The following is a 55,840-nucleotide window of genomic DNA, read 5'->3' as shown; positions in this document are numbered from 1 at the left end:
GTACAGCTACGAGCGCGATGGCGATGGTCGCAAGGTGAACGGCTCGGATGGGTCACGAGAGGTGCAAGGAGGGTGCACCTGCGCCGACTCTCATCACCGACGCCGAGGTCCACGCGATGTTCGACTCACTCGGTGACGTCGGTGCGGCGTTGGAGGACGCGGAGCCGGACCGCCTCGAACGGCTGCACCACGAGCTGAGTCTGGACCTCCGCTACGACCATACGGTCGAGCGGTAGAGGTCCTGCTCGCGCCGCGTGTGACTAACGGGCGTGTCCGAGGGGGGAGTTGCGCACTAACCACACGCGTCGTCCTACGTTGAGGATCGGGCCAACTGCCGACTGACGGAGCGTCAGTTGTTCATTGCCAACCGGCGAAGCGGCTCTTTGCTGTGTGTGGCGCCAACCGACACACAACAGCGTGCCCGGTCGGCGAGAGGCTCCGACGCACGCGAGAACGTCTGGTCTCAGGCGCCCTTCTTCCACTCGATGATCTGGAGGTGAACCGGCGAGTCGTCTCCCGGGCGGTGGTCATCGCCACCGGCGTGCGCGCTGATGGCTGGCGCGAGGTCCTCGGGCTCGCCGTCGGCGACAGCGAGGACGGCGCGTTCTGGACCGCGTTCCTACGCAGCCTCAAGGCCCGCGGCCTCGTGGGGTACAGCTGGTGGTCTCCGACGCCCACACCGGGCTTCAAGCAGGCCATCTCCACGGTGCTGCTGGGCGCGGCCTGGCAGCGGTCCGCACCCACTACGCGGCGAACGGCACGATGCGCCGCGCCGTGTCCGGCAGCGCGGTGAGCCGGAACCGGGTGAGCTCGGCGACGGTGGCTGGCACGACGGATCGGTCCCCCAGCCCGGTGCCCGGCCCCCCAGAGCTCCTCGATCAGGAATGGGACGCTCTCGGCGCGAGTGCGGAGCAGGGCGGTCAGCCGGGCATCCGGCGGCGCGCGCAGGCAGGGGTGGCCGTGCGTTCGGTGGCGCAGCGCGAGTTGGGTGTGACGGCGTGACTGAGCCGCCCGCGGATCCCGCCAGATCGGCGGCGCGGCTCCCATCGGCAGAAGGGTCATGGGAACTCGGTAGGGACAAGGCTGTTCGATATCGGCGCGTGCCTGCCTTGTTGATCAGGGGTGACGGGTACGCCCGTGGGCATGAGCGGCACGATCCCGGCAACGGAGCCGGGCAGCGTAGTGATCAGCCCGGAGCATGTCCGCGAGTTGCGGGCGCTGCTCGTCGAGGTCCGGAAGCAGCAGTACGCCCCGGAGACGTGCGGGCACATCAACAGCGCCGCCGTCGAGCTGGCCGGCTACCTGCGAGCACTACTTGGTCCGGAGCCGACGCCGCCGAGGCCTCGGCCACAGGAGCCGGCAGTGCCGAGGCCCCGGCTGCCCGCATGACCCTCGGCGCGCCCTCAAAGAGCTGCCATGCCAACCGGTGCCCAGCAAGAGTTCCGGCGGCCTTGTAGCACGAGCTGCGCGAGGTCGGCCGGCCAGCAGCGGTGCACAAACTCGACGCGCCCGCGGACGTCCTGCTGCATACCCCTCGCTTTCCACGCTCGGGCCATCGACGAAACGCCGCCCACGCGGATAGGTCGGTGATTGCGGGCGTCGGGCTGGTCGGTTATCTCCCCGGAGCCGCTGTACGAGCGCTGGCGCAACCGGGTGCGCCGCGAGCGCTGGGCGCGGCCGAGGTCTGAAGGCCGGCGTGCGGCCCGTGAGCCTCAGGCCTCGGCGGCGCGCGGCGGTGCATGGTAGGCGAACAGGTTGTCCCAGATCTCGTCCAGGCGGCGCTTGGCCTCGTCCAGCGTCACTGCGGTAAGCCGTCCCTGTCCGTCTTCGTCGACCAGCCGCAGCCGGCGCAACTTGCCCACGCCGTCGTCGACTTCGAAGTCGAAGGCGGCCTCCCACCGCCGGGCGAACCAGTCCTCGATCCGCCGGTCCAGCTCCGCGGCGGTCAGCGGCTGCCCGGCGGTGCGCAGGAAGTGGTAGGCGAGCACCGCCTCCTTGACCTCTTCCTCCTCGGCCGCATCCAGCAGGTGGTGGAACACGCCCGCGTCGTTGTCGAGGTTGCGGAAGTAGAGGTTCTCGGACAGCGCCTTCATGAACTGGATCTTGCGGTTCTTGAACTTGCTGAACTGGCGCACCAGGTAGCCACCGAAGGCCATCAGGGCTGCTCCGAGCGCGACAAGCTGGCCCTGATTGAGCTGGACTGGTTCCGTATGTACGCCGAGCCAGAGCCCCAGCAGCAACAACACCGGGATCAGCGCCGCGATGAGCTTGGTCACGACCACGATGATCCCGGAGACGACCGCGGGAACGCCGATCAGCAACTTGTCGATGAGGCGCATCCGCACCCGCGCATTGGGAAACAGCATCTCCAGGTCGGCGCGGGGCACGTCCTGGAACAGCTTGATGATCGTCGACCCCGCCTTGAACGGCAGATCGTCGACATCCTTGCCCTTGGCCTCGAAGTGGGCCGCGTCCTTGAACTTCACATAGACGAGGACCTTCGCGTAGTTGGTGAACTCGATGGTCCGGCGGCGCAGCCCGAACAGGTGCTTCACCTCCTCCTGGCGGGTGTGCTCGCCACGTCGGTAGAACACGACATGCTCGAAGTCGTCGAAGTCGGCTTCCAGGCGGACCTTCATCAACGACTCCTCGACGAACGCGCGGTCGAGGTCGTCGGTGCTGATGCGCTCGAAGTTCGCGTGCTCGGCAAGGGCGGTCAGCTCGTCGACCAGACGCTGCTGCGCCGCCTGATGCTCGGTGGGGCCCAACTCGACGGACGTGCGCGCGTCGGCGTCGAACGCGCGCGTGTCGGTGTCCGGGTTGAACGGGTAGTAGGCGTCCTTGAGTGCTTCGAGCCGGGCGCGGAACTCATGGTGCAGCAGGCTGGCCAGCAACTCGGCGAAGGCCTTGAACGACTCCCGCTCCTCAGCCGGTACCTCATCCGCACACATCGTGACGATGCTGGTCCTGCGGAACGGGATGAATCGATCCCCGGTCACTGCGGGCCCTTCTGCAAAGCGCGCGCACCCTCGCGCGACCCCCTGCTAGTCCAGCCGCTACGAAGCGGGGGCTGGTTCCGGCCCTGGCTGCCCGCCTTCTCGCGCCAATTCCTCCTGAGCCCGGATCATCTGTGCCATTTCCTCAAGTCTGTCCGCCGCCGCCGCGCCACCGCATGTCAAGGAGGCGAGGAGTGCGCCGAGCAGGCCGGACCGGTCAGCCACGATCCGGATCCGACCGACTTCGACGACGAGACCCAGCAGGTTGAGACGCAGTCCGTCCGGGATGTCGAGGATCACACACTCTACCGGCGTCGTCATTTTGCGCCCTCTTCCGATCATTGGGCATTTCGGAGATGGTGGTCGTCCGTCAGGTGTCAGCACATCTGTAGTTGTTTTGAGCAACTTCGGCTTACCACGCCCTAGTCCGGACCTCTCCTTTCCGCGCCACGGCGATACCCACCTTGGGGCTGTTGAAACCTGGAGACGAGTAGGCGACAGCGACGGGCGCCGATCGGCTGCTCCCATTGCTGTTTCCGGTCCTGTTCATCTACTACGTTCGGAGTCTTCTTGGCGAGTTATGGCGGCCGGTGTCGTCGCCCCGCGCCCGGCGGGGCTGCGCGCCGCGTCCTGATCCCCGGGGGTCGCCCGCGCACGGTGCCACGGTCACCCCGGGCGGCCCCCGGCTCGTCGCGGGTAAGGCGGATCGGTCCCGCCGCTAACGCCGGTTGCGCTGGTGTCGGCGAGCGGTGAGCATCGTGGGATGGCGCGCTACCACGTGACGGTCGTGTCCGGGGACCCGTCGCGGACGGCCGCGGAGGTCGCCGTCGACGCCGGCGCGGAGGTGATTCGCAAGATGAGCGTGGCGGACGGGGTCGCGGCGCTGGCCACGGACGAGCAGATCGACGCGCTCACCGCCGCCGGCGCGACCGTGCAGCGGCATGCCGACCTCGCCGAGGGGCGCGCGGAGCGGCTCGCCGAGGTCGGCGAGGGCGACCGGTATGCCGAGGCGCTGCGCCGGCTGGCCGGGCGCTGAGATGCCCTACCTCAACGTCGGGGAGGTCGAGTCGGCGCTGCAGGTCGTTGCGGCCACGCATCCAGGGTTCACCGAGCTGGTGACGGTGCCGCACCGCACGTGGGAGAACCGAGTCTGCCGCGCGGTGCGGGTGGCCGCCGACCTGGCGACGGCGCGGCCCACTGTCGTCCTCGTCGCGGGCGTGCACGCGCGGGAGTGGGGCGGGCCGGACATCCTCGTGTCGTTCCTGGAGCGCCTCACCGCCGCCGCCGCGGCCGGTGCGGAGATCGCCGTGCCTGGCTACACGGTGTCGGCGGCGGACGTCGAGCGGATCGTCGGCGGCCTGGACGTCGTCGTGTTCCCGCAGGTCAACCCGGACGGACGGGCGTACTCGATGCACCCCGGAGGCAACGAGCTGTGGCGCACCAACCGGCGTCCGTCGCCGGTCGGCGGGGTGGACGTGAATCGCAACTACGACTGGCTGTGGGACTTCCGCCGCTACTTCGACCCGCGAGCCCTCGCGCGGGGCGAGGTGTCGGTGTCCGACGCGCCCGGCCAGGACACCTACCACGGGCCGGACGCGTTCTCCGAGCCGGAAACCCGCAACGTCGCCTGGCTGGTGGACCGCTACCCCACCACCCGCTTCCTCGCCGATGTGCACAGCTTCTCGGAGCTGATCCTCTATCCGTGGGGCGACGACGACAACCAGTCCAGCGAGCCCGAGCAGAACTTCCGCAACCCCGCCTTCGACCGCAGGCGCGGTCTGCTCGCCCAGAACGGGCACCCACAGGCCGGCCGCTACGGCGAGTACCTCGACCCCGGCCACCGCCGACACCTGATCGAGATCGGGGAGCGGATGCGCGACGCCGTCGAGTCCGTCAATGGCCGCCGCTACACCGTCCAGCAAGGCGCGCAGCTCTACGGCACCTCCGGCACCTCCGACGACTGGACCTTCGCCCGGCACATCCTGGACCCGGCGCGCCCCGTGATCTACCCCTACACCATCGAGTTCGGGCGCGAGCGACCCGACGACGTGGCGGCGAGCTTTCACCCCCCGTACGCGGACATGGAGAAGATCATCGACGAGGTCGTGGCCGGACTGCTGGAGATGTGCCGCGCGGGATTGGACCGGTTGGCCGCCGAGCAGCTCCCGTAGTCGCGCCCGCGCCGCCCCTCCGATGCGCCGAGACCTACCGGCCTTGCTTCAGTGCCCATCTCGCGCTCGACGGTCGCGAGGTCACGACCCTCCGCAGCGTCGTCGGATGCGCGGCCCGGACCGTCACGGCAGGCGCTGCGCTGCGGAACGGCTCGCCACTGACCCTGAAGCCGCTCCCAGACCGGACGCCCGTCCGGGTCGTAGACCAGCCGGTACACCGGCACGGCCCAGAGCTTGATCTGCGGCGACAGCTTCTCGGGAAGGTGCGGGCGCAGCCGTCCCGGGGCGGGCGGGCCCCGCGGTAGCCGTTCCGGTGCCGGCCGTCGATAGCGTCGGCGCAGCTCAGGGTGACGGCAGGCAACCGTCCACGGACGCGGACGACATGGCGCCGCTGATCGTCACTGACCTCACCGAGCACGACGGAGGCCAGCCGAGCGCCCTACCTGCGTGCTGGCTTATATAGCTGGCGAGCCGATCCAGTCGCTCTCGTACCGGCTTTCGGTGCCGAGCCCCGACGAGGAATCTCCAGCAAGAGAGTCGGGGGGTTCGGCGACAGTACGCCACTACTTGGTTCCACTGGATAGCCGTACGTCAGGGTATTTTGGCGAATGCTCGTCCACCCCAGCGGCCTGGATGTAGATGCTCAGGCTCACCCAATTACTGGAGCTGAAATCTCGAGGCTGACAAGACCCAGACGTAGCTGAGTCCGACGGATCGGACTCGGTCCTCGTGGTTTGAGTCGAGCTTCTCTCAGGGACTGCAAGGTCCGTGGCCCGGCGCGTAGCGCTGGGCCAACCCCTGACTCACCGGGTCCAGGAGTCTCCGGGTCAGGCCAGGGGGCGTCCCTGATGGTTTCGGGTGAAGCGGAGCGCAGGATTAGTCCTGTCCGGTTCACCACACTCAGACTGCAGAACGCAGAGAGGAACGATCAGTTAATGGAATCCATCCACTCGACCTTCCACCACGCAGGCCTTGTCCGGCCGCAGGACGGTCGGGTACTGGCCGGCGTGTGCGCCGGGTTGGGCCGCCGCTTCGGCCTCGCCCCGTGGCCCGCGAGGCTGCTGTTCGTACTGATCCTCCTGATCGTGCCGGGGAGCCAGCTCCTCATCTACCCGGTCCTGTGGATCCTGATGCCGAACGAGGCACCGGCGGTCACGAGCGTCCCGATGACTCCGGAGAACGAAACGGCCTCCGTGGCGTAACTGTGTGATCAGTGCCGGTTGATACCTCACCATGGTCGACCGGCACTCGCATGTCGTCAGCGCCATCGGCGGCCGGGACGAGCAGTCGAGAGGTGTCATGGACAACCTCTCCTTCCGACCGGGGTCGCACGTCTCGCCTCGGTCTGCCGCAGGACGAGCCGCGGGCGATCGCAGCCACGGGGCACGGCCACCGTACGGAACGTCGACGCCGCATGCTCCTTCTCGCTCAGGGTCGTAAACGACGGGCGGCACCAGGGCGGCCGGGCGCCGTATGGCTACGTGGTCGTCGAGGCGGGACCGCACCCGAACCCCCGCAAGGCCGCCGAGGACTAAGTGGTGCTGACTTCGAGGCGCTTCGATCGGCCTCCTCGCGTGGCCAGGACGACTCGAAAAAACCACCGCCTCGGGTCGCCCAGAAGCAGCGTCGCAGCGCAGGAGCTGTGACGACCGCGATCTCACTGCTCCCGGCAACTGAACTCGGGCTGGTCGCCTCCACCGTCGGCCGCGTCCTGGCCCGCCACCGGGTGCCGCACCTGTCGGCGATCGAACCGATCAGCGGCGCCCCGCTTCGGCGCCGACACTCCGGGTCCTGCTACGAACGTCCCCACCCCGGAGATCTGCTGCACATCGATGTCAAAAAGCTTGGCCGGGTCCCCGACGGCCGCGGATCGGGGAGCATGAAGATCTCGCCGAAGCGGCCCAGGCGACAGATCAAATCGCTCGCGAGCAAGATAGTCGCTCCGAAGAGCAACCGTCCCGGACTCGTGCGCCGCCCCGCACTGGCGTGTCCCAGCGGGACTTGAACCCCCACGCCCGCCACCAGGGCATACCGAGCGAGGCAAGTAGAACCCCGAGAAAACCGCTGGCCAGAGACGTGATCTTGTGTCCGAGGGGGGAGTTGCGCACTAACCACACGCCTCCTCCTATCCTGAGGTCGGGCCGCGGCCGGCGGGGCCGACACCCGCGATCGGACGACCGGACTCGGCGCCCGCGTGTTCAGACTCTCCTTCCTCGATCAAGGCGGCGCTGCGTCCGATGCAGCCGCAAGCGCTCGCGCCGGGCGTGCGGCCTCCGGCCGGTCCCCGCGCGGCGCGCGGATGCGCGAGCCGCGCCGCACCTGCGGGCTGGCCGAAGTCAGCGCCTCGCCGGATGGCGGGCAGATCGTGTCGATCAACCCGGATTCGCTTGGTGTCGTGGGCGCAGGATTCGACTCACGCCGCTGACCAGAAGCGTGTTCCCGCTCGAGCCCGTAGCGGGCCCCCCGCATCCGGGACCTGCTGATGCACGGTGGTCTCGGTGGACGCGGCCCTGCGCTACGACGAGCACGGCCGCCGGTCTGGCCGGCCGCGCAAGGCGCGGGGGAACGAGCAGGGGAGCAGGCGCGTCGTTGACGCCGTCACCCGTCATAGCCGTCACACGCGCGTCTTGATCAGCAGCGAGTGCCTGTGCGCTCGAGCCTAGAAAGTGAGCTGACATACTTGAGCGATTGCGTCCACGAACGCTTGAGGCGCTTCCTGCGGAAGATTGTGTCCGGCATCGGGAACCTGGCGGTGCACTCGTGGACCTGTGGAATGCGCTGCTGAAGGGCTGCCATCGGTCGCCGGGAAGTTGCCGTCGGCGAGGCCGTCCAGGGTGACCGCGGGAACCGTGATGGGCGGCAGACCGGCGAGTTGTTGTTCGAGCCGCTCGTACGGAGCTGCGCCGAATGCGTGCCCGAGGCGGTGACGGTAGGAGTGGATGACCACGTCGACGAAGTCGGGGTTCTCGAAAGCCTCGGCGGCGCAATCGAGCGTCGCGTCATCGAACTGCCACCTCGGGGAGTTGCGTCGCCAGATCACTTCGGCGATCGCCCGTCTGTTCGCCGTGAGCCCGGCGTGGCCACGTTCAGTGAGAAAATAGTAGAAGTACCAGAACCCTGCTTCCAGGTCTGGTCGAATCGGAGCCATCGCAGCGCGGATGTCCTGGATGAGGTAGCTGTTCACGGAGACGATGCCCGCAGCCCGCTCCGGCCAGAGCACTCCGACTACGCACGCCGCCCGGCCGCCCCAGTCGTAGCCGGCAAGGACGGCGCGGCGGATCTGGAGAACGTCCATCAGTTCGACCACATCGGAGCCAAGGGCGGCTTGCTGTCCGGAGCGAGGAGCGTCCGGATCGAGGAACCGGGTCGGCCCGTGGCCGCGGAGGTAGGGAACAAGCACGCGGTGACCGGCTGCGACGAGGGCGGGCACCACGTGGATGTAGCTGTGGATGTCGTAGGGGAACCCGTGGAGGAGGATGACGACGTCACCGTCGGACGGGCCTGCCTCGAAGTACGCGACTTCGAGCGTCGCGGTACGAACGCGCTTCAGCGGCAGCAGCCGTGCTCTCTCGTCCATCCGTCTGGTCACTTCCCACATCGTCAGTTGGTTGCGTGGTGGCGCCCGCCTGCTCACGGCAGGAGGGCGCCACCACGCTTCCGGGTGCTACGCGGCCGTGCCGGTGGCGGCGAGGATTGCCGCCGTCACGGCGTCCGGGCGGGACACGCTCAGCGCGTGTGAGGCGCCGGGGATCTCGTACGTTCCTCGTGAGCCTGCGCGCTCGGCCATGAATCGCTGGAGGGCGGCCGGGATGTTGAGATCTTCGCTGCCGAATACGAACCAGGACGGGATCGTCCGCCAGGCCGGTGAGGTGGTGGGCAGGCCGTCGGTGAGGGCAGCCTCTGTGACCGGCCGCTGGCTGGCGGCCATGAGGGCCGCCTCCGCTGCCGGGACGTCGGCCGCGAACTGGTGATGAAAGGCCTGCGTGGTGATGGCGAACTCGTTGCCTCCGGTCGAGACCGGGTAGGCCGCGAGCGCGGCGCCGAGCGTGCTCCCGGGGAACTTGCCCGACAGCTCGAGCGCAGACTCGCCGTGCTCGGGCGCGAAGCCCGCGACGTAGGTCAGTGCGATGACCGCGTCGTTGCCCGCGGCCGCCTCGGTGATGACCAGGCCTCCGTACGAGTGCCCGACGAGCACAACCGGCTTGCCGATCCCGACGATGACGTCGTGAACGTAGGCGGCGTCGCCTGCCACGCTGCGCAGGGGGTTCGCGACTGCGGTGACGTCGAACGACTTCTCCTGCAGCTGCTCGATGACCCGGTTCCAGCTCGCGGACTCCGCGAAGGCGCCGTGCACGAGCACGACGGCGGGCTTGGTATCTGTCATGATCTCTTCTCCGTGAGGTCGGCGTTCGGTCGTGGCGATGCGTCAGGTGACGGCGAGGGCCTTGCGGAGGACCTGGATCGCCTGCTCGACCGCGCCGGTGGTGGCGGCGGCTCCACGGACGGGGTTGAGCATCATGAAGTCGTGGATGATCGCGTTGTAGCGCACGCTGGTGGTCCGGACGCCGGCCTGGGTGAGGCGGCGCGCGTAGGCCTCGCCCTCGTCGCGGAGCACGTCGTTCTCGTCGACGATCAGGAACGTCTCGGGCAGCCCGGCAAGCTCCTCCAGGCTCGCGCGCAGCGGTGACGCGGTGATCTCGGTGCGCTTCTCCTTCTCCGGAAGGTAGGCGTCCCAGAACCAGGCCATCCCCTTCGCCGTCAGGAAGGGGCCGTCGGCGAACTGCCGGTAGCTGTCGGTGTCCTGCGCGGCGTCGGTCACCGGGTAGTACAGCGACTGGTGCACGAAGGTCACGTCACCGCGCTGCTTGGCCAGGATCGCGACGGCTGCGCTCATGTTGCCGCCGACCGAGTCGCCCGCGATCGCCATGCGGGAGGCGTCCAGGCCCTCGCCTGCGCCTTCCTTGGTGACCCACCGGGCAGTGGCGTAGGCCTGCTCGATCGCGACCGGGTAGCGAGCTTCGGGGGAGCGGTCGTACTCGACGAACACGACCGCGGCGTTCACACCGACGGCGAGCTCGCGCACGAGCCGGTCGTGGGTGCCGGCGTTGCCGAGAATCCACCCACCGCCGTGGATGTAGAGGATGGCGGGCAGGACGTCTGCGGCGCCGACCGGCTTGACGATGCGGACCTGTACGTCGCCGACCTCGGCCGGCACTGTGATCCATTTGTCGTCGACGTCGAGCTTGTCGACAGGGGCGGCCTGGAGGTCGTCGAGAACCTTCCGGGCGCCCTCCGGGCCCAGCTGGTACAGGAACGGCGGGGCCGACGTGGCGTCTGCGATCTCTTGCGCCGCTGCTTCGAGGACGGGCTTGGTCATGATGGGGGTTCCTTGTCTTTCCGACATCCGATTCGGTTGGGATCGGATCAGCTGCTTCCGTGCATGTCCTTCCACGGATGTGTACGGACTGCGGGTTCTTTCAATCGTCCGACGGCTCGCCGCGAGCAGCGCGTCGATGCTGGAAACGGTGCGCGGCGCGCGATGTAGTGGATTGCGTCGCTGATGAAGGAGAACGGAACGAACCTGGCCGGACTGGTACCTGTGTCGCGCGTGAGGACGAATCCTCGTGATCCATCTTCTGGCTGCGGCCCGACCGGATGCCTGCCCCAGCTAGGACCGGGTGGCGGCTCGATCTGTGACACCCAGGCGCGGCCCCTCCGACCTTCTGCCCTTCTACTACGGCAGCAAGGCCCGCAGCGTGCTGGAGTTCCTCCGGAGGCGGTTCAACACCACCACGCAGCGGGTGAACGCGGTGACGTTCGCGCTGGCGGCGGTGCTGATCGCCGGGGTGAACCTGTACGCGCTCGGGCTGATCCTCGAGGCGCTGCTCGGCTGGTCGCTGGAGCTCGCGATCCCGATCGCGGCGCTGGTGGTGCTGAGCTACACGTTCCTTGGCGGGCTGTCGGCGGCGATCTACAACGAGGTGCTGCAGTTCTTCGTCATCCTGGCCCTGCTGATCCCGCTGACGGTCGCGTGCCTGGCCCGCGTCGGCAGCTGGGAGGGGTTGCGGGACGCGGTGAGCGGCCTGCCGCCGGGGCCGGAGCAGCTGTCGTCGTGGCCGGGCACGCCGCTGACCGAGATCGCCAGCCCGTTCCTGTCGGTGCTGGGCATCGTGTTCGTGCTCTCGTTCGGGGTACTGGACCACCAACTTCGCGGAGGTGCAACGTACGCTGTCGGCGCGCAGCATGTCGGCGGCGCGCCGCAGACCGATCATCGCCGCGTTCTCCAAGGCGTTGATCCCGCTGGTCGTGGTGATCCCCGGCATGGTCGCCGGCGTCCTGGTGCCGCAGCTGACCACGTTGAAGGAGGGTGGAGCTGACGGATCGTGCTGTGCCGCGCCCCGTGGGAAGCCGGTGCCTCCAAGCTAGACCGATGCAGCCGCCGGAATTGCGTCGGGCAACGCCTCCGAAAGCTCCTTCCGGGAGCTGACACCGAGCTTGGTGAACACCTTGCGCAGGTGCTACTCGACAGTGCGCGGGCTGATGAACAGCTGGGTGCCGATCTCCGGGTTCGTGCGCCGGTGTGCGGCGAGCCGGGCGATCTGCGCCTCCTGAGCCGTGAGCTCGTCGCGGGTCTCGGCCGGGCGTTTGTGCGCAGTCTCGCCCGTGGCCACCAGTTCGCGACGGGCCCGCTCGCCGAACCCTTCGGCGCCGACAGCGGTGAACAGATCGTGAGCGGCTCGCAGGTGCTCGCGCGCGTCGTGACGTCGGCCCTCGCGGCGCAGCCATTCACCTAGAGCAGGCGGGCACGGGCGAACTCCGCCCTGACCCGGGTGCGGCCAGCCGCTCGATCGCCTCACGGTAGAGCCGCTCCGCGGCAGCACCGCGGACCAACAGCGCGCGTGAGCGCGCCTCCACCCCGAGCGCCCGGTCGGTGCCGCTGGCGCGGGTCATCGCCGATAGTCGCTCGAAGGCCTCGGCTGCGAGCTGGGTGCTGCCGGTCCGTGCACCCGCTTCGATCAGCTCGGCCGCGCCGCCGCGTTCGCAACCTCCCCGGTCCCTGGCGGGGGCAACGAGTTCCGGATCCGACCGGACGCCTTCCACCAGCAGTTCGTCGCCGACGGGTCGGCGGCCGAGGCACCCCGCTGTGGTTTTACATCCTCAAGGAGGCAGAGCACCGCGGTGGCGGCGACCGGCTCGGGCCGGTCGGCGGCCGGATCGTGGCGGAGCGGAGTGGCATCATGGGAAGGCCTGAGCTGATCGGAGTCGGGCCCCCTTGACAAGCGCGGTGGTGGTGGATGTCGGTCGGCGCTGCTCGGCGCAGACTGCGTGGCAGGCGTGGCGAGTGCCAGGCGCTGGGTCAGCTGGTGGCGAACGTCAGGGCCGGTCGGAGCCAGGTACTGGTTCTGCGCGGTGAGGCGGGGGTCGGCAAGTCGGCGTTGGTGGACTACCTCGTCGGGAGCGCGGCGGGATGTCGGATCGCGCGCGCTGTCGGTGTTGAGTCGGAGATGGAGCTGGCCTTCGCCGGGCTGCACCAGCTGTGCGCGCCGATGTTGGGGCATCTCGATCGACTTCCCGGCCCGCAGCGTGATGCGCTGTCCGTCGCGTTCGGTCTGAGTGCGGGGAGCGCGCCGGACCGCTTTCTGGTCGGGTTGGCGGTGCTGAGCCTGCTGGCGGAGGTGGCAGAGGAGCAGCCGTTGGTCTGTGTGGTGGACGACGCGCAGTGGCTCGATCAGGTCTCGGCACAGACGCTGGCCTTCGTCGCGCGCCGGCTGCTGGCGGAGCGGGTGGCGCTGGTGTTCGCGGTCCGCGAACCGGTACTCGGTCCGCTCGTCGCATTGGTGGGGCTGCCGGAGCTCGTGATCCGCGGTCTACGCGACGGCGATGCGCATGCGCTTCTGGCGTCGGTGGTCCCCGGGCGGCTCGACGACCGCGTCCGGGACCGGATAGTCGCGGAGACCCGCGGCAACCCGCTGGCTCTGCTGGAGTTGCCGCGGGGGTTGACGGCCGCGGAGCTGGCCGGTGGGTTCGGGCGTCCCGACGCGCGGCCCCTCTCCAGCCAGATCGAGCAGAGTTTCCTGCGGCGTATCGAGTCGCTTCCGGTCGCGACGCGACGGTTGCTGCTGGCGGCGGCTGCGGAGCCGGTGGGGGACGTGCCGCTGCTCCGGCGGGTGGCCGAGCGGCTCTCCATCGGGCCGGACGCCGCCGCGGCGGCCGAAGCGGCCGGTTTGATCGAGATCGGGGTGCGCGTGCGATTCCGTCACCCGCTGGTGCGCTCGGCGGCGTACCGCGCGGCGGACCCCGGAGACCGTCAGGAGGTGCACCGCGCACTGGCGGAGGCGACCGACCCCGAGTCCGATCCGGATCGCCGAGCGTGGCATCGCGCCCACGCGGCGGTGGAGCCCGACGAGGTCGTGGCCGGCGAGCTGGAACGGTCGGCAGACCGGGCACAGGGCCGTGGTGGCATCGCGGCGGCGGTCGCCTTCCTGGCGCGGGCGACCGAGTTGACTCCCGATCCGGCGCTGCGCGCGGCACGGGCGCTGGCCGCCGCACAGGCCACGTTCGAGGCGGCGGCGCCAGATGCGGCCTACGAGCTCCTCACAGTCGCGGAGATCGGTCCGTTGGACCCGCTTCAGCGTGCCCGGCTGGAGCGGTTGCGCGCCCAGATCGTCTTCGCCCGCAGGCGTGGGAGCGACGCTGCGCCCTTGCTGCTCGCTGCCGCCGAGCGCCTTGAACAGCTCGACGGCGGGTTGGCACGTGAGACCTATCTCGAGGCGCTCGGAGCAGCGATTTTCGGCGGCCGCTTCAACGGCCACGGCGGTGTGCGGGAGGCGGCCGAGGCCGCTCGGGCCGCACCGCCGGCACCGCAACCGCCGCGGCCGATCGACTTCCTCCTGGATGGCGTGGCAGCGCGGTTCACCGAGGGCTACGTGGACGGCGTGCCGAAACTGCGGCACGCACTGCAGAGTTTCCGGCAAGAGACTCTGCGCAGTAAGGAAGACATCACGCGCTGGCTCTGGTTGGCGTACCCCATCGCGCAGGAAGCTTTCGTGCACGAGCTGTGGGACGACGAGGCCTGGCATGAGCTGGCCACTCGTGCGGTCCGGCTCGCCCGTGAAGCCGGCGCTCTCACCGCCCTTCCCATAGGACTCGTCTACCGCGCCGGTGTGCACCTGCACGCTGGAGAGTTCACCACTGCGTCGGCGCTGATCGAGGAAGCCGATGCGATCACCGCAGCGACCGGCAACGCACCCGTGATGTACACCTCGCTGGTGCTCGTCGCCTGGCGCGGCGAGGAAGCCGTGGCATTGGAGCTGATCGAGGCCGACGTTCGGGACGCGACCGCCAGGGGCGAGGGAAGGGTGCTCGGCATGGCCGGGTACGTGACCGCGGTGTTGTACAACGGCCTCGGCCGTTACGAGGCCGCCCTCGCCGCCGCCCAACGGGCATGCGAGCACGAGGACCTGGGGTTCTTCGGCTGGACCCTCGCAGAGCTCGTCGAGGCGGCCGCCCGAAGCGGTGCCCACGAGGATGCCGCCGAGGCCGTGGCGCAGCTCGAGGAACGAACACGCGCCGCCGGCACGGACTGGGCGCTCGGCGTCCAGGCACGGTCGCGCGCGCTGCTGAGCGAAGACCAGGAGGCGGCCGACGGCCTCTACCGCGAAGCGATCGAACGGCTCACGCGCACCCGCATGACCGTTCACCTGGCGCGTGCCCACCTGGTGTACGGCGAGTGGCTGCGCCGCGAGAACCGGCGCCGCGATGCGCGCGAACAACTGCGAATCGCCCACGAGATGCTGCACCGTTTCGGCGCCGAAGCCTTCGCCGAGCGTGCCCGCCGCGAACTCCAGGCCACCGGCGAGTCGGTGCGTCAACGCGCGGTCGAGACACGTGAGGTCCTCACGGCGCAGGAGGCCCAGATCGCCCGACTGGCCGGTGACGGACTGACGAACTCCGAGATCGGCGCCCAGTTGTTCATCAGCCCTCGCACTGTTGAATGGCACTTGCGGAAGGTGTTCACCAAGCTCGACGTCGACTCGCGCCACAAGCTCCGCGGAGTGCTGGCCGAAACCTGACGGAACAACCAACCGTCAGTCGTGCTCCTCCGCGCCGGTCAGCATCGGGACCGTTCTCTACGTGCTGCTCATTACGCAGGATGCGTTCTCGCAGTGGCTGAAGGTCGACCCGGTGCTGTGGCGGATCCGGCCGCCGGACCGTGGGGCCTGGGGCGCCACCCCGGACCAGCAGGCCGCCATGGCGAAGCTGGCAGGCACGTCGGTGGCTCGACGATGGCTGAGCCGATCAGGGCTTGTCGTCGTCAAAGACGTCATCTTCGGATCCGTCCGGGTGCACGATGACCACGCGGGTCGGCTCTCCGGGCTCGAGGCGGCACCGCGAAGGCGAGTTGCGATCGCCAGCAGCGCGTAGGCCTGCGCGGCCTGCACCCGCTCCGCTGCCGTCATGTTGGGGGCGACCTTCTCCGCTTGGGTGAGCTGCTCGCGCCCCTTCCGGATCCAGAGGTGGCTGTTGTCGTCCATCGGTGTCCTCCCGCACCGGTGACCCGATTCGGGCTGTCGCGTGAAGCTCGCGCCCTGTTGGCAGCGCGGCGGAGTTGGGCCTCGCGGACATCGCGCCGACCGGTCACGCCGCTGCATGGTGGGCGATGCGACGGCATTGGCCGCGCGGGGTGGAGCAAACATGGAGCACGGCATTGCGCCAAGCGGGTCGGAAGGGAAATGAGATGCGTCGTACTGCACCGCGCCAAAGCAGTGGATTCTCTCTGTTCGCAGGTCAGCGGGATTCGTTGACCGTACTGGGGGTCAAGGGGTCGCAGGTTCAAATCCTGTCGTCCCGACGGCACAGACGGGTGGTTCCCTTCGGCGGGGGAGCCGCCCGTCGGCGTTTCTACCTGGGAAACAGGCTGGTTGCTGGATCTTCGTTGGCATCCGCGCTCCGTGGGAGCGCGACGTCCGTCGCGCTGAGCGTGCCGAGCAGCGCGGTCAGGAGCACTGCGGCTGTGGGGACGCACGGCTATGCTCGACCCGCTCAGGACCGTCGAGTTCACGGCGGGGTCGGGCGCTCGCACAGGGAGTCGACCGCGTCGAACACCGCGGCCGGGGCCGCCCCGTCCACGGCGACTGTTGATCGCGGCCCACTGCAAGTCGTGGTTCGGAGTCACGGCAGCGACCATCCGGAGGGCCTGCTCACGAAGCTCCCGCGGGTAGGGCTGGGCGCGACACGTCATGGCTCCAGATCCTCAGGAGATCGAGTCTCGCGACACGCCGGGTGGTCCACATACAAGTCGGCGGTTGGTGTGTGACCCGACGCGCGCGGGAATTCCAACCCGGTGGGGCGCTTGGACCACCACATCGGGGGCGGATCCCGTCCGTCCGGGGAAGGTTGGTCTGCGGGGGTGCCGTCGTCGGTAGCCTCGTCGGGATCCTCGGTGCACCCGAGCTGGTCCGTCTGGTCAGCTGGCGCAGTGGCCACGTGTGTCGTCATGGCCTGGGTGTGCCGGATCAGCTGGCCGCAAGGCCTACTAGGCATCAAACGGCTCACTGAGGCGGCATCGACGTCGGACTGGAGCAGTCAACGGGCTACAGCAACCTTCGCCTACCTGGCGTTCGCCTTCAGGATGTCCTTCGCCGGTGTCGGAGACCGAGCCGGCCAGCACGCGGATCCGAAAGATCGCACTCGGGCACGCCCTGCTCTCCTACGTCTTCGGCATCGCATCCTCGCCGCGGCCTGTCAATCCGGTGACTAAATCTGGGCAGTTCTGATCGACGACGTGCATCGAAGGAGTCGCGAAATGGCAATTGTTGAGCATTACTTGCACCCAGTTGGAAGCGGTGCGACGTTTGTCACACATCGGAATCGTAGTCCGCGGGTCGACGAATCGGCCTACATTGCTCCGACCGCTGTTCTCTGCGGCGATGTCACGGTGGGTCCCCACAGTAGGGTGCTGTTCGGCGCGGTGATCGCGGCCGAAGGCGGCTCGGTGGAGATCGGCGCGAATTGCATCATCATGGAGAACTCTGTTGTCCGCGGCGTCCAGCGCCATCCGGTTCGGATCGGCGACCACGTGATCGTCGGTCCACACACACACCTCACCGGGTGCGTGATTGAGGGCGACGCACGGATCGCGACAGGGGCGGTGCTGTTCAACGGCGCCCGCCTCGGGGCGCGCGCTGAGGTCGAGTTCGGCGCGGTCGTGCACGTGAACACCGTCGTGCCTTCGGGGATTGTGGTTCCGATGGGCTGGTTCGCCGGAGGTGACCCTGCGGAACTCGTATCGCCCAACGACTGGGAGCGCATCCGGGCCATTATGGGTCCGCTGGACTATCCAGGAACGGTTTTCGGAGTGAGTCAGCCGCCCGGCAGCACAGCAATGCCAGACATCGCCCGCCGCTACGCGCGCAGCTTGGCGTTGCATCGCTACGACGATGTCTATGACGGCGGCCAGGTCAGTTCCCAGTAGGATCCGGTATCCGCGGGTAGTTGAAGTAGGTTAATTGTCGTCACCAGACCCACCACAGCCTGATCGACACCACCCGCCGAACGAGCAGTCCAGCGCGATGTTCACGTGACACCGAATCTGCCTGTCTCACGCCCATGAGCTCTCATGCGGCCACTGAAGTTCAGTTGATGCGCCGCAAGACGGCGCCCGGCGGCTTGGAGTCTCGTCGGAAACTCGAAGGCGGGCCACCGCGCACCTCCCGCGTCTATTCGCTCCGCGGTTGAGCTTCCCCCGTAGCAGGGACACCTCAACTGAGGCGGCGGCCTCGGCCACCAGGAGGGATGTCCCTGTGCCCGCTCCCCACCCTCCTGAGTTCCGTCAGCGCGCCGTCGAGCTGGCTCGGCAGCGGACCAAACCCGTCGCTGAGTTGGCGAAGGAACGGCGCATTTCAGAGTCGTGGTTGCGGAACTGGATGGCCCAGGCGGACGCCGGCGGCGACGCGCTGACGGTCATGCACCTTTCCTGTGGTGCTGGGAGTTCACCCAGTGCGGGTACCAGGTCGAGATCGCCAGCCCGGACGGCGGCGCCCTGCAAGCTGATTCGTGGAGCGACCCGCGCGACGCCTCCGAGTACTCGGCGGAGGACCTGCTCAGCCTCGGGTTCCTCAGCTCGCAGGGGCAGACCGCCCTCGTGGCGAACTCCCTGCCACTCGCAGCCGTGGACACCGACGGCTATGACTCGGTTTTCCTGGTCGGGGGACAGGGACCGATGTACACGTTCTGCAACGACGAGCGGGTGCACGGCTGGTGGCCGACCGCGTCGAGGCCGGCGGCTGACTGCCGTGGTCTGCCACGCCACCGCGCAGCGAGGTGTTCCAGCAACGCGCTCTTGCCGATCCCCGCTTCGCCACCCTCGAACAGCTACTGCTTCGACTTTGCTCTGCGTATGCGCCACCACTGCCAGGCGAGCGTCACGATGATCGCGCCAGCGAGCGAGCCGATGATTCCACTCGGGCGGAAGGCCAGGCCGTCTCCGGAGAACAGGCTGATGATGAGCCCACCGACGAACGAGCCAACGATGCCAGCTGTAAGTGCGCGGCCCCAGTCGACAACCTTTGCAGACTTGCCAACGATGAGCTGCGCGGCTGCCCCGATGAGCATCCCGAACAAGATGATGCCGAGAAGGAGCATGCCGCAAGCCTATGACCTCAATCACCAAGTCGTCGAGGACGGCGCACCTGGTCATCGTCGACGCCCACCTCGGATTGCGCCGCACCGTCGCGGCGGCGCTCGGCGGGCATCGACTGCATCGGGGCGCAGCGGATGCCCCGGCGGCGGCTCGTCGTACCGGCAACCCCCGTGAGCGACCTCGCGTCGATCGCCGCGCTGCCGCCGATGCCGGTCGTCGGCGGGGTCCCGACGATCGCTGCGCCACCCGAGGAGGCGCGTCGGTTGGCGCAGGCCAAGCTCCGGGCGACCCTGAAGGAGTTGACCGCTGCCGGCGCCACCGCAGGGGGCGAGGTGTGTGACCCCGATCCGATGCGGGCGGTCCAAGACGCCGTCGGGAGGCAGGAGTTCGACGAGATCATCGTGTCGACGCTCCCGGCGCGCCTGTCTCGCTGGTTGCACCAGGACCTGCCCGCGCGCCTCGGGCGCAAGTTCCACTTGCCGGTCACCCACGTCGCCGCAAAGGATGTCTGAGTCGTCCTGACCACGGCGAGGGGGGACCGTGAACCTCGAGAAGGTCGTGTTCGGCTTCTTCGTGCTGCTCGCGGCGCCCTGTCACCGGCGATCGCGGAGCGCATGCGGGCCGTCGGCTCGCCGACGGTGGTGAACCCGTTCGACCGGTTCGGCGACCACCTGCGGGTCGCGCTGCGCGCACCGGCGTCCTACCAGCTCATGACCTGGCTGGAGAGCGGTCCGGGAGCGGAGCTGCCCGCGAGGAGCCACCCTCCCCGGGAAGGCCGATGGGTGGTGTGCGGATACGGCCGCCTGGGGAGGGAGCTGATCGAGGACCTGAGCGTGGAGGGCCTCGACGTCATCGTCGTCGACCCGGTCGCCGACCCTACCGGGGACGCGAGCCGGATCATCCGGGGAGACGCGTTCGAACCCGCTGTGCTCCAGCAGGCGGGTGTGGCGGACGCCGTGGGCTTCGTCGCAGGCACGGACAACGACACCAGCAACCTCTCACTGATCGCCGCCGCCCGGCGGGTCAACGCCGGGCTGTTCGTCGCCGCTCGGCAGAACCGCCCGTCCAGCGCTCCGCTGTTCGCGGCGATGGACGTGGACTCCCTGCTCGTCCCGACGGAGGTGGTCGCCCACGAGGTGTTCGCGCAGCTGAGCACCCCGCTGCTCTGGCGGTTCCTGCAGGAGGTGCCCGCGCGCGGCGACCGATGGGCGGCTCGCCTCGTCGACTGCATCACGCAGCGGTGCGGCCGGCGCCTGGGGGCGCTGTGGAAAGTCCGGCTGAACCAGGTCGAGGCTCCGGCCACGATCGGGTGGCTCACCTCCGGCGAAGCCCGGCTCGGTGATCTCCTGCGCGACCCCGACGACCGCGACGTCCAGCTGCCCGCGGTCGTGCTGATGGTGATGCGCGACGGTGAGTGTGTCCTGACGCCCGATGACAACCTCGTCCTGGCTCCGGGCGACGAGCTGCTGCTCTGCGGTCGCCCCGCAGCTCGTCGCGCGCTCGACACCACCATGGTGGTCGATGCTGCGCGGGAGTACGTCGTCTCCGGTCGGCACGTGCCGGCGAGCTGGATCTGGCGGCGCATGGCAGGTGAGTCGTGACGACCTGCGTGGCCACCTCCATCGGTGTGGCTCGGCAGGGCTTGATCGCCGAGGTCGACTTGCCGCTCCCGTGCCCGCCGCCCGCGACCCGCGGGCGGCCACAGCGTGCCCACGGCAGTTCTGGGCCCGCATGCGCGCGACTGACGTGTCCCAGCGGGTCCTGAACCCCCACGCCCGTGACCAGGGCATACTAGGCGACAACAAATAGAAACCGCGAGAAACGGCTGGTTAGGGACTTTACCTGGTGTCCGAGGGGGGAATCGGACACGGAAATGTCGCATACCCGCACAGTGCGGGTGTCTATACGCTTAAGCCTAGAGCATCCTGCAGCCGCCTCGGCCGACTCCTGCACGAATTCCGCGGAGGCAGGGTCCACCTGATGACAGTCGGCTGCTCGGGCTGCCAGCAAGCGGGGCGGTCAGTTGCCTGTCAGGAGCGGGCACGCCGGGCTCGAACCGGGCAGGTATCCGTACGTGCCCGCCGGCCCAAGCAGCAGGCGTGCGCCCGGTCTCGGCTGCGTGGACGCCGGGATGGTCGCCGACGCACTTGACCGGCACTCGGGATCGCCGGCCCGTTCGACCGGGGGGACGTGCTCACGCAGGCCGAACCTCGGCGACGACGACGCCGTGCTCGCGCTCGACGTGTGGGCGCACCTGGCACGAGCGCTCGTTGCCACCATGGCCGCGGCGATGGACGGGCTCGACGTGCTCGCGTTCAGTGGCGGTGTCGGCGAGCACCGGCCGGCGCTGCGGCACCCGCTCCGGGGGTGGGAGCGTGGGGCTGGGGCGCCGGACCGCGCAAATAGCGACTGGCGGCGAGCGTGGCGCGCTTCCTGGCTGGGTATTCGCTCAGTCTCGGCCGTCTCGGGGTCGAGGTTCATCGGGCGACGAGGCCCGGGAGGCGCACCAATGCTCGCCCTGGATGTGGAATGCCGCCCCGACTGCACGGTCGCGATTGCGGCAGTCGGTGAGGTCGACGCAGCCGCCGCGGCCCGCTTGAGTGCGGCCGTGCACCGTCAACTCGACCGCGTGCCGTCGACGCTGGTGCTCGACCTGAGCGAAGTCACCTTCTTTGGTGTTGCCGGCCTACAGGTACTGCTGTGCGTGGCGGATCGTGCGACGGTCAGTGGCGTGCCGCTCCAGCTGGTCTATCGCGATCCGTCGCCCGTGCAGTTTGCCCTTGAGGCCGCGGGCATGGCGTCGGCCTTCGCCGTTGCCGGGTCTGCCGCTGGGGCCTCCGTCACCCCGGCCAACGCGCCCCGGACACACCGCGGCCGGACTTAACAGCGTATCGACACCCTCGAGACTCCCTTCGAGAACCAGCACCAGGACCTCACCCACACCGTCGCGGCCCGGGATCGGATGTTCGAGCTGGTGGGCTTCGGGTAGGTCGAGTTCTGGCCTGACCTCCCCAACAAGATCAAGACAGCGGAGCATCACCCGATCCGGGCTACCTGCTGGCCAACGGGTCCTGACCGAGGGTGGGGCATCCCGCTGGCCGTCTCGCTGACCGGCGGGAACCGCCACGACGTCACCCAGCTGCTGCCCCTGCTCGCCGCGGTACCGCCGGTGCGCGGCCGGCGGGGGCGTCCCCGCCGCCGCCCGGAACGGCTCTACGCCGACCGGGGCTACGACCACGACAAGTACCGACGGCGGGTGCGGGCCACCGGCATCCGCCTGGTGATCGCCCGCCGCGGGGTGGCCCACGGATCGGGGCTGGGGATCTACCGCTGGGTCGTGGAGCGCACCCTGGCCTGGTATCACGGGATGAAGCGGCTGCGGATCCGGTGGGAACGCGGCGACGACATCCACGAGGCGTTCCTCGGCCTGGCCACCTGAGTGATCACCTATCGGTACGTCCGTCGATTCTGTTAGGACCTCTTACTCAGCCACTTCCGCCTGATCACTGCGGGGAGATCGGCGATGGTGTCGGCGCGCGCGGTGGGTACCGGTCTCTGATGCCGCCCGACAGGGCCGTCGACCGATGGATTCCGGCGCCTCCCCGGATCTCCACCTACGACACGCAATCAGAGGAGGCAGACATGCAGGGTGCTACGCGCATCGAAGGATCGGTAGCGCTGGTGACCGGCGCCAACAGGGGCATCGGCCGCGCGATCACCGAGGCGCTGCTGGCGCGCGGCGCGGAGAAGGTCTACGCCACGGCGCGTGATCCGAAGACGCTCGCGGTGTTGCAGGAGCGCTATGGCTCTCGCGTGGTTGCGTTGCGATTGGACGTCACCGACGCCGACCAGGTCGCCGAGGTCGCACGCGAGGCCACGGACGTCGATGTGCTGATCAACAACGCGGGCGCGTTCGAGCCGACGGAGCTGACCGACGAGGCGATCGTCGACGTGGCTCGGCGCGAGATGGAAGTCAACTATTTCGGTGCCCTGCGGATGCTGCAGCGCTTCGGGGACACGCTGGTGCGCCGCGGTGGCGTCATCGTCAACGTCGGTTCGGCGGCTGGACTCACCAATGTGCCACTCCAACCCACGTACAGCGCGTCGAAGGCCGCGCAGCACTCGCTGACCCAGGCCTCGCGCGCGCTGTTGGCGGGCCGGGGCGTCACCGTGCATGGCGTCTACCCGGGGCCCGTCGACACCGATATGACCAAGGACCTCCCGCCTCAGTTCGAGAAGACCGCGCCCGAGGACGTCGCGAACGAGGTCCTCGACGGCGTCGAGGCGGGCACCGAGGACATCTTCCCGGACCCGTTCGCCATGGCCTTCGGTGAGCAGTTCCACTCCTCGCCCAAGAGCGTGGAGCGGCAGATGGCGGCGATCGTCGCGATCCCGGCGTAGGGGTGGTTCATGAGTCTCCCCGAACCGAGCCGGGTCGTGCACCTGGAGCTGCACACTCACGATCTGGGTGGCGCGAGCAGGTTCTACGACCGGCTGCTGCGGTGGCGAACGGAGCGGATCGACGTTCGCCGGGGTTCCTACCATGCGCTCGCGCTCGGCGGTCCGCTCGACGGCGGGATCGTCGAGTGTGGGACGACGCACACCACGTGGCTACCGTACGTGGAGGTCGAGGAGATCGAGGTGATCACCGAGCGGGGACGCCGGCTCGGCGCGTCGGTACTGCTCCAGCCTCGGGAGGGACCGGCGGGATGGACCAGTGTGCTGCGGTCGAGTGTGGGCGGCGAGATCGCGCTCTGGCAGCCGAAGCAGCCTCTCGTGAGGGGAATCGGATGACCGAGTCGACGCTGCTCGACGCCGCCGTCGCGGGGAACGAGAGCGCTTACGCGGAGCTCGTCGAGGCGCACCGCCGTGCGCTGCACGCGCACTGTTACCGGATGCTCGGTTCGGTCCACGATGCCGAGGACGCGGTGCAGGAGACGCTGTTGCGGGCGTGGCGGAGTCTGTCGTCGTTCCAGGGCCGAAGCTCGATTCGTTCGTGGTTGTACACGATCGCGACCAACGCCTGCCTGAGGGCGATCGAGCGCCGACCCGGACGCGTGCTGCCGATCGGCTACGGTCCGCCGGCCGATCCGCACCGTCCGCTCGGCGAGCCGCTCGTCGAATCGATCTGGATCGAGCCCTACCCCGACGAGCGGCTCGGTCTCGACGCCGGGCCGGCCGGCCCGGAGGCGCGGTACGAGCAGCGCGAGAGCATCGAGCTGGCGTTCATCGCAGCGCTGCAGCACCTACCGGCCCGCCAACGGGCGGTGCTGATCTTGCGCGACGTGCTCGGCTTCTCCGGCGCGGAGGTCGCCGCGGCGCTGGAGACGACCCCGGCGTCGGTGTACAGCATGTTGCAGCGCGCCCACCACACCGTCGAGGACCGTATCCCCGAGCTCAGTCAGCAGGCGACACTGCGATCGCTCGGTGACGAGCGGCTGCGAGCGATCGTGGACCGCTACGTCCGGGCTTGGGAGCGGAACGATGTCGACGCGATCGCGGCGATGCTGACCGACAGCGCGACGATCGCGATGCCGCCGACCGCAACGTGGTACCGCGGCCGGGACGCGGTCGTCACCGGCCTCGAGAAACTGCCGCTCAGCGGCCGGATGACGTGGCGGATGACCCCCACCCGCGCCAACGGCCAGCTCGCGGTCATGGGTCACAGCCGAGACACGAGCGGGACCTTCGTGCCGAACCACCTCGCCGTGCTCACGCTCCGCGGCTCGCTGATCGACGAGATCAACGCCTTCATCATCGCAACCAGCCATTGACGAGTAGGGCTCCCATGGCATCCACTGGGCGGCTTCTGACCGAAGAGCGAGGACGGCTCACCGTCCGGCGGGTGCCCTCGGTCGACAACGGCCGAGCAGAAGTCGAGACGACCTTCGAAACGGAAGGTCGCGCCGCCCGCAGAGCTCGTGGCGCCGTCGGTCTTTTGCTGCCGTTCGTGACGCCAAGGAACACCCAGAGAGTCACTACGCGATGGCCTTTAGACCAAGTTGCCCTGCTCGAAGTCTTGACGCGATGAAAGTCGCCGATGTCCGCGATCGGGTGCGCCAGGCGGTCCTCGCCACCGCCGGCGAGGGGATGTGGAACGCGGGTGCGTTCTACGCCGAACTCGATCCGTTCACCCTGGTCCGGGCCCTCGAGAACACAGGCGCCACTCTGCGGAATCTGCACGCCAACCCCGTCGCCGCGGTCGTGATCGCCCCGCACGGTCCGTTCGCGCGACGTAGGTCGTAGTGACTCCCGCATTGGAGTGGTCGCGGTGGCCACGCGACCGGGGCCGCGGACGGCCTCGGGGTTTCGTCCGTCCGCGTCCTGGTGGCCGTGATCCGGCTGTTCCTCGAGGAACTGCCCCACGAAACACCGGGAGCGGCCGGCCCAACGGTCAGTCCGGCGAACCGAGGCCCGTCGAAAAACGGGTCGCCCGGGCCGATATGGCTCAGCACGACCGGCTTCGCAGACGCATCGGAAGCGACCCGGCCGACGTCGTCGGGCGTCGTATCGGCTTTTCATGTGTTCAATCGAGCCTGCTTCGCCGACCGCCTTCGCGTAGTAGTCGACGTTGATGGCTCCGTGGACCAGGACGTCGGTACCGGCCGCAAGGCGTGCGACGTTCGTGGAGCGCGCTGTGTCCCCTGAGAAGGTGATGGAGCCGTCGTCGGTGTCGAACCGATAGCCGAAGGAGGGAAAGACCGGGCCGTGGGGCACGAGGACGGACGAGACTCTGGTCCGGTCGTCCTCGGAAACGGATGCATGTCCGGGGCTGTCAGCTCAGGGGTCGCACCGACTTCCGAAGGGGGGGAGCACGTCGTGGACGTCGGCCAGTCGGGCGTAGTCGACGGGGGCGCCTTGCTCGCTGTTCCTGATGTTGATCTCGTGGGCTCAGGCCTGGCACACTCCCGCTGGCTCCTGCTCGGGCCGGGCCGGCGGAGTGCGAGGCACAACTGGTGACAGCGGCGCACACGCTCGCCGCGGCGGCCGTGCCCAGGAGCGCGCGTCTGCTGACTGAGGCGTCCGTGGTCAACGCTGACCGTTCGGTCGCCCGTATTGGCGTGGACAGCGCGTGGAGTGAGCCCAGGGGCGCCGCACGGGCGACCGGCCCGTGCCCAGGGCCTCTCGGTGAAAGCGGCCAAGCGCGTGGGATCGGCCACGAACAGCACGGTGTGGTTGAGCCGAGCGGGGGATACCGCGGACAGGTCTTTTCGAGGGCGAGATCATGCCCGGCGGTGCGGGATGTTCGGTGCAGTGCCGGCCCGCCTGCGCCTGTCAGCCCGAGCGGCCCCCCGCCTCCACCACCGAGGCGAACGGGGCCTGGTCACCCGGGCGGCGGGCGCATCCTGCGTGACATCGAGAACCGGCGCGGGTCGCACGTCGCCTACTGGTCGTCCGACGGACCAGAGCACGTGCCGGTGCTGCGGCAGGACTGGCCCATCGAGGAGTGCGGGGACGCTGTGGCCGAGGGTCGGAGGTGCCGTTCGCGCAGTGGCGAGCGCTGGCGGAAGCATTCGTCGCCGCGCTGGGCGAGGACGACGTGCGCCGCGGCGACTGAGCGAGGCTACGCCGAGCTGCGCAGCACAGCTCCGCCGACTCCACCGTCACTGGCACCACCAAGCTGTTGTCGCTGCTGCTCGCCAAACGCCGCCGAGGCCGGCTAATCCCGCTGTCCAGCACCGCCCGGCTCACCGCCCTGCGCAGGTGGGTGCAAGGCTACAAACTCGAGCGCCCACACCACCCTCGGCGGCCGACCCCAGCGACCCGACTCGCTGCATGATCATCAATCACATCCCAGGTCATGTACAACTAACGCGCCCGCGATCGGGGAACACCACCTCCACCATCTGGTCACGGGACGGAGGAGTTCCGATGTCAGCATCGTCTGTCGGTCGGGGAGTGCGGCAGCCGTCGTCGGTGCGTCGGGTGGTCGTCGCGAGCCTGGTGGGCACCTCCCTCGAGTGGTACGACTTCTTCATCTACGGCACCGCCGCCGCGCTGGTGTTCAACCAGCTGTTCTTCCCGACCTTCGACCCGCTCGTCGGCACCCTGCTGGCCTTCACGACGTTCGCCGTTGGGTTCGTGGCACGGCCGCTGGGCGGGATCGTCTTCGGGCACTACGGCGACAAGGTGGGGCGCAAGAACGTCCTGGTCGCCACGCTCCTGCTGATGGGCATCGCGACGTTCCTGATCGGGCTGATGCCCACCTACGCCACGATCGGGGTGTGGGCGCCGATCCTGCTCGTCCTCCTGCGCTTCCTGCAGGGGCTCGGGCTCGGCGGCGAGTGGGGCGGCGCCGTCCTGATGACGCTCGAGTCTGGCGATCGCAGCAAGCGCGGCCTCAACGCGAGCTGGCCGCAGGTCGGCGTGCCGATCGGGCTGCTGCTCGCCAACGGCATGCTCTCGCTGATGGCGGCGGTCAGCTCGGACGAGGCCTTCCTGGCCTGGGGGTGGCGGGTCCCGTTCCTGCTCAGCGGGGTGCTCGTGCTGGTAGGGCTGTGGATCCGGTTGACGATCGCGGAGAGTCCCGCGTTCGAGCAGGTCGAGGCGAAGCAGGAGAAGGCGCGGGCCCCGATCGTCGACGTGCTGCGCAGCTACCCGCGGCAGGTTCTGCTGGCCATCGGTGCGCGGGTCGGCGTGGACGTGGTGTTCTACTTGTTCGTCCTGTTCATCACCACCTACATTGTGACCTACCTCGGCCTGCCGCAGAGCTACGCGCTCAATGCCGTGCTGATCGCTGCGACGTTCCAGGTGGTGTTCATCCCGCTGTTCGGGGCGCTGTCCGACCGGATCGGACGCCGCCCCGTCTACCTGGCCGGGGCGATCGGCGCCGCCGCCTGGACGTTCGCGTTCTTCGCGCTGCTCGACACCGGCAGCTTCGCGCTGATCGTCCTCGCCGCGGTGGTGGCGCTGCTGCTGCACGCCGCAATGTACGGGCCGCAGGCGTCGTTCATCGCCGAGATGTTCCCGACCCAGGTGCGCTATAGCGGCGCGTCCATGGGCTACCAGCTGGCAGGTGTGATCGGTGGCGCGCTCGCCCCCATCATCGCGACAGCCCTGCTGAGCAGGTACGACACGTCGCTGGTCGTGTCGCTGTACGCCGTGGTCGTCCTCGCGATCACTATCATGTGCGTCGTCATCGCGCGGGAGACCGCCAAGGCCGATCTGGACGCCGAGGATGCCGCGTTCCACACGCGGGTGCGCCGCACCCGGCCTGACTGAGCACGAGCATCTGACGAATGCGCGCTGGCTCCGCGCCGTTCCCAATCTGAGCTCGAGCTCAATTTCATACTTGGTTTGGCACTTGTCTCCGTCGGCAACTATGCGACTTGGGTCGTGGCGACCAAGGGTTCTCGATTTGTCGTAAGCGTGTGGCGAGGGCCACGCGGAAGGGCCGCTTCTGGGTGTGCCTGATGCAAGGTGCGCGCCGGACCGGCCCGCCCTCGTAACCGGTGCCGGTCGGACAATGGACGGAGCTCGGCAGGCGGCTGCTCCCGCAGGGTTTGCAGCGGCGGATCGCCGCGCTGTCCGAGTGAACCGCGGAACGGGTGACGATCGTGCCGCGCCGGCCACTGTCGGCCCTGCCATGGGCGGCGTTGCGCTCGACAACGGCCGCCCCCTGGTCACTGTGGCCGTACTCCATCTCGTGCGGCGGTCGGCGCTGGTGAGATCGTGGTCCTCGATGAACGGGGTGAGCAGTGAGCGCGGCCGTAGCCGCCGGGCCAGCACCACGTTGAGTTCGGCTGCGAGCACGAGGATGACCGCCTCGAGGTAGATCCAGGCCATGAGCCCGAGCACGATCCCGAAGAGTCCGTAGACCTGGCTGGAGCCCAACAGTCCGGTGCGGACGAAGAAGGCGCCCGTCGTCAATAGCACCTGGAAGGCGAGTGCGGCGAGGATGGCGCCCGGCAGGACGTCGCGGACGGTCACCGGTCGCGAGGTGAGCGCCCGAAAGGCTTGCAGCACCAGCGCGCAGTTGGCCGCGACCGAGACCACGACGGCCGCCACCCGCATTCCGACGCCCAGATGTGCGCCAACGTCCCCCGCTCCCGCGGCCAGACCCGGACAGGGCCAGTGCGCTGTCGACGAGCTGCTGCTGCAGCGTCTCGTTACCGGGAAGCGCGAACCCGAGCACGGTGGAGAAGATCAGCAACAGCGGGAAGAGGGAGAGAAACCCGTAGTAGGTGATGAGGGCGGCGAGGTACCCGCCTGGTCGTCGGCGAACTTGTACACCACCGCGATCGGCTGTCCGAGCCACCGGTGCCGGCGCTGGTACTCGTCGAGCCACCGGATCGCTCCCACGGCAGGGAGGTACCCCCGGGCGCCCGGCCCCCACCCCGCAACAGCCTGGCTCTAGTGATCACCTTGCTCCCCGGAGGTTCGGACCGGCGCAGCGGCGTGAACCCCGGGGGAGGGGGAGGGTTACCGGCGGTGCCGGCCCGGGAACCCTGCGCGCGGATCCCGTTCCGCAGGAGGCTGGGCATGACCGCGACCCCGACCGCCCCGACCGAGAAGCTGCCGAAGAAGATCTACGAACGGGAGATGCTGCGTTTGCAGCGCGAGCTGGTGGAGATGCAGGAGTGGGTGCGCAGCAGCGGCACTCGGCTGGTCGTCGTGTTCGAAGGCCGAGACGCCGCAGGTAAGGGGGGTGCAATCCAACGCGTCGCGGAATACCTCAATCCCCGGGTGTGTCGGATCGTCGCGCTGCCCGCACCCACCGAGCGCCAGCGAACCCAGTGGTACTTCCAGCGCTACATCGAGCACCTGCCGGCGGCCGGGGAGATCGTGCTGTTCGACCGCAGCTGGTACAACCGCGCCGGAGTCGAACGCGTCATGGGTTTCTGCACGCCCGAGGAGTACGAGCGCTTCCTGCGACAGTGCCCGGTCTTCGAGGAGCAGCTCGTCGAGGACGGCACCATGCTGCGCAAGTACTGGTTCTCGGTGAGTGACCAGGAGCAGGAGCGGCGCTTCCGTTCCCGGATGAAGGATCCGATGCGGCGCTGGAAGCTGTCGCCCATGGACCTGGAGTCGCTGACGCGGTGGGAGGATTACTCACGGGCGAAGGATGCGATGTTCGCACACACCGACACCGATGTGTCGCCGTGGTTCGTCGTGGAGGCGGAGAACAAGCGCCGGGCGCGGATCAACATGGTGGCACACCTGCTGGCCAGCGTGCCTTACGAGCACGTCGAGCGCCCAGCGTTGCAGATGCCCGAGCGCCCGCCGTCCCGCGGCTACCAGCGCCCGCCCCGCGAGCAGTTCCGGCACGTGCCCGACCACGCGGCGACCCTGAGCGCGGACTGATCCGAATACCGACATCACTCAGGGACGCGTGCCTCCACCTTGTTGCGGTACCGGGTCTCCGGGCGGGCGGCTCGGCCGCTGCGAGCCGAGAGTGTGCCCCATGTCGACACCACCTGTCGCCGCTCGCTCGAGGTGCCCGGCGCCCGCCCGTTCCTACGAGGTCCGCGCTCGCGGGCCTGCCCCAAGATGATCGACTGCCGAGGGACGGCACCGGGTTCACGCGGGTTGCGTCACTGCTGGCCGATCAGTACACAACGACCCCCGCGCCATCTCCCGCAGCACGATCGACGACCCGAGCGGGTGCGGACCCTCGTCGCACACGAGCCCCCACCCGTCGCGCTGCTCGCCGACGCCCCACATGTCCGTCCCCCCGCGATCGACGTGGTGTGGGCCAGGTCGGTGAGTACCGCGGCACTTCACGGTCAGGACCGAGCGGCGGGCCTGGAACCGCGAGCGCGGCGAGGGCGTCCCAATGCGGCGGCGTCCCGTTCAACGCGCGCCGCCGCCAGGGGGCATCGCTGGTGTGCATGAGATGGCCCGATCGGGGGAACGAGGGGTTGTCGGAGCGTGGTCCCCGGAGGTGTCGGAGTGGAGCTGGCGGCATGCTGGTGAAGAGCCGGTACGAGTTGGGGCCGGTGATCGGGGTCGGGTCGTCGGCGGTGGTGCGGCGCGCTCGTGACGTGCTGGACCGGGTGCCCGTGGCGATCAAGCAGTTCCGCCCGGGCGCAAATCCGAGCGACGCGCGACGCCACCAGCAGGAGATCGCGACACTGGCGCGGTTGTGCCACCCGGGGTTGGTGCGGATGCGCGACTCCGGCGTGCAGGACGGTGTGCCGTTCGTGGTGACCGACCTCGCCGAGGGGCCCACCTTGGCCGAACGGCTCCGCGCGGGTCCGCCCCTGACGTCGGATGCGGTGCGGCGCATCGGGCGGCAGCTGGGCGATGCGCTGGCCTACGTCCACGCCTGCGGGATCGTGCATCGCGACGTGAAGCCGGCGAACGTACTGCTGGAGCGTGGGCTGCGGCCGCGGCTGGCCGATTTCGGGATCGCGACCGCGCTGGACCGTACGGCCACGACCGCGAACGGCTGCGTGATCGGCACCGCCGCCTACCTTGCCCCGGAGCAGGTGCGCGGCGAGCAGGTCGGCCCGCCCGCGGACGTCTACGCGCTCGGGTTGGTGTTGCTGGAGGCGCTCACCGCACGCCGCGAGTACACCGGCGGCCCGGTCGAGGTCGCGCTGGCGCGGCTGTGGCGCCCGCCGGTCGTCCCGGACGGGTTGCCCGCCGACCTGGCCGCCCTGCTCCACGCGATGACCCTTGCGGAGCCGGCGGAGCGGCCCACAGCCGCTGAGGTCGCGGCCGCACTCGCGCCCCGGCGACCCGCGAGCACCGCCGCACGGCACGGGCGGCACCGCCGCCGCACCGCGCCCCAGCTCACCACTGCCCTCGTTGCCGGCGCTGCGGCGGTCGCCGCGGTCGCCTCGGTCGCCTCGGCGGACCAGCGGGCTCCTGAGCGGGTCTCCGGTTCGACCGACGTGGTCCAGGTCCACCGGCTGCTGCGGTGAGGCCCGGCGGCGCGGCAGGTAGCCATAGCGGGCCGTGGACCGGCTGGGCCGGTCGGCGAGGTGCGCAGGCGGCACCCGCGCTACGCGGGCTATGCAGTGTTCGGGCGGTGGACCAAGAGCGAGGAACTGAGTGACCCGGACGATGTGTCGACTGGTGACATTGTGCGATTCCGTCGCTCGGCGCCGGATCGGATCGTATGTTCGCGGTTGCCTGCGCATCCGGAGATCGGAGTTCAGTTGGTCCTGCAAGAAGGCGGCAAGTGGTGGCTTGGAGTCCCGTCGGAAGCCCGAACGCGGGGCCGCGGCGTACCTCTCGTGTCCATTCGCTTCGTGGCCGCGTGCGGTGCCGATATTGCCAGCGGCGGGTGGAAGGCGCACCCGCGAGGAGCGCATCTACTATCGGTGCGCGGCATTGAGCATCGTGACGGGCTCGCCGACTCTAGACTCGCATCCGAAGAATGTGTACCTGCCGGCAAAGCTGCCGTGCTGGCGCCGATCAACTCGTGGATCGGGTCGCCAACGAGTTGACCGGTCGTGGACAAGCGACGTCGAGCCGTCGCCGGAGGGAATCGAGGTGGGAGTCCGCTGTGGATGCAGTGGGTCGGGAGGTGGCCGAGGAGGCGGTGTCGCGATCGCGGTGACCGGTGCACACGTGCTCCAGTCATCGTCATTGCTCGTGGTCTGAGCTCGGTCGCTCTCCAGCCAGCGGCCTCGACCCGACGTCGTTGCTCGCGGTGTCCGACGCCATGGCTCTCGGCGCGGTGAGCGCCTTCCGGGAGCGGGGCTCGCACCCCGGCCGTGGCGGCTGGGCGGCCCGATTCCGATGTCGAGGGCTTCGGGCACGTCGAAGCGGCCCAGGCGATAGAACAACTCGTGCGCGACCGAACTGCCGAGAAGCAGCCGCGCCGGACTCGTGTGCGCCTGGACGGGGGTGTCCCAGTGGTACTCGAACCCCCACGCCTGAGACGAGGCATACACAGCATGGCTCGTATGACCCGCATGAAACCCGCTGGTCAGGAGCGTGATCTGGTGTCCGAGGGGGAGTTGCGCACTAACCACACGCCTTGCTCTGCCGTGATGTCGGCGCGAATGGCGGCGGGTGTCAGGTCGTACGGGCATGGCCGCGATTCCGGGACGCAAATGGCGGCGGGGGGTCGGCCCAGGGCGCCAGGTCGATCGAGCGCTCGCTGTCCAGCTCGCACCGGGTGTGGCGCGTGTGTCCGAGGTCTGGAAGCCAGTTCCACCTCTTGTGCTTCTACCACCAGCATCCGGCCGCCGGGCCGAGCTGGGCGCCGCCACCTTCCTGCAGCGAGCTCGTGAAGCGCGGTTCGCCGCACCGTGATGCGCCGGCCTCACTGCCGCAGGTGCTGAAGCGATGCTCCAGGCCTGTGGTGACGTTCCAGCGATGGCGACCGCTGCAACGGACTGGAGCGGTCCGATGTCCGCGACATGCAGACGGTAGGTGCGGCCAGTCGAGACGTTCGTGGCCGGAAATCGGCTGGTTCCTCGATACCGAACCTCTTATGCTTGTCGGACCGGGATCGCGCGTTCCGGCAGGTTGCGGGCGCTGTGGCAGAGTGGCCCATTGCACCGTCAGGGGGAAGGCTCTCCCCGTGACGGCTAGTCGAGGACGGGTGAGCCCTGCTCGGCCTCGCCGCGGGTTCGAATCCCGTCGGCGCTCCGCAGCCGATTTTCAAATTGCCTACGCCCCGCCCTTCGAGCCGGGCCGTATCATGTGATGTAGATTCGCGACACGAGGGCCGAAGACGGCGCTGTTTGACTGGAGACCCGCACGAGGCATTGCGTGGGGCGAATCGCGCGCCACGACCCGACGTCGAGGCGCTGGTGCGTTGGTCCGTCCGGGCTACGTCGTCGTCCCCGCCGGGGATGGCTGGCTGTACGAGGATACCTATCCCGCGGACGACTTCACGTACGCGACTCTTTTGGACGGGGTCGAGCTGTACTGTGACAAGCGATTCATGTTCGACCGCCCGTCGGTGCGATTCCGCGCACCGAAATATGACACCGGGCCGGCTGACATAGGCTCCTGCGCCCGTCACCGTGCGGCGGACGGTTAGATGGACGACCGCATCATCTGCTGTACGGCGGCCGCGTACGGAGCAGATGCGACCGTGGCGCGCACGAGGGTCTGCTGGTGCAACTCGACGCGGGGCTTGCGGGAGCCGCCGTCCGGCTCTCCCCAGAGGATGGTGACCTCCTCGCCCGGGACAGCATGCTCGGCGTCGAGCAGGGCGATCGAGAGGATCTTCCGCTCGTTGATGCTGTAGCCGGTGTAGGTGGACAGCCCGACGAATGTTCCGTCCAGGCTGCGGACCTCGTCGCGCTGGATCATGTTGCCGTAGTCGGCGACCGGGAGTTCGAGGTACTTGTAGGGAACGCCGGGCTCGAGGAGCGAGCCGACGATGCGCAGCACGTCGTCGGCGTTCCAGACGAGCGTCATCTTCTTGCGTGGCGGGTTCGGGGCCAACTCCTCCAGTACGTCCCGGCCGATGAAGTCGTGGTCGAACTTGACGATGTGGCCGTAGCCGAGGTCGTAGGGGGTGACGTAGTAATCCTCGATGTTGTTGGAGACGAAGCTGCCGGCGATCGAGAACTTGCCTTCCCAGCCGTCGGCGGGGAGCCATTCCCGGTAGGCGCGCAGGTCCTCGCCGGTATAGATGGCCGGCAGTGGGTAGGCGACCCAGGCCTGCTCGTAGAGCGTGCTGAAGTAGGCCTTGGTCCCGCCCTGCCGCAGCCCGTGCTCGGCGCCTGCTGCCAGGATGGCGGCGCGCACCTTCTCACCGTGCTCGTAGGGCCCGGAGATCTCGACGCCCTTGTGCCCGGCCATCCCGTGCCGGAGGACGAGTACCTCGACGCCGGCGATCCTCACCCGGGCGGTGCGGAAGAACTTAATCTCGGCGGTGTCGCCTTCGACGACCGCGTCGAAGATCTCGCTGGCGTTCGGGCCGTCCAGCTGGAACCGGAACTTGGCGCGGCGGCCGGTGGGGTTGTCGGAGGTGTTGTTGTCCCGCTCGATCGTCACGTCCCAGTCGCCGGTCTTGGCCTGGTACTCGACCCAGTTGAGCAGGGGCATGCTGCTCACGAGCTCGTAGTGGTCGCCGGTCTGATCGCTGTGGGCGTAGAGGATGCAGTCCCCGATCATCTGGCCGCGGGCGGTGCAGCCGATGAACTGCTTGGCCCTGGTGGGGTCGAGGTTGGCGAGGCTGTTGACGCCGATGGAGTTCAGCAGGGCGAATGCGTCCGGCCCGCTCAGGAAGAGCTCGGGCATGTGGTGCGACTGGTCGAACAGGATCGCCGTCTCCCGCCAGGCGCGCTGCTCGTCGCGCCAGTTCGAGAACTCGGTGGGCACCGGGTTCAGGTCCGCCCGGATGCGGCTGTGCGGGCCCGGCGTGTCGTTGTACAGGTGGTCGACGAGGTTGGGCGTGGCGTCGATCAGATCCTGCAGCGACCCGGCGTTGCGGTCAGCGGTGGCCATCGTGCGAGTTCCTCTCGGTCGCGGTGTCTGGTCGGCGCGCAGCAAGGCGATGTCGAAGTGGACGGCGCGGAACGGGTTGGGCAGCCCGGCCTCGGCGGCCCGCCCCGGGTCGTCGACGAGCGGGAACGGCCGGACCAGGCTCTCCTTGACGCCGAAGACGGCGTCGGAGTCCAGGTAGGGGCTGTCGTCGACGAACAGGTGCGTGGTGACGGGCCGGTAGCCGGGTGCGGTGGCGATGAAGTGCACGTGGGCGGGCCGGTAGGGGTACCGGTTGGTCGCGGCGAGGAGTTGGCCGACGGGGCCGTCGTCGGGGATCGGGTAGTAGCGGGGCACGATCGTGCGGAACCAGAACCGGCCGTCGTGGTCGGCGGTGAACAGCCCGCGCAGGTTGCGTTCCGGCTGGACATCCGGCTGCTGGACGTCGTAGAAGCCGTCGGCGTTGGCCTGCCACACGTCGACGAGCGCCCCGGCCAGCGGTTCGCCGTCGGGCCCGGTCACGCGGCCGGTGACGAGGCAGGGTTCGCCTTTGCCGTCGAATGCGATGTTGTCGCCCGGTTCCCGCGGAGGGGAGGAGACCATGTGGAACGGGCCGAGGACGGTCGACTCGGTCGAGGTGCCCGGCGCGGTGGTTGATCGTCTCCACCAGCAGCGAGACGCCCAGTACGTCGGAGAGCAGCACGAACTCCTGCCGCACGTCGTCGCACTTCTGGCCGGTGCGGGTCAGGAAGTCGACCGCTGCGCCCCATTCCTCCCCGGTCAGCTCGACCTCCTTGACGAAGGCGTGCAGGTGCCGCGCCAGCGCGGTCAGCAACTGCCTCAACCGCGGGTCGGGCGCGTCGGCGAAGCTCGCGGCGACCACCTGCGCCCACCGTTCCTCGCTGAACAGCTCCATGTGCTCCTCCTCATCAGACCGGGGCTGCGTCAGACCCGGGCGGTCTCTTCCGCCTCGGCGTCGTACGCGTAGATCCAGCCGCTGGCGACAAGCGGGTCCGCGCCGGCCAGCGATGCATCCCTGGCCTCCTGCTCGGGCCCGTCGGGGAGGTGGTTGACGTGCGCTCTGGCGTGGCTGACCTCTTGCAGCCGGGTGGTGCGTCCGATCCGCAGCGACTCGTACCGCTGCAGCGCACGTGCGGGTGCATGCGTGTCCTGGGCGAGGCAGCGGGCCAGGGCGGCGGCGTCCTCGATGGACTGGGCGGCGCCCTGGGCGAAGAACGGGAACATGGGATGGGCGGCGTCGCCGAGGAGGGTGACCGGGCCGTGGCTCCAGCGCCCGAGCGGCGCGCGGTCCAGCAGCGCCCACCGGCCGGGCGTCCCGGCACCCTTGATCAGCTCCTGCAGGCGCGGGTCCCAGCCGGCGAACTCGGCGAGGAACTCCTCCACGGTCGCGGTGGCGCTCCAGGACTCGACGGTGTAGTCGCCGGCCGGCGCGAACGCGACGAGGTTGACCGCGGTCTCGCCGGAGATGGGGTAGTGCACCAAGTGGTGGCCGGGGCCGATCCACAGTGTCTGTGCGCGGCGGCGGGCGAACCCGGGCGCACGGTCGGCCGGCACGAGGGCCCGGAACGCGCAGATCCCCGAGTAGGTCGCCGTTGCCGGCTCGATCATCGCGCCGCGAACGGTGGAGTGCACTCCGTCGGCGCCGATCACGACGTCGGCCTCGGCGGAGGTCCCATCGGCGAACGCCAGCTCCGCGGTATCGCCGCGGACTGTGACGGACGTGCAGCGCTTGCCGAGCTGGACCGCGTCCGGTGGGACGGCGGCGCCGATCGCGTGGGCGAGGTCGGCCCGGTGCACCGTGTACGTGCGCTCGCCGTAGAGGCGCTCGCACGAGCCGGCCAGGTTCTCCGCGGACAGGACCCGCCCGTCTGCCCACCGGCGGAACTCCCACCCCACGTCCAGCGGAACGGCACGATCGCGTAGCCGGTCCATGGCGCCCAGCCGGCGCAGCAGCCGTACCGCGTTGGGTGCCAGCACCAGCCCGGCGCCGACCTCCCTCAGCTGCGGGGTCTGCTCGTAGACGACGCTCGGCAGCCCGGCGCGGTGCAGGAATGCGGCCGCGGCGAGGCCGCCGATGCCGCCCCCGACGATGGCGATCCGGGAGGCGACACGGAGAGTGCCGGCAGACGATCCGACCATGGGGCGATCGTTCGCGGGCCCGCTCCACCGGGGAACCGTTGCGCTCATTGAATGAACAAATTCGGGCAGGCGTTCGTCCACCGGCTATAACCGGCCCATGCCGCCGACCAGCGAACCGGGGCGGTCGGTGAGCTCCCGGCTCCTGCAGGTCCTCTTCGCGTTCCGGCCGGGACACACCCGGCTCACCCTCGCCGCGCTCGCCCGCAGGACGGGCCTGCCCCAGGCCACGGTGCGCCGGCTGGCCATCGAGCTCGTGACCGCGGGTGCGCTCGACCGGGCGCCCGACGGCGCGCTCACCGTGGGGACGCGGCTGTGGCAGCTGGGCACGCTGGCGCCGCTGACCGAGCCGCTGCGAACGGTGGCCCTGCCGTTCATGGAAGACCTGTACACCGCCCTGCAGCAGCACGTGCAGCTCGCGGTCCTCGAGGGATCCGAGGCGGTGATCGTGGAACGCCTGTCCACGCCGACCGCGGTGGGTCTGGTGTCCCAGGTGGGCGGCGGGTTGCCGCTGCACTGCTCGGCCGTGGGCAAGGTGCTGCTCGCCCACGGCGACGGGACGCTGTTCGATGCCGTGGTGGAGCGCGGGCTCGACCGGTTCACGCCGCGGACGGTCACCGATCCGATAGAGCTGCGCCGTGAGCTCGGCGACTGCCGGCGAACGGGGACGGCGATCGTGCGCGGAGAGCTGACTGCGGGTGCGGACTCGGTCGCCACCCGGATCATGGACGCCGAGGGGCGGGTCGTCGCCGCGCTCTCCGTGGTGGTTCGATCCGGGTCGGTGTCGCTGACGGCGGCCGTCCCGTCGGTCGTCACCAGCGGTCTGGGGATCTCCCGCCGGCTGGGATGGACCCCTGACGTGGGCGTCCGCGCCGAGCTCGCCGCTCATTCATTCAATGACTGCAGGGGTTCCGCCGGGACCAGGTGAGCCGGAACCTCCCCTCACGTCCCGACACCCCGCGAGGTCACCGACGTCGCTCGCCTCCGAAAAGTCGGCGCCGCCGCGCCGCAGCCTCTCCTTCGTCATCCTGATCTGCTTCGTCAGCATCGTGCTCGACGGGTATGACCTGGTCGTCCACGGCGCCACGATCCCGCCGATGCTCGCCTGCCGGGAATGGGGTGACGCCGGAACAGGCCGGCGCGATCGGCAGGTATGCCCTGGTAGGCACGCTCACGGTCGGCGCGATCATCGACATCCTCGGACGCCGGATCATGCTGCTGTCGATCATCTGGGTCTCGGCGGCGATGGGGTTGTCGGCCCTCTCGGCCAGTCTCGAGATGCTCGGCGTCCTGCGGTTCGTGGCCGGTTTCGGCCTCGGTGGCGTCGTCCCCACGGCGGTCGCGCTGACCGTGGAGCGCTCGCTGAAAGCACCGTCGCCAGCTGAACTACGCGCTGGTGTACAGCGGCTACTTCGTCGGCGGCATCCTCACCGCGCTCGTGGGGCTGCTCCTGCTGCCCCATATCGGCTTCCGCGCCATGTACGCGATCGGCGCGCTCCCGCTGGTCCTCGTGCTGCCGGTTGCGTGGCGCTACCTGCCGGAGTCTGTCGCGTTCCTCGTGGCCCGCGGCCGGCACGACGAGGCGCGCTCGCTCGCCGACCGGTACGGCCTCGCGATCGATGACGTCGTGCCAGCGGCAGTGCCGAAACTGGAGGAGGCCGATCGCCTCGCTGGCATCCGGATGATCTTCCAGCGTACCTACCTGCTCGCCCCGCTCCTGTTCGCCGTGGCGAGCTTCTGCCGGCCTGCTGCTCGTCTGCGGGCTGAACACGAGCAGGGGGGGTGCGCGCGCTCCGGGCCCGGCGGGCCGGGACCGCCTGATCCCGTGGCGGAGCCCGGTGGTGCCGGGGCCCGGCGCTCAGAGTTGCTCGTCCACCGGGTCGGGCTCGGGTAGGCGCGCCTCGATCGCGTCCAGCCGGGCCATGATCTGTTCGAGTGCGAAGCCGACGTCGACGCGGCGGGCGACCTCGAGGCCCTCGCGCCCCGCCGGGGGGACCGGGCCGGCGGTGGGGTCCTTCCCCAGGTGCGTCATGATCTGGTCGCGGGCGAAGCCGACGTCCGCGCGCGAGGCGAGGCTGTTGAGCTTCGCGCGGTCCTCGGGCGTGAACATGTCGTCCTCCAGGTGCTCGGTGACGAGGGCGCGGAACGCGGCCATGTCGAAGTTCGGGTCGATCTTCCGGCCGGTCGGGGCGGCCACCTCCTTGTGGCCGAGCACGCGCGCCACGGTGAGGCGGTAGTGCCCCACGAGGGCCGCGCAGAGGCGGGCGTAGGCGTCGTACTGCACCGTCGGCCAGGCCGCGGTGCCCGTGGCCTCGGCCTCGATGCCGATCGCCCACGCGTTGCCCGTGCTCGGATCGTGGACCACGCCGGCGTGCCAGCACAGCCCGGCCGCGACGACGTGGACGGTGCCGCTGCGGCCGAGGACGAGCTGCGCCAGCCCGCGGTCGCGGATGAAGTTCAGCGACGGTGCCTCACCGGTGGGCGGGCCGGCCGTGTGGTGGCAGACGACCGTCCGCACGCCCGACATCCGGCCGTGGCCCCTGGTCCGCCAGCCATCGACCTCGAGGACGCGCAACCCGGAGCCGCGGCAGGCGTCGGCCAGGTCGAGCAGGAACACGGGCGCTCCCGCGCGCTCAGATCGGTCGGGTCATGGGCGTGACCACGTCACCGTCGTCAGGGGTCGGCATGGTGTCTCCTCCATCGGTACCTGCGGTGCGGCTGCATCGGTGGCCCGAGGTACGAGGCGGCGGCACCGCCGCCTGATACGGACGGGGACCAATCGGCCGCCCCACCCGACCGGAGTGGCGGGGACGGCGGCGTGGCCGGTCAGCCGTCGCGCCACAGCGTGGCGTAGAGCATCTCCCGGCTAGGGGTAGCGGTCGACGCCCTTCACGTGGGCGCGGGTGATCGTCGCGAGGTACGGCCGGCTCAGCCAGCAGATCGCGAGGTCCTGGTTCACGACCAGCTCCACCTGTCGGTACGCCTCGGCCCGCCGGGGCGGGTGCCGCGCGGTCGGCGATCCGCCCGCCTCGATCGAGCACGGACATCCCGTGGGCGGTGTCCGCGGTGCGCGCGAGTGGCAGTTGCGGTAGCGCCAATCCGCAGCGAGCCACGGCCGCCGGGGATGGGCGTGCTGCAGCACCGGCAGTTCCCGCCGGAGCCAGCAGGGGCGCGATGGCGGCGTGGGTCACGACGACCACCGCCACGGGCGCGTCGCTGCTACGCACGCGTGTTCAAACGGGTTCTGACACTGGTACGACGTCTGTCGCAGGCATGCAACGTTTGAGTGTCCGAGGGGGGAGTTGCGCACTAACCACACGCATCGCTCTGGCTGGCTGAACTCGGGGCCATCAGGGCTGGCGGGGACTGTCTGGCCGACATCGCACTATTGCGCGCCGAGCTTGGCGTCTACGGCGTGATGGCGTCGGATCCGACGGTGTCACCGGCGATCGAGCGGCTCGCCGTCGACGCGACGACGGCGCCGTGCGCGATCAACACCGCCCGGCCGGCGGCCGCGCCCGGGCGTTGCCGCCGGCTCGCGAACCCGCCCCCGAACCATCACATCGACCACGGCAACCCGCCGATCGTCGATGTCGACGCGCTGCGGCGACGCGCGTTACCCCGGCTGCTCGCCTCGGACGCTGACCCGGAGATGGCCCGGAGATGGCCCGGGGGCCTAGACGTCGAAGACTGCGCGCAGGGCGGCGTCGACCTGTTCCATCTCCGCGGTCGTGGCTTCCCCGAGCTTCTCGGTGAGCCGCTTGCGCACGGGACGGTCGATCTCGGTGGCCAGGGCCCATCCCTGCTCGCCGATCCGCACGGCCAGCAGCGAGGCCGGGTCGGAGTCGACTACGTGCATCACGTACACGACCGGGAGCGCCTCGTTACGGTTGATCGAGTCCGCGGACACGATCAACCGGGTGGTGGACTGGCCGGCTCGCGCGATCACCGGCTCGTAGTGCCAGACCTCGCCACGCCTCACGCGCTCTCGCCCAGCTCGTCCGCAGCGGCAGCCCGCTCGGCCTCCGCGTCCTCGGCGTAGCCGGGGTGCTGCGCGTACCAGCGGGCCATCGCGTCCACGCCCTCGCGCAGCTGGTCTTCACGCACCAGCCGCTCGAGGTAGCCCGACGCGCCACCGCGACTGCGCGCGCCGCATTGCCGCACATGCGCCGCCACCCCTGCATCCAGGCTGACCGTCAGACGCTCCTTCTGCATACGGAGCATCATACGGACGGCCATACTCACCTGCGAACGTAGCGGCTGGTGCCGCCGGTCTTCGTGAGCGAGCACCGAGTCGCTGGGCCGGCACGTCACGCCGACCTGGACGGGACGCAGCCTCCGCGAACGGTCGGGCTCGGTGGAACCGATCGCCTCGCTCGCCGGGCGAGGTTGGGGTGCACGTGACCGTGCGCGGCGGAGGTGGACATCAAGACGTGCTCATCGGAACTCCCGTACGGGAACGGGCAGGACGACAACCCGCGCGCCATTGCGGCGGCGGTGGGGATGCGCCTCGGATCAGGCGTACAGGAGTTCGAGCACCATGACGATGATCATGTCAGGCCCCGCCGTCCGGCCGCATCCCACATTCGGGCCCGGGCGCGAGACGGGAGGCGCTGACCTCGGCTACGCCGCGTGCGTCGGAACGGTGAACGCGGCGCGGAACCGTTCGAGCGCCTGGAGGGGGTCGGCCGAGGCCCAGCCTTCGAGGGCGACGACGCCGGTGTAGCCGAGGCGGTTCAGGGCTGTGGCGATCGCGGGGTAGTTGATCTCACCGGTGCCGGGTTCGCGGCGGCCGGGAACGTCGGCCACCTGGATCTCGCCGACGTGCGGCAGCGCACGCTCGACGAGCCGGATGAGGTTTCCCTCACCGATCTGGGCGTGGTAGAGGTCGAGGTTGAGCCGCAGGTGGGGGTTGTCGACCGCCTCGACGAGGGTGAGGGCGTCCGCTGCCGTGGCGAACGGCACCCCGGGGTGGTCGACGGCGGTGTTGAGGTTCTCCAGGGTGAACACGCGCCCGGCTCGCTCCCCGAGCTGGGCGAGCCGGGTGAGGGTCCGGGCGGCGGTCAGCCACATTCCCGGCGTCACGACCTGCGACGCCACCACCGGCGAACCACGCTCGTCGAGCCCGGTGCCGTGCACGTTGAGCCGGGGGCAGTCGAGCTCCTCGGCGATCCGCAGGGACCGCTCCGCGGTCCGCAGGAGCTCGTTCGCTCCGTCCGGGTCGGCCAGGGTGCCGTGGACGTAGCCGGTCATCGAGGAGAACGTCGCCCCGGTCCTGGCGAGAGCGGCGGTGTCCTTGGTGGTCCAGCCCCAGATCTCGACCTCGAACCCGAGGTCGGCGATGCGCCGCACCCGCTCCTCGATCGGCAGGTCGAGGAACACCATCTCGGCGCAGACCGCCAGCCGGAAACCGGTCATTTGGCAACCTCCTCGATTCGCACCGGGCGGCCCGCACGCACCGACTCGGCCGCGGCCAGCGCGATCGCCAACGCCGCGCGGGCATCCTCGCCGCCGACGGGCGGCGGCGCCGAGCCGCGGACGGCGCCGACGAACGCGGCCAGCTCGGCGACGTACGCGTCGGCCAGGAGCTCCTGGTCGCTACGGGCCGTCTCGACCGTTCTGCCGGCCGCGTCGGAGAACACCATCCCGGTGCGGCGGCCGTCGCCCATCGTGGCCATGCCGCCGGAGCCGAACACCTCGGCGCGGACGTCGTAGCCGTAGGCGGCCTCGAAGCAGGCCTCGGCGACCCCGGTGGCCCCGTTGGCGAACCGCACCACGACGACCGCGGTGTCGAGCAGGCCACGCTCTCGCCAGGCGGGCTCGACCAGCGCGTCCGCGGTGGCGTACACCTCGACCGCTTCCGCTCCCGGGTTGAGGAACCGCAGCGAGTCGAAGTCGTGGATCAAGGTCTCGTTGAAGATCGTGTCCGGTGGCACTCGAGACGGGTCGAACCCACCGGGGTCGCGGGTGACCGAGCGCAGCAACCGCGGGGTGCCCAGCTCGCCGTTGTCGAGCAGCGCTCGGGCGGCCCGCCAGTCCGGTGCGAACCGACGGTTGAACCCCACCTGCAGCACCACCCCGGCGGCGCGAGCGGCGTCGATCGCCCGGTCCGCGTCGGCGAGCGAGAGCGCCATCGGCTTCTCGCAGAACACGCCCTTGCCCGCCCCGGCCGCCGCGACAACCAGATCGGCGTGGAACCGGGCCGGTGCGGCGATCACCACCGCGTCCACCTCCGCGTCCTCGAACACCTCCACCGGATCGGTGTGGTCCCGGCCCATCCCGAGGTCGGCGGTGATCCGCCGGGCCGCTCCCGGCGCCGGATCCGCCACCGCCACCAACCGTGCTCCCGGGATCCGCCGGGCGAGCGTCGCGGCGTGGAACGTTCCCATCCGCCCTGACCCGATCAAGGCCAGCCCGATCGGCCGGCCCTCGATGACCGCGCTCATCCGCTCCTCCTTGGGCCTAGAACGTTCTATACAGATGTCAAAAGGTTGAGGTAGGAGGGCCGTCCCGTCAAGGCCCATCCCTAGAACGTTCTAGGCGGGACGGGTATGGTGCGCGCGTGGGTCCAGCAGCGCGGCCGGGCAGCGCGCGACGGCCGACCCTGGCCGATGTCGCCGCGCGGGCCGGGGTGTCCGTCGCGCTGGTGTCGATCGTGATCCGCGACGCCCCTGGCGCGAGCGCGGAGTCGCGGCGGCGGGTCCTGCAAGCCGCGGACGAGCTGGGCTATCGCCCCGACACCCGCGCCCGGCTGCTGCGCAGCAGCCGCAGCCGTCTGCTCGGTGTCGTGTTCGGGGTCCAGCACGCGTTCCACGGCGACCTCGTCAGCGGCCTCTACACCGCCGCCGACGAGGTCGGCTACGAGCTGGCACTCAGCGCCGTCACCCCGGGCCGCCACGAGCGGCGCGCCGTCGCGAGCCTGCTACAGGACCGGTGCGAAGCGCTCATCCTGCTCGGCCCGCACGCTCCCACGTCCTACCTCGCCGGGATCGCCGCCCACCAGCCCGTCGTGGTCGTCGCCCGGGCAGCCCGCCACCGCGATCTGGACGTCGTCCGCACCGACGACGCCGAGGGGCTGCGTCAGGCCGTGGACCACCTCGTCACCCGCGGCCACCGGCGCATCGCCCACATCGACGGCGGCCGCGCGCCGGGGGCCGCCGAGCGCCGCCGCGGCTACCGCGAAGCCATGCGCCGCCACGGCCTCGACACCGAAACCCGTGTCCTGACCGGCGGGCTCACCGAGGACGACGGCGCAACCGCAGCCCGCGCCCTGCTCGACGCCAACCCCCCGCCGACCGCCGTGACGGTGTTCAACGACCGCTGCGCCCTCGGCGTGCTCGACGTGCTGCACCGCGCCGGCCTGTCCGTGCCCGACGACATCAGCGTGATCGGCTACGACGACAGCCGCCTCGCCCGCCTGTCCACCATCAACCTGACCACCATCGCCCAGGACACCGAGCAGATCACCACCCTGGCCGTCTCACGCGCGGCCGACCGGCTGGGCCACAGCCCGGTCACACAACGGGAGCTGGTCATCCCGCCCCGCCTGGTCGTCCGCGCTACCACTGCCGCCCCGCCTCCCTGACCGCCGTACGGAACGGGCGAGCGCGGACGACGGGGGTCTTTCCATCCGACCTCTCCGAGATGGTCGACGGGCCGGTGCAGACCCAGGGGTGCGCGGGGGTTGTCGTGCGCAGTCGGTGGAAAACCGGACGGCGCGCCGTGCTGTCGCGAGGGCGCCTGAACCATCGGCACCACGTTCACCGAGCACGATCGCCTCGACCGCGCCGGTCCGTTCGCCTCTCGACCTCGGGGGGCCCGGACGAGCGCAGAGCCGGGCGCTTCCGGAGCCGGCCGGTGAGGTCGTGACGGTGGCGCGCGTCGTCGACTGATGCCGCGCCCGAGCTCGGCGGCATCGAGGGCGCCGGCCGGGTCGGGAACCGCCGTCGGCGCGTCGACATCTTGCTGCGCGGGGCGAGGATCGCGGCGTTCGTCGATGACAGCTTCTGGCACACCTGTCCTGACCACAACCATCTGCCCAAGCCCAACACAAGCTGGTGGCGTCTGAAGCTCCGTGGTCCGTGGCATCGCCCGCCACGACCGTGACACCGACAACCCAGCTCGCGGCGGCGGGTTGGGTTGTCGTCAGGATCTGGGAGCACGAGGATCCGGCCGAAGCGGCACAGGCGATAGAACAACCCGTGCGCAACCGAACTACCGAGAATCAGCCGCGCCAGACTCGTGCGCGCCTGGGCGGGTGTGTTCCAGTGGTACTAGATCCCCCACGCCTGTGACCAGGGCATACACGTAAGGAACGTAGGCCATTGCAGGAAACCTGCTGGTCATAGACTTGATCTGGTGTCCGAGGGGCGAGGGGCACATGCCCCCCGGCGCGGGCGCCACAGTAGCGCTGTCGAGCAGACTGGGACTCTCCTACGTCTGACGTCAGATCGGTGGCTCCGTCGCTCACGCTGCCGCCGGATCATCACTCCCACCCCTCCCTGGTCGCGCCGCGCATGGAGGGCGCCTCGACCCGCGCTGCTGCCGCGCGAGGTGGGCGCGGCGGGCAGCCAACAGCCAATAGCCATACGCTCAACGACTTTGACAGGCGATCCCTGGCCCTACAGCGTCGTGCCGCTGGTCAGCCCGGCTCAGCGTACATCGCCCTGACCTGCGGTGATCTGTAGATGCCGTTGCAATACCAGGACATGGCCTGGAAATGGTGTCGGCCAGTCGGCGTAGCCAGACTTCGATCGCAATGATCTGCACGGTGGCTTCGTAGCGCACGAGGACGAAGCGTTTCCGAACCTCACCGCGAACGAGCTGCGCGAAACCGCGCTGTCGGACTGGCTGTACCGGATGCCGGCCCTCCACCTCGCCGAAGCCGCCGACCGCGGCGGGGCCCGGGTGTGGCTCCACGAACTGCGGTGCGCAGCTCGCAGCGCTGTCGGGCGCTGGGAGTGGCTGGGCGTCGAGCACGCGATCGTGCTGTGCGCCGGACTGTGGGCCGCGGCCGGGCTGGCCACGCTGGCCGCGGCCCGGCCACTGCTGGACCGGGCCGAGCGGGCCGGGTAGCCAGACCCGGCGCGCCGGGACCGGCCGCGGCAGACTGCAGTCATGCCCGACTGGCTGCGCACCACCGTGTGGATCGTCGGCGTGCTGGCACTGCTGCTCACGCTGGTCGTCGGCTATCTGATGTGGCGCTACCGCATCCCCCGCGCGGGCTGGTCGCGATGGGCGGAGCGGCGCTCTACCTCATCTCCCCGATCGACCTGGTGCCGGAGGCGATCCTCGGCCCGCTCGGCCTGGTCGACGACGCCGGCGTGGTGGCCGCGGTCGTGCTGTTCGTCTACAAGCTGGTGAAGGCGCGTCGGATCCTCGCCGACGGCGGGATCGAGGTGGGCCGGCCGGGGCGGCGCTCCCCACGGGAGCCCGACCGGCGCTGACCGCGGCTCGGCTCAGTCGATCTCCCCGCTCGCTTGGCGGAATCGCTGACACCACCGCTGGCGCAAGGCGCGCCCATGATCGGAGCCACAATATATCCCACCTGAACCAGCTGGCGGACTCCGTCGAGGACGGCCGGCTCGCCCTGACCACAGAGGTGCACCTCAACGGCGTGCGGCGGATCTTCGCCGTCAACGTCCTCGCGCACGTCCACGCCACCCGCGCGGTGCTGCCCTCGATGCTGGAGCGCGGCCGGGGCCACCTGATGACGGTCGCCTCCCGGCCGGCCTGCTCACGACCCCCGGCGACGCCCCCTACACCGTGACCAAGCACGAGGCGGTGGCCTTCGCCGAGCGGCTGGCGGTGACCTACGGCGACCGCGGCATCGGGGCCAGCGTCGTGTGCCCGCTCGGTGTCGCCACTCCGCTGCTGCTCGACCGCTGGAGGAGGGCGCACCCCGGCGTCCGTGGTCGCGGCGTCGGGCGCCGTGATCTCCGCTGAGGACTCGCGCAGTCGGTCGTCGACGGGTGGCCGAGGACCGGTTCCTAGAGGGCGTCGCCCGGGAAGCCGGAGACCGCGCGTGAGGCGCGTGGCTCGTCCGGTACCGGGCACCGACCTGCCGATCCCGGCGCGTGCGTCGGCGGCACCTTGGTAACGGTGCTGTGTCGGCTGGGCGACGCACCCGTACGACGACGTTAGGTTCCCCGTCACGGGCGGGGGCCCGCACGCCCGATGCGCAGCGGCAACGGTGGGAGAGGCGGTCAATGGCGGCTCAGCTGACCTTGCAGGACGTGAGTCTGCAGTTCGGCGGCATCAAGGTGCTGCAGAACGTGAGTTTCGCCGTCGAGCCGGGGCAGATCTTCGGACTCGTCGGGCCCAACGGTGCGGGCAAGACTTCGCTGTTCAACTGCATCAGCGGGCACTACAAGCCGACCGCGGGGACCGTGCGGATCGACGACACCGAGGTGCAGGGCGCGCGCCCGGCGACGCTCGCCCGGCACGGCCTGGCCCGGACGTTCCAGCATCCCGCGCTCCAGCTGCGGGAGACGGTGCTCGAGAACGTGCTGCTCGGCGCCCACTCCCGACTCCCCGGCGGGCCGTTGGAGTGGTCGCTGCGGCTGCCCCGTACACGGCGCGCGGAGAAGGAACTGCGTGCCGAGGCGCTCGACCTGCTGGAGCGCAACGCCCTCGGATGGGCCGCGCACCTGCCGGCCGACGAGCTCTCGCACGGCCTCCACAAGGGCGTCGAGCTCTGCCGCGCGCTGCTCATGAAGCCGACGCTGCTGCTCCTCGACGAGCCTGCCGCCGGCCTTCCGCACGCCGAGGTGGAGCACCTGATCGCGACCGTCCGGCGCCTGCGCGCGGACGACGACATCACGGTCGTCATCGTCGAGCACAACATGGGCCTCATCGCCTCCCTCACCGACCGCGTCGTCGTGCTCGACCACGGCGCCAAGCTCATGGAGGGGACGGCCGCCGAGGCGCAGTCCGACCCCCGGGTCATCGAGGCGTACATCGGCAAGGACGCCGCGGATGACGCTGCTTGAGCTCGAGGACGTCACGGCGTCCTACGGCCCGGTGCAGGTGCTGGACGGCGTGTCGCTGAGCGTTCCCGAGAACGGGGCCTTCGGCATCCTCGGCGCCAACGGGGCCGGCAAGACCACCACCCTCCGTGCGATCAGTGGCACCGTCCGCGCGGGTGGCCGCATCGTCTTCGCGGGCAAGGACATCCGCGGCCTGCGGCCCGACCGGGTCGCCGCGCTCGGCATCGCCCACGTGCCGGAAGGACGCGGCACGCTCGGCGACCTCACCGTCCGCGAGAACCTGCGGGTCGGCGCGTACCTGCGCAAGGACGGCAAGGGCATCGACGAGGACATCGAGTACTGCCTCGACCTGTTCCCGAACCTGCGCGAGCGCATCAGGTCGAATGCGTCGGCCCTGTCGGGCGGAGAGCAGCAGATGCTCGCGGTGGCCCGGGCGATCATGTCCAAACCGCGACTGCTGCTCCTCGACGAGGCCTCGCTCGGCCTCGCGCCCAGCACCGCGAAGAAGGTCTACGACGCGATCCGGCGCCTGCGGGTCGAGTCGGGCATCGCCATGCTGGTGGTCGAGCAGAACGCCAACCTCGCCTTCACCCTCGTCGACAGCGCGACGGTCCTGGAGACCGGACGCAACGTGCTCACTGGCACGTCTGCCGAGCTCAAGGGCATGGACGAGATCCGTCGCGCGTACCTGGGAGGCTGAGATGGAGAAGTTCATCCAACTCGTCGTCGACGGACTGTCCATCGGCTCGGTCTACGCCGCGATCGCCCTCGCGATCGTGCTCGTCCACTCGGCGACCGGGCTGATCAACTTCGCGCAGGGTGGCATGGCCGTGCTCGCCACCTACGTCGCGTGGGTGCTGACGAATCGCGGCGTGCCGCTCGTCCTCGCCATCCTGGGGTCGATCCTCTTCTCCTTCGTACTCGGCGCAGTGGTCGAGCGGTATCTGATGCGGCGGTTCGAGCGCGGTGACCCCGACACCGCCGTCGTCGTCACGATCGGCCTGCTGACCCTGATCACGGGCATCGCCGGCTGGCTCTGGACGTACAACAACCAGCAGTTCCCCTCGCTGTTCTCCCTCGACACGGTGTCGTTACTTGGCGTCTCGATCAGCATCCGCTCGATCGGGACCACGCTCGTGATCATCGTGGCGATGGTCCTGCTGCAGGGGCTCTTCTTCGGCACGAAGCTCGGCCTGGCGCTGCGGGCCGTCGCGATCAACCCCCAGTCCGCGGCGTTCTCCGGGCTCCCCGTCGAACGCCTCCTCATGGTCGGCTGGGGGCTCGCCGCGGCGCTCGGCGCCGTCGCCGGTGCTCTCGTCGCACCGCAGCTCACGCTGACGCCGGGGATGCTCGACAGCGTCCTCGTGTACGGGCTGGCCGCCGTCATCCTCGGCGGCCTCACGAGCCCGGTCGGCGTCGTCATCGCGGCGTGGATCATCGGCGTCCTGGAGAACCTGGCCGCGGTGTACGTCGGATTCATCGGCTTCGACCTCAAGGTCGCCGTGCCGTTCATCCTCATCTTCGTCGTGCTCATCGTCCGACCCCAGGGCCTGTTCGGCCGGAAAACCGTGGTTCGCGTGTGATGACCCGTCCGACGGCTGCCCCAGCCTCGTCCTTCTCGGCCCTGCGGCAGCGCCCCTGGGTGCGCTGGGCGGCGCCGCTGCTGCTCGTCGTCGTGCTCGCCGTTCTGCCGCTCGTGCTGACGGAGGCCGCCAACGACACGCTCGCCCGCATCGGCGTCTTCGCCGTCGCCGTGCTGGGCCTCAACGTCGTCATGGGGTACACCGGGCAGATCTCGCTCGGCCAGATCTTCTTCCTCGGCCTCGGTGCGTATGTCACCGCGTACGGCGTCACGAACGACTGGAACATCGTCCTGGTCTTCGTGCTCACCTGCCTGATCCCCGCCGTCGCTGGACTGCTCGTGGCACTCGCCGCCGCACGCCTGGGCGGACTCGCGATCGCGATGGTCACGATCGCGCTGCCCATCGTCGGTGTACCGCTGGCCAAGCGGTTGAGCGAGTTCACCGGCGGCTCGCAGGGCGTGTCCGCGCGCTTCACCGATGCGCCGGAGGGGAGCGGGCTCTACGACGACCAGTGGCAGCTGTACCTCGTGCTCGTCATCGGCGGCATCGTGTTCGTGCTGACGCGCTTCCTCGTCCGCGGCAAGTACGGCCGCGCCTTCGCGATCGTCAAGGGCAACGAGAACGTGGCGTCCTCGATGGGCATCTCGCCGTACCGGTACAAGGTGCTGGCATTCACGATCGCGTCGCTCATCGGCGGCGTGAGCGGGTTTCTGTACATGGTCGTCGTCCAGTACACGTCGCCGGAGACGATGAGCTTCGGGCACTCGATTGAGCTGCTCGTCGCGATGGTGATCGGCGGCGCGGGCAGCATCGTGGGTTCGCTGCTCGGCGGCGCGTTCTACGTGGTCGTCCCGAACCTGACGAATGCCGTCGACCCGAGCCTCACGGCGCTGCTGCAGGGCGCGCTCCTGCTGGTCGTGCTGTTCGTCCTCCCCGGCGGCCTCGTGTCGCTGCCCCGCGCGGTGATGCGCGGGCTGCGGCGCTCTCCCGCCGGTCGCGGCCACGCCGCGCCACCGACCACGCCGTCGCCGACCACAGGGTCGGGCCCCGCGGCGGAGGAACCCGATACGGAGAGGCTAGGTCGCGCATGAACACGCACTCTCGATCGCGGAGGGCGCTCGGCATCGCCGTCGCGTTGGCGCTCGCGGTGACGGTCAGCGCGTGCGGCGGGCGGGACGCCGGCCGCAGCGGCGATGCGGCCGAGGGTGCGCCCAGCCCCGGCATCACGGACACCACGGTCACGCTCGGCATCACCACGCCGCTCAGCGGCCCCACCGCGGGGCCGGGCACCTGCACGGTCGCAGGCGTCACCGCGTACTTCGGTGCGAAGAACGCCGCGGGAGGCGTCGAGTTCGGCGACGGGAAGACCCGCACCGTCGAGATCCAGGCACTGGATGACACCTACGACCCGCAGCAGGCGGCGGCGAACTACGACCAGCTGAAGGGCGAGGTCTTCGCGATGACCGCGGGGCTGGGCACGCCGACCAACCGCGCCTGGCGCGAGGCGGCGATCGCCGACGAGGTGCCGCAGGTGCTGATCATGACCGGCGACCCGCTGTTCAGCGACACCCAGCAGAGCCCATGGCAGCTCGGGTTCGTGCCGATCTACCAGAACGAGGGCGCGGCCTTCGGTGAGCTGCTGGCCTCCTCGGGCGCCGCCCACCGGGTCGCGATCCTGTCGCAGAACGACGACTTCGGTGCGGGCTACGTCCAGGGCTTCAAGTCGGCCATCGAAGGCGCGGGCAACATCGAGGTCGTCGGCGAGCTCACCTACGAGGCGACCGACACGTCCGTCGACGCGCAGATCACCGAGCTGGCCAACAGCGGCGCCGACGTCTTCTTCAACGCGATGTCGGTGACTCCGCTCGTGATTGCGGCGCTGCAGAAGGCGCAGCAGCTGGGCTGGACGCCGAGCTGGTTCCTGCCCTCGAACACGTCGAGCCCCACGGCCATCCTCGAGCCCGGCGGCGCGGCGGCATTCCCCGGCATCTACTCCGTCTCTTTCGCGAAGGCGCCGCAGAGCCCCGCCTTCGCCCAGGACCCGGACGTCGTGGAGTACCTGGCGGCCCTCAAGCAGTACGGCAACTACCCGGACCTGCCGGCGTTCCCGCACTGCCAGTGGAGCTGGATGATCGGCGCGACGCTCGAGCAGGCCTTCCAGAACATGAAGGAGCCGACCCGGGACAGCTTCATGGAGGCGCTGCGCGCGATCAAGGACTTCCAGGCGCCGCTCATGCTGCCGGACACGGCGGTGACCACCAGCGAGAGCGGTCAGCCCGCGGTGTCGACGGTGGTCGTCCAGAAGTACAACGGTCGGGGCTACGACACGGTGGAAGCCTTCGGGTGACCCCGGTGTGACTCGACGGGGCGGCCCGTTCGCGGACGGGCCGCCCCTTTCGCGTTCCTCAGTCGAGCGCGACCCGCTGGCACTGCGCGTTCACCCGTGGTGCGCGGCGAGCAGCAGCGAGCCCAGCGCGTTCGGGTGGCCGGTGCTCGGCGACCACCCGGCGATGATCACCTCGAGCGGTGTGCCGGATCGGTGTCTTGATCCACGCCCTGGACCGCCGGCCGGGCTCGTAGCGCGACCTCGCGCGTTCGCGGCGACGCCTTCCAGGCCCTGCTGGCGGGCGGCGGTCATCACCAGCTCGCCGGGGGTGTAGGTGGACATCGGGGAGACCTGCAGACCGGCAGTGTCCAAGCGCAGGTCGTCGAGGATCTGCCGGCGGATGGTGAACGGCTCCTCGCGCAGCAACCTGCCGGCGCGGTGGAGGAGGTCGAACACGACGTAGCGGACCGGCACCTCGGCCAGCAGCGCGACCGACGGACGGATGACGTGCATCCGCTGCTGCAGACGAGCGAAGCCCGGACGGGCCGTGCTCGTCGAGCACCAGCCCGTCGGCGACCGGGAGGCGGGCGAGGTCGGGATAGGAAGCGGTGATGTCGCGGTTGTTGCGGCTGAACAACCGGGTCCGGTTGTGAAGGAGGCGCTGGTGCTGGCTCGCCTGCAGGACGACGGCCGCGCCAGGCTGTCCCGCACCCGAACCCGGTAGGTCGTGGACTTCCCCGCCGCAGCGGAGCTGGTAGGCAAGATCGTCGACGCCGTGGGCGTGCCGGCCATCGTGCTGGGCGCGGTCGTCGCCACCTGGAGCGCCGTCGGCAGGCGGCGTCGCGGTGAGCCCAGCTACCAGCCCTATCGTCTGCGGATCGGCCGATCCATCCTGCTGGGACTGGAGTTCCTCGCAGGCCCTCTACCGCTGCGCATCGTGCACGACGGCGCCCGGCCCGGCGCGCTGGCCGATCACAGGCGGCGGTCAACCTGCGCGAGAACGCGCAGCCCGGACCATCGAGGTGCTCGCGCGCGACCGCTCAGCCTGTCTGGAACGTCGTGCATCGAAGCGGCACCGAAGCAAGTCGGTGGGGTATATGAACCCCCACGCCTCTGACCAGGCGTTTCGCAGTGATTGAACGAACGGGATTCAAATCACCGCAGGTCATCGGCCTGATCTTGTGTCCGAGGGGGGACTTGAACCCCCACCCCCTACTCGGGGACTAGCACCTCAAGCTAGCGCGTCTGCCATTCCGCCACTCGGACTTGCTGAGGGAAGGATAGCCCACACCCTCCGGACCCCCGCGACCGGTCCTCAGAGTGGTAGGAAGATCCGCGTGACCAGGCAAGGAGCAGCCGAGGACGAGGTCGTCGAGTTGACGTCGGAGCTCATCCGCATCGACACGACGAACACGGGTGACCTCGAGACGACGACGGGGGAGCGGGAGGCCGCCGAGTACGTGGCCGGCAAGCTCACCGAGGTCGGGTACGAGGTGGAGGTGCTCGATTCGGGGGCGCCGGGGCGGTCGAACGTGATCTGCCGGCTCCCGGGGGCCGATCCGTCGCGGGGTGCGCTGCTCGTGCACGGGCACCTGGACGTGGTGCCGGCGGATCCGACGGAGTGGTCGGTGCACCCGTTCTCCGGGGCCGTGCAGGACGGCTACGTGTGGGGCCGGGGCGCGGTCGACATGAAGGACATGGTCGGCATGACGCTCGCGGTCGCGCGCCGGTTCAAGCGCGACGGGGTGGTGCCGCCGCGGGACATCGTGTTCGCGTTCGTCGCCGACGAGGAGGCGGGCGGGTCCTACGGGGCGCAGTGGCTGGTCGAGCATCGGCCCGACCTCTTCGAGGGGTGCACCGAGGCCGTCGGCGAGGTGGGCGGGTTCTCGCTCACGCTCGGCGAGAACCAGCGGGTGTACCTGATCGAGGCCGCCGAGAAGGGCATCGCGTGGATGCGGCTACGGGCCAGGGGCAAGCCGGGGCACGGGTCGTTCCTGCACGACGACAACGCGGTGACGCACGTCGCGGAGGCGGTCGCCCGGCTCGGGAACCACACCTTCCCGCTGGTGCTCACCGACACCGTCCGCGCGTTCCTCGAACAGATGTCCCAGCTGACCGGGCTGGAGTTCCCCGAGGACGACCTGGAGGGGGCGCTCGCGAAGCTCGGGCCGCTCTCGCGGCTGGTCGGGGCGACCATCCGCGACACGGCGAACCCGACGATGCTCTCGGCCGGGTACAAGGCGAACGTGATCCCGTCCACGGCGGAGGCGGTCGTCGACTGCCGGATGCTGCCAGGGCGGGAGGAGGCGTTCCTGCGGGAAGTCGACGAGCTGCTCGGCCCGGACGTGACGCGCGAGTGGGTGCAGCACCTGCCTGCGGTCGAGACGCCGTTCGAGGGGCCGCTGACCGAGGCGATGGCGGCCGCGTTGCGGGAGGAGGATCCGGGCGCGAAGACCGTGCCGTACATGCTGTCGGGCGGCACGGACGCCAAGTCGTTCGCCGAGCTGGGCATGCAGTGCTACGGGTTCGCCCCGCTGCGGCTCCCGCCGGACCTCGACTTCGCCTCGCTCTTCCACGGCATCGACGAGCGTGTGCCGGTGGACGCGCTGCAGTTCGGCACCCGCGTGCTCGACCGGTTCCTGCGGACCTGCTGATGGATCTCACGGGCAAGGGCGCCCTGGTCACGGGCGGCGGGTCGGGGATCGGGGCGGCTGCGGTGCGACGGCTCGCGGCGGCGGGGGCGCGGGTCGCCGTGGCCGACCGGGACGAGGCGGCGGCGAGCGAGGTCGCCGATGAGGTGGGCGGCCTCGCGTTGGCCGGGGACGTCGCCGATCCCGAGCGGATGCCGGCGCACGTCGCCGCCGCGGAGGAGACGTTCGGGCGGCTGGACGTCGTGCTGCTCAACGCCGGGGTGACGGCCGGACAGTCCGGGGTCGAGGAGCTCGACCTGGCCGGTTACCGGCGCATCGTCGGCGTGAACGTGGACCACGTCGTGTTCGGGCTCGCCGCCGCCGTGCCCGCGCTGCGGCGCGCGGGAGGCGGACGGGTGGTCGCCACCGCATCGCTGGCCGGGCTCGTGCCGATGCCGGGCGACGCGCTGTACACGATGACCAAGCACGCGGTGGTGGGGTACGTGCGGGCGGCGGCGCCGGTGCTCGCGGGCGACGGGATCCGGGTGAACGCCGTGTGCCCCGGCTTCGCCGACACCCCGCTGATCGCGCGGGCCAAGCCACAGTTCGGGGAGTTCCCGCTGCTCACCGCCGAGAACGTGGCGGACGCGATCGAGGCCGTGCTGGAGCGGGGCGAGCCGGGGGAGTGCTGGTTCGTGCAGCCCGGTCGCGACCCGGCGCCGTACGGGTTCCGGGGCGTACCCGGGCCGGCAGGCGCGCCGCGCCCGCCGGACGTGACGTGGGCGGACCACTGACTCACGCGTCCTGACCCGGCGCTGCCGACGGGGCGCGTGAGCCGTGACGCGGGGCGGAGAACGGGGCGCCACCGGCGGGACGCTTCGCGTACGCGTACGCGCCCGGACTCGCTCGCGCTTGCGTGCCCCTCGTCGACGGGACGCGTGGGCCGCGGGGGGGCGTCGGCTGACCGGGGGCGCGTCGGGGCGGGCGCTCGCGCGCCTCGTCTCGG

Annotated in this window: 52 protein-coding genes, 2 tRNA genes and 5 pseudogenes; 39 read left to right on the top strand and 20 right to left on the bottom strand. The window is 70.0% G+C overall.

What is annotated here, in order from left to right:
* Positions 1-47 precede the first annotated feature (47 nt).
* The 3 genes from FHX44_RS04130 to FHX44_RS04120 all read left to right on the top strand — a co-directional run bounded on the left by FHX44_RS04130 (position 48) and on the right by FHX44_RS04120 (position 1,389).
* The gene (locus FHX44_RS04130; RefSeq protein ID WP_147254242.1) at positions 48-236 is read left to right on the top strand and encodes a hypothetical protein; all 189 of its coding nucleotides are present in this window, start codon (positions 48-50) and stop codon (positions 234-236) included.
* A 260-nt stretch (positions 237-496) separates the two neighbouring features.
* On the top strand, positions 497-793 hold the full coding sequence (locus FHX44_RS04125; protein ID WP_212612317.1) for a transposase: 297 nt from the start codon (positions 497-499) through the stop codon (positions 791-793).
* Positions 794-1,143: 350 nt separating this feature from the next.
* Complete coding sequence (locus FHX44_RS04120; RefSeq protein ID WP_147254241.1) at positions 1,144-1,389, top strand: hypothetical protein; 246 nt, start codon at positions 1,144-1,146, stop codon at positions 1,387-1,389.
* Between the two features lie 323 nt (positions 1,390-1,712).
* Here the strand turns inward: FHX44_RS04120 and FHX44_RS04115 are convergent, their stop codons facing one another.
* Both FHX44_RS04115 and FHX44_RS04110 read right to left on the bottom strand, forming a co-directional pair.
* Complete coding sequence (locus FHX44_RS04115) at positions 1,713-2,999, bottom strand: TMEM143 family protein (RefSeq protein ID WP_147254240.1); 1,287 nt, start codon at positions 2,997-2,999, stop codon at positions 1,713-1,715.
* A 57-nt stretch (positions 3,000-3,056) separates the two neighbouring features.
* Positions 3,057-3,296: a hypothetical protein gene (locus FHX44_RS04110; RefSeq protein ID WP_147254239.1), complete on the bottom strand. Its 240-nt coding sequence runs from the start codon at positions 3,294-3,296 to the stop codon at positions 3,057-3,059.
* A 463-nt stretch (positions 3,297-3,759) separates the two neighbouring features.
* Here FHX44_RS04110 and FHX44_RS04105 point away from each other — a divergent pair, with 463 nt between their 5' ends.
* From FHX44_RS04105 to FHX44_RS04095, 3 genes are all read left to right on the top strand, one after another.
* Positions 3,760-4,032 (top strand): hypothetical protein, encoded by a 273-nt coding sequence (locus tag FHX44_RS04105; RefSeq protein WP_147254238.1) that lies wholly within the window; start codon positions 3,760-3,762, stop codon positions 4,030-4,032.
* A 1-nt stretch (position 4,033) separates the two neighbouring features.
* The gene (locus FHX44_RS04100) at positions 4,034-5,167 is read left to right on the top strand and encodes a M14 family zinc carboxypeptidase (protein WP_170308763.1); all 1,134 of its coding nucleotides are present in this window, start codon (positions 4,034-4,036) and stop codon (positions 5,165-5,167) included.
* Positions 5,168-6,102: 935 nt separating this feature from the next.
* Complete coding sequence (locus tag FHX44_RS04095; RefSeq protein WP_147254236.1) at positions 6,103-6,369, top strand: PspC domain-containing protein; 267 nt, start codon at positions 6,103-6,105, stop codon at positions 6,367-6,369.
* A 1,457-nt stretch (positions 6,370-7,826) separates the two neighbouring features.
* On the opposite strand, the gene FHX44_RS04085 is transcribed toward FHX44_RS04095, so the two are convergent.
* From FHX44_RS04085 to FHX44_RS04075, 3 genes are all read right to left on the bottom strand, one after another.
* Positions 7,827-8,756 carry an alpha/beta fold hydrolase gene (locus FHX44_RS04085; protein ID WP_246170200.1) on the bottom strand — a complete coding sequence of 310 codons (930 nt, stop codon included), beginning with the start codon at positions 8,754-8,756 and terminating at the stop codon, positions 7,827-7,829.
* Between the two features lie 75 nt (positions 8,757-8,831).
* Positions 8,832-9,551: an alpha/beta fold hydrolase gene (locus tag FHX44_RS04080; RefSeq protein ID WP_147254234.1), complete on the bottom strand. Its 720-nt coding sequence runs from the start codon at positions 9,549-9,551 to the stop codon at positions 8,832-8,834.
* 42 nt (positions 9,552-9,593) lie between these two features.
* Positions 9,594-10,544 carry an alpha/beta hydrolase gene (locus tag FHX44_RS04075; RefSeq protein WP_147254233.1) on the bottom strand — a complete coding sequence of 317 codons (951 nt, stop codon included), beginning with the start codon at positions 10,542-10,544 and terminating at the stop codon, positions 9,594-9,596.
* Positions 10,545-10,887: 343 nt separating this feature from the next.
* Between FHX44_RS04075 and FHX44_RS04070 the strand changes: the two are divergent.
* Positions 10,888-11,518: pseudogene (locus FHX44_RS04070) on the top strand (sodium:solute symporter family transporter); the annotation flags it as partial.
* Between the two features lie 167 nt (positions 11,519-11,685).
* Here the strand turns inward: FHX44_RS04070 and FHX44_RS43095 are convergent.
* The gene (locus tag FHX44_RS43095; RefSeq protein ID WP_246170901.1) at positions 11,686-11,838 is read right to left on the bottom strand and encodes a LuxR C-terminal-related transcriptional regulator; all 153 of its coding nucleotides are present in this window, start codon (positions 11,836-11,838) and stop codon (positions 11,686-11,688) included.
* Between the two features lie 624 nt (positions 11,839-12,462).
* Between FHX44_RS43095 and FHX44_RS04055 the strand changes: the two genes are divergently transcribed.
* On the top strand, positions 12,463-15,240 hold the full coding sequence (locus tag FHX44_RS04055) for an ATP-binding protein (RefSeq protein WP_147254231.1): 2,778 nt from the start codon (positions 12,463-12,465) through the stop codon (positions 15,238-15,240).
* Between the two features lie 57 nt (positions 15,241-15,297).
* Here FHX44_RS04055 and FHX44_RS04050 read toward each other — a convergent pair whose 3' ends face one another.
* Positions 15,298-15,702, bottom strand: coding sequence for a hypothetical protein (locus tag FHX44_RS04050; RefSeq protein ID WP_147254230.1), 405 nt, complete (start codon positions 15,700-15,702; stop codon positions 15,298-15,300).
* Between the two features lie 1,421 nt (positions 15,703-17,123).
* Here FHX44_RS04050 and FHX44_RS04045 point away from each other — a divergent pair.
* Positions 17,124-17,642: a gamma carbonic anhydrase family protein gene (locus tag FHX44_RS04045; RefSeq protein ID WP_246170199.1), complete on the top strand. Its 519-nt coding sequence runs from the start codon at positions 17,124-17,126 to the stop codon at positions 17,640-17,642.
* 328 nt (positions 17,643-17,970) lie between these two features.
* The gene (locus FHX44_RS44135; RefSeq protein ID WP_170308762.1) at positions 17,971-18,600 is read left to right on the top strand and encodes a transposase; all 630 of its coding nucleotides are present in this window, start codon (positions 17,971-17,973) and stop codon (positions 18,598-18,600) included.
* Here FHX44_RS44135 and FHX44_RS04035 read toward each other — a convergent pair.
* Complete coding sequence (locus FHX44_RS04035) at positions 18,542-18,811, bottom strand: GlsB/YeaQ/YmgE family stress response membrane protein (RefSeq protein ID WP_147254227.1); 270 nt, start codon at positions 18,809-18,811, stop codon at positions 18,542-18,544. The genes FHX44_RS44135 and FHX44_RS04035 overlap by 59 nt on opposite strands.
* Before the next feature lie 168 nt (positions 18,812-18,979).
* Here FHX44_RS04035 and FHX44_RS04030 point away from each other — a divergent pair, with 168 nt between their 5' ends.
* The 9 genes and pseudogenes from FHX44_RS04030 to FHX44_RS03990 all read left to right on the top strand — a co-directional run bounded on the left by FHX44_RS04030 (position 18,980) and on the right by FHX44_RS03990 (position 28,031).
* On the top strand, positions 18,980-19,321 hold the full coding sequence (locus FHX44_RS04030) for a hypothetical protein (RefSeq protein ID WP_147254226.1): 342 nt from the start codon (positions 18,980-18,982) through the stop codon (positions 19,319-19,321).
* Between the two features lie 102 nt (positions 19,322-19,423).
* Complete coding sequence (locus FHX44_RS04025; RefSeq protein ID WP_147254225.1) at positions 19,424-20,410, top strand: potassium channel family protein; 987 nt, start codon at positions 19,424-19,426, stop codon at positions 20,408-20,410.
* 530 nt (positions 20,411-20,940) lie between these two features.
* A complete protein-coding gene (locus tag FHX44_RS04020) occupies positions 20,941-21,693 on the top strand; it encodes an STAS domain-containing protein (protein ID WP_147254224.1) in 753 nt (250 codons plus the stop codon).
* A gap of 201 nt (positions 21,694-21,894) precedes the next feature.
* Positions 21,895-22,248: pseudogene (locus FHX44_RS04015) on the top strand (transposase); the annotation flags it as partial.
* A 203-nt stretch (positions 22,249-22,451) separates the two neighbouring features.
* On the top strand, positions 22,452-23,210 hold the full coding sequence (locus tag FHX44_RS04010; RefSeq protein ID WP_147254223.1) for an SDR family oxidoreductase: 759 nt from the start codon (positions 22,452-22,454) through the stop codon (positions 23,208-23,210).
* Between the two features lie 9 nt (positions 23,211-23,219).
* Complete coding sequence (locus tag FHX44_RS04005) at positions 23,220-23,603, top strand: VOC family protein (protein WP_147254222.1); 384 nt, start codon at positions 23,220-23,222, stop codon at positions 23,601-23,603.
* Positions 23,600-24,583 carry a sigma-70 family RNA polymerase sigma factor gene (locus tag FHX44_RS04000; protein WP_147254221.1) on the top strand — a complete coding sequence of 328 codons (984 nt, stop codon included), beginning with the start codon at positions 23,600-23,602 and terminating at the stop codon, positions 24,581-24,583. The genes FHX44_RS04005 and FHX44_RS04000 overlap by 4 nt, the downstream gene beginning before the upstream one ends.
* Before the next feature lie 253 nt (positions 24,584-24,836).
* Positions 24,837-25,055: a hypothetical protein gene (locus tag FHX44_RS03995; RefSeq protein ID WP_147254220.1), complete on the top strand. Its 219-nt coding sequence runs from the start codon at positions 24,837-24,839 to the stop codon at positions 25,053-25,055.
* Positions 25,056-26,681: 1,626 nt separating this feature from the next.
* Positions 26,682-28,031, top strand: a complete 1,350-nt coding sequence (locus FHX44_RS03990; protein ID WP_147254219.1) for an MFS transporter — start codon at positions 26,682-26,684, stop codon at positions 28,029-28,031.
* 504 nt (positions 28,032-28,535) lie between these two features.
* Here the strand turns inward: FHX44_RS03990 and FHX44_RS44130 are convergent.
* A pseudogene (locus FHX44_RS44130) lies at positions 28,536-28,823 on the bottom strand (YhjD/YihY/BrkB family envelope integrity protein); the annotation flags it as partial.
* 468 nt (positions 28,824-29,291) lie between these two features.
* Here FHX44_RS44130 and ppk2 point away from each other — a divergent pair.
* The 4 genes from ppk2 (at position 29,292) to FHX44_RS44125 (ending at position 33,756) form a co-directional block, all read left to right on the top strand.
* Entirely contained in the window at positions 29,292-30,113 is an 822-nt protein-coding gene (gene ppk2 / locus FHX44_RS03980; protein WP_147254218.1) for a polyphosphate kinase 2, read from the top strand.
* Between the two features lie 602 nt (positions 30,114-30,715).
* On the top strand, positions 30,716-31,678 hold the full coding sequence (locus tag FHX44_RS03975; protein WP_170308761.1) for a serine/threonine-protein kinase: 963 nt from the start codon (positions 30,716-30,718) through the stop codon (positions 31,676-31,678).
* Positions 31,679-33,241: 1,563 nt separating this feature from the next.
* Positions 33,242-33,359, top strand: a tRNA-OTHER gene (locus FHX44_RS03970).
* A 169-nt stretch (positions 33,360-33,528) separates the two neighbouring features.
* Positions 33,529-33,756, top strand: a complete 228-nt coding sequence (locus FHX44_RS44125) for a DUF6928 family protein (RefSeq protein WP_425469111.1) — start codon at positions 33,529-33,531, stop codon at positions 33,754-33,756.
* On the opposite strand, the gene FHX44_RS42645 is transcribed toward FHX44_RS44125, so the two are convergent.
* The 3 genes and pseudogenes from FHX44_RS42645 to FHX44_RS03960 all read right to left on the bottom strand — a co-directional run bounded on the left by FHX44_RS42645 (position 33,753) and on the right by FHX44_RS03960 (position 37,310).
* Positions 33,753-35,672: a dioxygenase family protein gene (locus FHX44_RS42645; RefSeq protein WP_246170198.1), complete on the bottom strand. Its 1,920-nt coding sequence runs from the start codon at positions 35,670-35,672 to the stop codon at positions 33,753-33,755. The genes FHX44_RS44125 and FHX44_RS42645 overlap by 4 nt on opposite strands.
* Before the next feature lie 181 nt (positions 35,673-35,853).
* Positions 35,854-36,066: pseudogene (locus FHX44_RS43090) on the bottom strand (dioxygenase); the annotation flags it as partial.
* Positions 36,067-36,095: 29 nt separating this feature from the next.
* Positions 36,096-37,310 carry an FAD-dependent monooxygenase gene (locus FHX44_RS03960; protein WP_147254216.1) on the bottom strand — a complete coding sequence of 405 codons (1,215 nt, stop codon included), beginning with the start codon at positions 37,308-37,310 and terminating at the stop codon, positions 36,096-36,098.
* A 97-nt stretch (positions 37,311-37,407) separates the two neighbouring features.
* Between FHX44_RS03960 and FHX44_RS03955 the strand changes: the two genes are divergently transcribed.
* Complete coding sequence (locus tag FHX44_RS03955) at positions 37,408-38,235, top strand: IclR family transcriptional regulator (protein ID WP_147254215.1); 828 nt, start codon at positions 37,408-37,410, stop codon at positions 38,233-38,235.
* Positions 38,236-38,272: 37 nt separating this feature from the next.
* On the opposite strand, the gene FHX44_RS41925 is transcribed toward FHX44_RS03955, so the two are convergent.
* Positions 38,273-38,536: a hypothetical protein gene (locus FHX44_RS41925; RefSeq protein WP_170308678.1), complete on the bottom strand. Its 264-nt coding sequence runs from the start codon at positions 38,534-38,536 to the stop codon at positions 38,273-38,275.
* Between FHX44_RS41925 and FHX44_RS44120 the strand changes: the two are divergent.
* Positions 38,520-38,609: pseudogene (locus FHX44_RS44120) on the top strand (hypothetical protein); the annotation flags it as partial. The gene FHX44_RS41925 and the pseudogene FHX44_RS44120 overlap by 17 nt on opposite strands.
* A gap of 94 nt (positions 38,610-38,703) precedes the next feature.
* Entirely contained in the window at positions 38,704-39,201 is a 498-nt protein-coding gene (locus FHX44_RS43085) for an MFS transporter (RefSeq protein ID WP_246170197.1), read from the top strand.
* On the opposite strand, the gene FHX44_RS03945 is transcribed toward FHX44_RS43085, so the two are convergent.
* The 5 genes from FHX44_RS03945 to FHX44_RS03920 all read right to left on the bottom strand — a co-directional run bounded on the left by FHX44_RS03945 (position 39,166) and on the right by FHX44_RS03920 (position 43,753).
* Complete coding sequence (locus FHX44_RS03945) at positions 39,166-39,924, bottom strand: N-acetylmuramoyl-L-alanine amidase (protein ID WP_147254213.1); 759 nt, start codon at positions 39,922-39,924, stop codon at positions 39,166-39,168. The genes FHX44_RS43085 and FHX44_RS03945 overlap by 36 nt on opposite strands.
* Positions 39,925-40,983: 1,059 nt before the next feature.
* Positions 40,984-41,289, bottom strand: a complete 306-nt coding sequence (locus tag FHX44_RS03935) for a type II toxin-antitoxin system PemK/MazF family toxin (RefSeq protein ID WP_170308759.1) — start codon at positions 41,287-41,289, stop codon at positions 40,984-40,986.
* On the bottom strand, positions 41,286-41,522 hold the full coding sequence (locus FHX44_RS03930) for a hypothetical protein (protein WP_147254211.1): 237 nt from the start codon (positions 41,520-41,522) through the stop codon (positions 41,286-41,288). The genes FHX44_RS03935 and FHX44_RS03930 overlap by 4 nt, the downstream gene beginning before the upstream one ends.
* Before the next feature lie 408 nt (positions 41,523-41,930).
* A complete protein-coding gene (locus tag FHX44_RS03925; protein WP_147254210.1) occupies positions 41,931-42,725 on the bottom strand; it encodes a TIM barrel protein in 795 nt (264 codons plus the stop codon).
* Positions 42,722-43,753 (bottom strand): Gfo/Idh/MocA family oxidoreductase, encoded by a 1,032-nt coding sequence (locus FHX44_RS03920; RefSeq protein ID WP_147254209.1) that lies wholly within the window; start codon positions 43,751-43,753, stop codon positions 42,722-42,724. Before FHX44_RS03920 ends, FHX44_RS03925 begins: the two co-directional genes overlap by 4 nt.
* 116 nt (positions 43,754-43,869) lie before the next feature.
* Between FHX44_RS03920 and FHX44_RS03915 the strand changes: the two genes are divergently transcribed.
* The 10 genes from FHX44_RS03915 (at position 43,870) to FHX44_RS03875 (ending at position 52,225) form a co-directional block, all read left to right on the top strand.
* Complete coding sequence (locus tag FHX44_RS03915; protein WP_147254208.1) at positions 43,870-44,892, top strand: LacI family DNA-binding transcriptional regulator; 1,023 nt, start codon at positions 43,870-43,872, stop codon at positions 44,890-44,892.
* Positions 44,893-46,166: 1,274 nt separating this feature from the next.
* Positions 46,167-46,382, top strand: a complete 216-nt coding sequence (locus FHX44_RS03910) for a hypothetical protein (protein ID WP_147254207.1) — start codon at positions 46,167-46,169, stop codon at positions 46,380-46,382.
* A 122-nt stretch (positions 46,383-46,504) separates the two neighbouring features.
* On the top strand, positions 46,505-46,753 hold the full coding sequence (locus FHX44_RS03905) for a YkvA family protein (protein ID WP_212612316.1): 249 nt from the start codon (positions 46,505-46,507) through the stop codon (positions 46,751-46,753).
* A 170-nt stretch (positions 46,754-46,923) separates the two neighbouring features.
* On the top strand, positions 46,924-47,076 hold the full coding sequence (locus FHX44_RS43075) for an SDR family NAD(P)-dependent oxidoreductase (protein ID WP_246170196.1): 153 nt from the start codon (positions 46,924-46,926) through the stop codon (positions 47,074-47,076).
* The gene (locus FHX44_RS43070) at positions 47,073-47,252 is read left to right on the top strand and encodes a hypothetical protein (RefSeq protein ID WP_246170195.1); all 180 of its coding nucleotides are present in this window, start codon (positions 47,073-47,075) and stop codon (positions 47,250-47,252) included. Before FHX44_RS43075 ends, FHX44_RS43070 begins: the two co-directional genes overlap by 4 nt.
* Positions 47,253-47,542: 290 nt before the next feature.
* Positions 47,543-48,298, top strand: coding sequence for an ABC transporter ATP-binding protein (locus FHX44_RS03895; RefSeq protein ID WP_212612315.1), 756 nt, complete (start codon positions 47,543-47,545; stop codon positions 48,296-48,298).
* The gene (locus tag FHX44_RS03890) at positions 48,285-48,995 is read left to right on the top strand and encodes an ABC transporter ATP-binding protein (RefSeq protein WP_147254205.1); all 711 of its coding nucleotides are present in this window, start codon (positions 48,285-48,287) and stop codon (positions 48,993-48,995) included. Before FHX44_RS03895 ends, FHX44_RS03890 begins: the two co-directional genes overlap by 14 nt.
* Before the next feature lies 1 nt (position 48,996).
* Entirely contained in the window at positions 48,997-49,878 is an 882-nt protein-coding gene (locus FHX44_RS03885; protein WP_147254204.1) for a branched-chain amino acid ABC transporter permease, read from the top strand.
* Positions 49,878-50,969, top strand: a complete 1,092-nt coding sequence (locus FHX44_RS03880; protein WP_147254203.1) for a branched-chain amino acid ABC transporter permease — start codon at positions 49,878-49,880, stop codon at positions 50,967-50,969. The genes FHX44_RS03885 and FHX44_RS03880 overlap by 1 nt, the downstream gene beginning before the upstream one ends.
* A complete protein-coding gene (locus FHX44_RS03875) occupies positions 50,966-52,225 on the top strand; it encodes an ABC transporter substrate-binding protein (RefSeq protein ID WP_147254202.1) in 1,260 nt (419 codons plus the stop codon). The genes FHX44_RS03880 and FHX44_RS03875 overlap by 4 nt, the downstream gene beginning before the upstream one ends.
* 90 nt (positions 52,226-52,315) lie before the next feature.
* Here FHX44_RS03875 and FHX44_RS03870 read toward each other — a convergent pair whose 3' ends face one another.
* On the bottom strand, positions 52,316-52,717 hold the full coding sequence (locus tag FHX44_RS03870) for a hypothetical protein (RefSeq protein WP_147254201.1): 402 nt from the start codon (positions 52,715-52,717) through the stop codon (positions 52,316-52,318).
* A gap of 214 nt (positions 52,718-52,931) precedes the next feature.
* On the opposite strand from FHX44_RS03870, the gene FHX44_RS03865 reads away from it, so the two are divergent.
* Positions 52,932-53,321 carry a DUF1622 domain-containing protein gene (locus FHX44_RS03865; RefSeq protein ID WP_147254200.1) on the top strand — a complete coding sequence of 130 codons (390 nt, stop codon included), beginning with the start codon at positions 52,932-52,934 and terminating at the stop codon, positions 53,319-53,321.
* A 65-nt stretch (positions 53,322-53,386) separates the two neighbouring features.
* On the opposite strand, the gene FHX44_RS03860 is transcribed toward FHX44_RS03865, so the two are convergent.
* Positions 53,387-53,470, bottom strand: a tRNA-Leu gene (locus tag FHX44_RS03860).
* A gap of 71 nt (positions 53,471-53,541) precedes the next feature.
* On the opposite strand from FHX44_RS03860, the gene FHX44_RS03855 reads away from it, so the two are divergent.
* Both FHX44_RS03855 and FHX44_RS03850 read left to right on the top strand, forming a co-directional pair.
* Complete coding sequence (locus FHX44_RS03855) at positions 53,542-54,858, top strand: M20/M25/M40 family metallo-hydrolase (RefSeq protein ID WP_147254199.1); 1,317 nt, start codon at positions 53,542-53,544, stop codon at positions 54,856-54,858.
* Positions 54,858-55,628, top strand: coding sequence for an SDR family oxidoreductase (locus tag FHX44_RS03850; protein WP_147254198.1), 771 nt, complete (start codon positions 54,858-54,860; stop codon positions 55,626-55,628). Before FHX44_RS03855 ends, FHX44_RS03850 begins: the two co-directional genes overlap by 1 nt.
* Positions 55,629-55,840 lie beyond the last annotated feature (212 nt).

Source organism: Pseudonocardia hierapolitana (assembly GCF_007994075.1).
GTDB lineage: Bacteria > Actinomycetota > Actinomycetes > Mycobacteriales > Pseudonocardiaceae > Pseudonocardia > Pseudonocardia hierapolitana.
This window is presented reverse-complemented; position numbering and strand designations above follow the sequence as displayed.

What these genes read in the sequence shown, in the direction of transcription:
- FHX44_RS04130 (WP_147254242.1), top strand. Translation starts at nt 48, where the DNA reads ATGGGTCACGAGAGGTGCAAGGAGGGTGCACCTGCGCCGACTCTCATC.
- FHX44_RS04120 (WP_147254241.1), top strand. Translation starts at nt 1,144, where the DNA reads ATGAGCGGCACGATCCCGGCAACGGAGCCGGGCAGCGTAGTGATCAGC.
- FHX44_RS04105 (WP_147254238.1), top strand. Translation starts at nt 3,760, where the DNA reads ATGGCGCGCTACCACGTGACGGTCGTGTCCGGGGACCCGTCGCGGACG.
- FHX44_RS04100 (WP_170308763.1), top strand. Translation starts at nt 4,034, where the DNA reads ATGCCCTACCTCAACGTCGGGGAGGTCGAGTCGGCGCTGCAGGTCGTT.
- FHX44_RS04095 (WP_147254236.1), top strand. Translation starts at nt 6,103, where the DNA reads ATGGAATCCATCCACTCGACCTTCCACCACGCAGGCCTTGTCCGGCCG.
- FHX44_RS04080 (WP_147254234.1), bottom strand. Translation starts at nt 9,551, where the DNA reads ATGACAGATACCAAGCCCGCCGTCGTGCTCGTGCACGGCGCCTTCGCG.
- FHX44_RS04075 (WP_147254233.1), bottom strand. Translation starts at nt 10,544, where the DNA reads ATGACCAAGCCCGTCCTCGAAGCAGCGGCGCAAGAGATCGCAGACGCC.
- FHX44_RS04055 (WP_147254231.1), top strand. Translation starts at nt 12,463, where the DNA reads ATGTCGGTCGGCGCTGCTCGGCGCAGACTGCGTGGCAGGCGTGGCGAG.
- FHX44_RS04050 (WP_147254230.1), bottom strand. Translation starts at nt 15,702, where the DNA reads ATGGACGACAACAGCCACCTCTGGATCCGGAAGGGGCGCGAGCAGCTC.
- FHX44_RS04035 (WP_147254227.1), bottom strand. Translation starts at nt 18,811, where the DNA reads ATGCTCCTTCTCGGCATCATCTTGTTCGGGATGCTCATCGGGGCAGCC.
- FHX44_RS04025 (WP_147254225.1), top strand. Translation starts at nt 19,424, where the DNA reads ATGCGGGCCGTCGGCTCGCCGACGGTGGTGAACCCGTTCGACCGGTTC.
- FHX44_RS04020 (WP_147254224.1), top strand. Translation starts at nt 20,941, where the DNA reads ATGGTCGCCGACGCACTTGACCGGCACTCGGGATCGCCGGCCCGTTCG.
- FHX44_RS04010 (WP_147254223.1), top strand. Translation starts at nt 22,452, where the DNA reads ATGCAGGGTGCTACGCGCATCGAAGGATCGGTAGCGCTGGTGACCGGC.
- FHX44_RS04005 (WP_147254222.1), top strand. Translation starts at nt 23,220, where the DNA reads ATGAGTCTCCCCGAACCGAGCCGGGTCGTGCACCTGGAGCTGCACACT.
- FHX44_RS04000 (WP_147254221.1), top strand. Translation starts at nt 23,600, where the DNA reads ATGACCGAGTCGACGCTGCTCGACGCCGCCGTCGCGGGGAACGAGAGC.
- FHX44_RS03995 (WP_147254220.1), top strand. Translation starts at nt 24,837, where the DNA reads ATGAAAGTCGCCGATGTCCGCGATCGGGTGCGCCAGGCGGTCCTCGCC.
- FHX44_RS03990 (WP_147254219.1), top strand. Translation starts at nt 26,682, where the DNA reads ATGTCAGCATCGTCTGTCGGTCGGGGAGTGCGGCAGCCGTCGTCGGTG.
- ppk2 (WP_147254218.1), top strand. Translation starts at nt 29,292, where the DNA reads ATGACCGCGACCCCGACCGCCCCGACCGAGAAGCTGCCGAAGAAGATC.
- FHX44_RS03975 (WP_170308761.1), top strand. Translation starts at nt 30,716, where the DNA reads ATGCTGGTGAAGAGCCGGTACGAGTTGGGGCCGGTGATCGGGGTCGGG.
- FHX44_RS03960 (WP_147254216.1), bottom strand. Translation starts at nt 37,310, where the DNA reads ATGGTCGGATCGTCTGCCGGCACTCTCCGTGTCGCCTCCCGGATCGCC.
- FHX44_RS03955 (WP_147254215.1), top strand. Translation starts at nt 37,408, where the DNA reads ATGCCGCCGACCAGCGAACCGGGGCGGTCGGTGAGCTCCCGGCTCCTG.
- FHX44_RS41925 (WP_170308678.1), bottom strand. Translation starts at nt 38,536, where the DNA reads ATGATCGACAGCAGCATGATCCGGCGTCCGAGGATGTCGATGATCGCG.
- FHX44_RS03930 (WP_147254211.1), bottom strand. Translation starts at nt 41,522, where the DNA reads ATGCAGAAGGAGCGTCTGACGGTCAGCCTGGATGCAGGGGTGGCGGCG.
- FHX44_RS03925 (WP_147254210.1), bottom strand. Translation starts at nt 42,725, where the DNA reads ATGACCGGTTTCCGGCTGGCGGTCTGCGCCGAGATGGTGTTCCTCGAC.
- FHX44_RS03920 (WP_147254209.1), bottom strand. Translation starts at nt 43,753, where the DNA reads ATGAGCGCGGTCATCGAGGGCCGGCCGATCGGGCTGGCCTTGATCGGG.
- FHX44_RS03910 (WP_147254207.1), top strand. Translation starts at nt 46,167, where the DNA reads ATGCCGGCCCTCCACCTCGCCGAAGCCGCCGACCGCGGCGGGGCCCGG.
- FHX44_RS03890 (WP_147254205.1), top strand. Translation starts at nt 48,285, where the DNA reads ATGACGCTGCTTGAGCTCGAGGACGTCACGGCGTCCTACGGCCCGGTG.
- FHX44_RS03885 (WP_147254204.1), top strand. Translation starts at nt 48,997, where the DNA reads ATGGAGAAGTTCATCCAACTCGTCGTCGACGGACTGTCCATCGGCTCG.
- FHX44_RS03880 (WP_147254203.1), top strand. Translation starts at nt 49,878, where the DNA reads ATGACCCGTCCGACGGCTGCCCCAGCCTCGTCCTTCTCGGCCCTGCGG.
- FHX44_RS03875 (WP_147254202.1), top strand. Translation starts at nt 50,966, where the DNA reads ATGAACACGCACTCTCGATCGCGGAGGGCGCTCGGCATCGCCGTCGCG.
- FHX44_RS03870 (WP_147254201.1), bottom strand. Translation starts at nt 52,717, where the DNA reads ATGCACGTCATCCGTCCGTCGGTCGCGCTGCTGGCCGAGGTGCCGGTC.
- FHX44_RS03850 (WP_147254198.1), top strand. Translation starts at nt 54,858, where the DNA reads ATGGATCTCACGGGCAAGGGCGCCCTGGTCACGGGCGGCGGGTCGGGG.